Below are 48,522 nucleotides of genomic sequence, written 5' to 3'. Positions count from 1 at the left end.
GTAAGCGGTGCGCCAGCCCCGTGGTTTCGGCTTGATGTGACTTCGGGCATGCCGTCCTGCAACTGAGTTTGTGGGAGGCTTGCCATGGAGCACCAAAACGAGCACCGGATGGAGGTGCGTGGGTCGAATGGAGTGTCGCGGATCGAGGTCCTTGATGGCCCGACCGGCCGTCGGCGTTGGCCGGATGATCTCAAGGCGCGGATTGTGGCCGAGAGTTTTCAGCCCGGCGCGCGGGTCTGCGATGTTGCGGCGAAGTATGGGCTGATTGCCCGGCACCTTTCGGGATGGCGCGCTCAAGCGCGCAAAGGGGAGCTGGCGGTGCCGGTCGATATGTCTCCGGCATTCGTGCCGCTGGTGATCGAGCCATTGGCCGATGTCGTTGCGGCTGCGGCGTCGGTCGACACGGGCGTGATCAAGGTCGATATCTGTGGGGCCGTTTTGCATGTGGCGCCGGATTGCAGTCCGGAGCGCGCGGCGGCCTTGGTGGCGGCGCTGAGGAATGTGCTGTGATCTTTCCGGATCAGGCCGTCAGGATCGTGATCGCGACCAAGCCGGTAGACTTTCGCAAGGGGCATGACGGGCTGGCAGCCATGGCGCATGGCGAGTTGGGCTTTGCGCCGAAGGCCGGGGTGATGGTTGTGTTCAGGTCCAAACGTGGCGACCGGATCAAGGTTCAGGGAGCAACATTTCCGATTTGCTCCATCGCCAGTGCAGACAAAGCTGTCTTGACATCCTGCTCAAGAATTGGTGCGCATCAGTCGATTTTGCTTAGGGAGACCGCCCTCTGATTATGTCGGTTATTTCGCGGAGGCGTCCCATTTCGGTGGTATTTCTTCTAAACTACCGGCAGGGCTTGGTAAGCATTTCTTGCCGCGACAATGCCGATATTGAAGTGACTGGAGGGTGTATTGGCTAAAGCAATCCCGCCAACATGTTCACCACCAGCGCCAGAATACCAAGGTTGAACATAAATGCGCAGAACCCATGCAAGGTAACCACGCGCCGCATCTGCCGTGATGTCAGGTTTGTATCGGCGACCTGCGCTGTCATCCCGATAACGAACGCGACATAGACAAAATCTGCAAATACCGGCTCTGCCTCGCCCGGAAAATCGATCCCCCCGACATCGCCTGTCGCGGCTTCACCATACCAAAGATGCGCATAATGCAGAGCCATAACGGTATTCGAGAAGACCCAAGCAAGAATGATTGTGATCGTGGCTGTCAAGATATTCAAGATATCAGTATCTTGCCCAAGGGTCATCACCCCAAGCGCGACGAGAGCGCTGGCAACCGACGCTGTCATGGCAAGCAGCATAAGCCAGCGGCCGCCATCATCTCGGGCACTGCGGGCGCGTGCAGCCTCGGGCCCGTCACCCCGCCACAATTGCCATACCATCAGCAAGAACGCAATTGCCCCAAGATTAAACCCCGAAACAAGGGCCTGCTCTGGCGGCAAGACAATCCCGAGCAGCCCCCCTGAGACCACAAAAAGGGTCATGAACAGCAAGAACCTGCCATGCGGGATCTGCGACAACCTCATTGTCATGTCCTTCGAAGGTGGAAACGGCAGGGTCAAGAGACCCTTCGTGCAGAGAATATCCTGTATTTGCGCCAATAACCACCTGACGCACCGGTTATTGGGTCACAGGCCCAGAACAATCTACGCTTTTGCCTGAGCCTTTACCCAACCGTTACGCCGAACAAGGCCCCGACCGCCGCCGTCGCGCCCATCGCAAGCGCGCCCCAGAACGTGACCCGCAGCGCCCCGCGCGCAAGACCCGCGCCACCCGCTGACGCCCCAAGCCCGCCCAGCAAGGCCAGCGCCAACAGCGTCGCCCCGGCCACGAACGCCACGATCTGCGTGGGTGGAGCCAAAAGGGCCACGATCAGCGGGGCCGCGGCCCCGACGGCAAAGGTCATGGCAGACACGGCGGCCGCCTGAAGTGGGCGCGCCACCACGGTTTCTGAAATCCCCAGTTCATCGCGTGCATGGGCGCCCAAGGCGTCACGGTCGGTCAGTTGCGCCGCAACCTGTTCGGCCAGATCCCGGTCAAGCCCGCGGGCCTGATAGATCTGGGTCAGTTCTTCGAGTTCCGCTTCGGGGGTTTCCGCCAATTCGGCGCGCTCGCGGGCCAGATCGGCGTTTTCGGCGTCGGTTTGCGAACTGACCGAGACATATTCACCCGCGGCCATCGACATGGCCCCCGCGACAAGGCCCGCCAGCCCGGCAATCAGCACTTCGGGCCGGCCACTGCCTGCAGCCGCCACACCGACTACAAGGCTTGCGGTGGAAACAATGCCGTCATTCGCCCCAAGTACAGCGGCACGCAGCCACCCGATGCGATGGACCATGTGGGTTTCGGAATGGGACAGGCGGCTCATGTGGTGGCTCCTTCAATCTGGTTTTTTGGGGCGTCGATGCCCGAAGGGGAGATGCGAAGTGCGCGCAACGCGTTCAGGATCACGGCGACGTCGATGACCTCTTGCAGCAACGCGCCCTGAACCGGGGAGAGGTAACCAAAGGCGGCGGCGATCATACCCAGAACCGACAGACCGATCCCGGCGACCACGCTTTGCAGGGCAATCTGGCGGGCGCGGCGCGCGATCTCGATCCCCGGTGCGATGCGGTCAACCCTGTCCACCAGCAGCACCACATCGGCGGCGTCAGCGCTGGCGGCCGCACCGCGTGCACCCATGGCCACGCCCACATCGGCGGCGGCCAGCGCAGGGGCATCGTTGACCCCGTCGCCCACCATCATCACAGGGCCGGTCTGGCGTTCGACCAGAACAAGGTTCACCTTGCCATCCGGGGTCAGCCCCGCGTGGATCGAGTCAAGCCCCAAACCCTGCGTCACGCGGTCGGCAACCTCGACGCGGTCACCGGTGGCCAACAGGATGCGGGTGATGCCCTGCTCCCGCAGGCGCGCCAGCATCTCGCCCGCACCTGCGCGGAGCGGATCCGACATCACCATATGCCCGGCCAATCGGCCATCCACCGCAACGGCAACCATCAGCGATCCCGCTGCCAGTTGAGGGTGTTCACCCGCCGCATTGGCAACGCGCTGCGCAACAAAATCCTCGCCGCCGACGATAACCTGCCGCGCGTCAATACGGCCAAGAACCCCTTCGCCGGGCATTTCCACCACATCCTCGGGGGCGGGCAAGCTCAGCCCTCGCGCTTTCGCCGCCGCGACGATGGCCTGCGCCACAGGGTGCTTCGAGGCCTGATCCAGCGCGGCCGCAAAGCGCAGGATGTCGTCGGCCCCCATCCCGTCATGACTGTCGATGCTGACGATCTGCGGCCGCCCATCGGTCAGTGTGCCGGTCTTGTCAAGGATCAGGGTCGAGATGCGCGCCATCGCCTCCAGCGGTTTCGCGCCCTTGATCAGAACCCCGAAATGCGCCGCCCGTGACAGTCCGGCCACCAAGGCGACCGGTACGGCAAGGATCAGTGGGCAAGGCGTGGCCACAACCAGCACAGCCACCGCGCGGATCGGATCGCCAGTGAACCACCAGGCCGCAAAGGCAATCGCGACCGTGACAGCCAGAAACCCCAGTGACCAGCGATCCGCCAGCCGCGCCATGGGGGCCTTGGACCGCTGCGCCTGTTCCACCAGCCGAACGATCCCGGCATAGGTGCTGTCCTTCGCCTCATGCGTGGCGATCAGGTCAAAGGCCTCACCGGCGTTGGTGGACCCGCTCATCGCGTCCGCGCCGCGGTCCAGCCGAACAGGCAAGGATTCCCCGGTCAGCGCCGAAGTGTCCAGAAACGCGCTGGCGGAGGCGACATGACCATCCACCGGCACCACATCGCCTTGACGGATCAACAGGCGGTCACCGGGGGCAATCTCGTCCAGCGGCACCTCTTGCAGCCCGCCGTTCAGGTGCCGTGTTGCCATGCGCGGCACGCGGGACAACAGGTTGCGCATCTCGGCCCGCGCCCGGCCCTCGGCAAAGCCTTCCAGAAACGTGCCACCAGAATACATCAGCGCAACGACCGCAGCCGCCAGCGTTTCGCCAAAGGTCAGCGCCGCGCTCATCGACAGGGCAGCGACAATATCCAGCCCCACCTCACCCCGCGACAGACTGCGCGCGATCTCGACCACCAGCGCGGCCAGCACCGGGGCCACGCCTGCAAACCACACGGTCGTCGCGAGATCCGGTCTGCCAGTAGCATAAAATGCAAGCCCAAGGATCAGTCCGGTCAGGGCAATTCCGAGAAGCAAAGTCTTAAGGCGGTCTGTCTGCAAATGATCCATGACTATGGTCTGCGCTCCGGTTCTGTGAGAACCGAGGTGTTCCCATCGGTCTTTTGGTCAAACAGGCGGCCAACCCCTTTGGCATGCACCCCGCCCGCACTGTCGCGCAAAAGGAACAAAGCCTCCAGCCCATGCTTTTCGGCCAGATCCGATCCGACCTTGGGCCCCGCAACCATCAGCGCGGTGGCCCAGGCATCGGCTTCGGCGCAACTGGATGCAATCACTGTGACCGAGGCGGGCGGAGAGAGAAGCGGCGCAGCCCTGGCCGGGTCCATTGTGTGCGACAGGCGACAGCCTTGCACCATAACCCAGTGCCGATAATCGCCGGAGGTGGCCACAGCCGCATCGCGCAGTGCAAGGATCGAATGGGGCGCGCGACGGTCGGTATCCGGGGCCTCGACGGCAATCGTCCATGCTTCGCCATCCGGGCGCAGGCCAAGCGCGCGCATCTCGCCGTCGATGCCGACAAGGCCCGCGTCAACCCCCTGCGCCACCAACACCTCTGCCATTCGGTCAACGCCATACCCTTTGGCGATGCCGTTCAAGTCCAGCGTGACTGGCGCTGTCTTGCGAACCCGCGTGCCGTCAAGTTCAAGCGACTTATGGCCGGGCCGATGTGGGATCGTCATCGCCGCGCGGATGGCCTGCTGATCTGCATCCTCAGGGCCAAAACCCCAAGCCTGCACCGCATTTCCCATGCCGATGTCGAAAGCCCCGCCAGACTCGCGCCCGATCCTGACCCCCAGTTGAAGGACTTCGGCCAGCCGGGCGGGGATTTCCACCCACTCACCGACCGGTGCCGCATTCAGGCGCATCAGGGCGCTGTCGGGTTTCCATGTGGACATCTGGTCGTCCACCTCATCCACCGCCTGTTGCAGCGCTGTTTGTTTCAGGGCCGGATTGAAACTTGCAGGCGCGTAAAACAGCGCGGACCAGCGCGTGCCCATTGTAGCCCCGTTCAGTGCGTGGCGCGCAAGATCAGTAAACATCTTCAACATACCGCCCCTCGGCTTTCAGCATCGCGGGCGTCATGCCCATGGGTTGCAGGATATCGGCAAGCGCCAGGGTCACGCCTTGCGCCATCTCACGCCCGCCGCAAACCATGACTTTTGCACCGGCGCGGATCGCATCGGCCATCTGTGCCGCTTCCAGCCGTAGCGCGTCCTGCACATAGCGCGGTCCGCTGCCTTCACGCGATACGGCGGTGGACAATCTGGCAAGCCGCCCATCAGCCTGCCAACCGGCCAACTCGTTGTCATAAAGAAAATCACTCGCAGGATCGCGCAGGCCAAAGACCAGATGAACCGGACGTTTGCACGTATTGGCGCGCACGATGCCGGCCAGCGGCCCGATGCCGGTACCAGCCCCGATCAGAATCAGTTGCTTGCGATCTCTGCCTGCATGGAAACCCGGATTCTGGCGCAAGAAGCCGCGGACGGTTTGGCCCGGCCGCAACGCTGTCAACTGACCAGAGGCAAGGCCGCCAGGGTGATGCCGCACGACGATTTCAACGAAGCCGTCCTTTGATCCCGATGCAAGCGAGTAAAGCCGGGGCAGTGGCGAACCATCGGGCAGGATACCCAGCAGATCGCCTGCCTGAAACCGCGTAAATCCGCCCCCTGTCAACCGATGCCACAGCGATATCTCTGGCAAGGCAAACCGCAAGATCGTTAACGGCACCTGCACCTCAGCGCCATAATCGCGGCGCGAGATCAAGGTCAGAGCTTCAGCTTCGGGTGCGACAGGCTGATGAACCAGTTCCAGCGCGATCCCCAGTGCGGCACCAAGCGCGCGGCCCCAGCGGGCGAAATCCTGCGGCGACTGACGATCAACCGTGTCCATGGGCAGGATGCTGGGCCACCGCTTCGCTTGGACGGCGTTAACGACCGCCTCGGCATAGGCGCAATAGGCCGGAAAGCTGCGGTCGCCAAAACCCAGCACCGCGACGGGGGCGGACGGGGCGTTTGGCAAGGCTGCGAGCCGTTCAAGAAATCCTTTGGCTGATGCGGGGGCGGCACCTTCACCATAGGTAGCGGCCAGGATCACGAAGCGTTCCGCATGTTTGTGCCGCGCCGGGTCAAATCCCGACATGGGTGCCAGATGCACCGATTGACCAGCGGCGCGCAGACCTTTGGCCAAGGTGTCTGCAAACCCCCAGGTGCTGCCGCCTTCGGAACCCACCAGAACCACCGTCGTGGCCTTGGCCGCCGGGGCGTTCCCCTTAGGGCGGGGCCGCGCTTGCCATCCGGCAAACCACACCACCGCACCGGTCACGGCCATCACCGGCACGCTCAGCGCCATAAGCCCCAGGATCAGGCCCAAGGTGGCCAAGCCCTCACCCGTATGCAGCATGTAGATGGTTTCCGACACCCTCTGCCAACTGCTCAGGTCGCGCCACGCCAGCATCTCGCCCGTGCCTTGGTCAATGTACCCCATGCCTTGGTCGGTTCGCAGTATGAAGGTATCGGTTGCATCCCCCTGAGCAGGAAAGTTCAGGTCGCGCAGTTCGGCTACAGGGATAGCGCGCAGCGTGTCCATGCTGGCCAAGGCCAATCCGGTCTCGCCGCTGACCACCGCAGGGACGGCAAGCCGAACGCGGTCTATCGTCACGACGTCAAAGGTTTCTGCTGCCATCCACAGCGCGGTTGCTGATGACAAGACCAGCCCAATCACCGCGACGCGGGCAAGCTCGGTATGTAAACGCCCGGCCAATAGCCCGCGCAGAGGCGCAAACCAGCGTCGCCAGCCGCCGGTGCGCCGTGCCACCAGCACCGCTCCCGAACCTGCCAGCACCAGCATCGCGAAGGCCCCGATGGCCGCCACCAGTCGCCCCCCATCATCCAAAAACAGCGACCGGTGCAGCGTGGTCAGCCAGCGCCGCACTGGATCGGGATCGGCGGGGGCGATGTCTTGCCCCGTTGCGGGATCAATCACGCCAGAGCCGGGTCGCCCACCGTCGAACCACCATGCAGTGATCTGGCCAGAAGGCGCGCGCTTGATCTGCTCAACGCCCGGATGCGCCGCCTGCACCCGCGCGGCCAGGTCGGCCACGCTCAACCCAGACGCGACACGCGGGGCTTGCGCGACCTCTAGCGCAGGGAACACCGAAAGGGCTGCGCCGCTGAGAGTGATAACAAGCAACAGGGCCGCCAGGATCAGTCCCGGCCATCGGTGAAGGATGCGCGTCATCGCCAAACCCTTTCTCAGAAGCCATAGGTGAAGTTGGCGATATAGCGACGTCCGGCGACAGCCTGGCCCGCGCCTGCTGCCGTCAGCGGCACCGACACCTCGCGCGGGCTGTCGCGCATGTCCTCGACGGCCGCGTCGATGTGTAGCGTATAGCCTGCATCGAAAAGCGCATCCTGAAGGTCGAGCGTGATCTCCAGCGTTCGCCCCGCACCGACGCTTGCCCCCGTAATGCCGTTGATCTGCGCAGGATCGCCGCCCGTGGCGCGATACCAGTCGCTCATGTGTTCATAGTATTTTGACTTGTCCCCAGCCATCCAGAGCGTGCCGGCATAGGCCCCCGAAGGGTCGGTGACATAAAGCACCAGGTAAGCCCCATCGCCGCCGTAATTGCTGAGAGTGGTGGTCAGTGTGACGGGTCGCGCCACGGCAAGGCCAGGCAGTGTCAGGGCGGTGGTCAAGGCAAGCAGGGCGAGTGTGGATTTCATGGTTTTGGTCCTAGCGGAAAGGTCAGGGTTTGCAGTTGGACGATGCAATCCACCGCCCTTGCTGCATCAATTGGTGCGAACTTGAGGCGCAGCTCCGGGGCTGAACAGCCCGTTGGCGGGTGGGGCAACAGGCCCGGTCGGGGTCATTGCGGGCGCAGGACGGCGGCAGTCGTCTTCATCGTCGTCGCACTCGTCATCATCATCATCATCATCGTCGTCATCGCCCCGCGATACATTCCGGTTGTCGTCGTCGTCGCTGCTGGCCAGCCGAATCGCACCATCGGTGGCATTGCCGACAGTCTCGACCGTGACGGCGGTGGTGCCCGGGTCGCGCCCGAGCGCGCTGAGCGCAGGCAGGCCGAGCGCGCCAATGACGGCGGTAGTCGCAAGAAGAATGGCAAGTGTTGATTTCATGGCGAAGGTTCCTTTTCTGGATGACGCCACTTTGACGCGCGTGGCTGATGGCTGGCTGACATCGGGACAGAAACTGCTTCAGCCTGGCGTCAGGAAAAAAGCGCCCCGGACTTATCTGGCCGGGGCGCAGGTCAGGGTCGGAGGGACAGCCGCACCCTGGAACAGATCAACGTCAGCGAAATTCGAAGGCTTCGGAATGCACGCGGCGCGGGGTCTGGTTCATCGTCTTCAGCCCTGCCAAGATGCCGTCACGCAATCCGCATGGGCCGCAAAAGAACAACTCTGCCTCGCGGATCGGGAAGTGAACCAGCGCAACAAGCTTTTCTGCTGTCAGTCGGCCATCGGTCTTGCTGGCGACGATCTGCACGGTCAGCCCGGGATGGCGCGCGGCAATGGCGGCCAGACGATCACCGGCAAAGGCCTCGTCCTTTGATGCCACCGCCCAGACCAGCGCGATCTGCTGCGTATCGGTGTCGGTCAGGGCCTCGGCCCAGGCAAGAAATGGCGTGATGCCGATGCCGCCAGCCAGCCAGACCTGCTTGCGCACCCGTTTGCGAAACAGGAATCGACCGTAAGGCCCCTCAATCGTCAGGCTTTGCCCCGCCGCCAGTCGACCCGGCAGCGCCTTGGTCCAATCCCCCAGCGACTTGATCCCGAAGCGCAATGTGCCATCCGCTTTGGGCGCGCTGGCGATGGTGAAAGGATGCGCCTCGGACAGCCCCGCGCCGGGTGCTGCGACAAAGGCGAACTGGCCCGGACGCCAGCGCATGGCCCGACCCTCAGGGCGCAAGGTGATCTCGGTCGTGCCGCCATGACGCGCGACCTGATCCAGCGCATAGGGGCGCGGGCGCAGGAAGGGGGCGACAAATTGTGTAAACAGCCATGCGGCCAGACCCGCCAGACTGAAACCATTGAGATAAAGGTCCAGCGTGCCGTCCAGCCCTGCGGGCTTGTCGATGGCCAGTTGGTGGAAGGCCGCGATGGCAAAGAGCAACCCCATGAAGCGATGTGTGAACCGCCACAAGGGCCATGGCAGTTCCAGCCTTGTGAAGGGAATGCGCTTGAACCAACTGATCGCGATCAACCCGATAAATCCGTAAAAGGCAATTTCACCCACATCTTCGGCCAATTCGCCCAAGGATGTCTCACGCACGAAATCCTCGATATCCGGCTCGATCTGGTCGTGCAGCACCATCAACACAAGTGCGGCAATACCCAACCATTTGTGGATCACATACATTCGATCCAGCCCACCAAAAAATGGCTCGATCAGGCGCGGGCGCGCGGCGAGGATCAGTGAGCCGCTCATGGCCACAATTGCGGCAGCACCTATGGCGATGCTGAAGGCGCTTTCCGCGCCATAGGGTGCGTAGGTTTGCGCACCAAGGATAGCGCCGGCCAGAACGGCCAGCGCGAAAAGAACCGGTCCTGTCAGGGTCATGGAGTGTCTTTCAGTTCCCGCCGACTTGCGGCGCCGTGCCCGGGGTCAGCAGTGGGTTGGCCACTGGGGCTCGCGGCACCATTGCGGCCTGACCGCGCGCACCGGGCAGATAGCGTGATGGATCGGCACCTGATTGAAACCTGATCTCCAGTTCCACCAGGGCCAAAGTGGCTGGATCGAGTTTCAGCTCGACTCTGTTGCCGTCGCTGTCACGGCCACGGACCTCATAGCAACCATCATCTATCCGCAGACGATCTGCTGTGATCCCCAGCCCGGAAACATAGGATGTCGCCGCTTCACGCGGTTGCCACTGCGACATCGGGCTGTTGCAATCGTCATCGGCAAACGCAGCGCCAGATGTGACAAGCGCCACTAGAACCGCGAGGGGGAGTGCGTGTTTCATCGGATGTTCCTTTTTCAACTGCACCTTTGTGCGCCCCCAAGCTGACGGCATGCTGAAGCTGGCGATAACGCTTCGTCAGTTTCCCGTCAGGTCTGTTCGCTATAAGGTGGACATAACAAGGAAACCGCAAATGCGCATATTGCTGATCGAAGATGACACTGTTCTTGGTGCCGCCGTGCGCGACCAGATTGCAAGCGACGGGCATTCGGTGGACTGGGTGGCACGCCTCGATACAGCGGCGGATGCGATTGCGGGCGCGTCGTTCGATCTCGTTTTGCTGGATCTGATGCTGCCTGATGGACGCGGCATCCCGTTCCTGCGCAAACTCCGGGCGCGCGGCGATGTAACGCCTGTCATCATTCTGACGGCGCTGGATCAGGTGTCGGATCGCATCGATGGGTTGAACGCGGGGGCCGACGATTATCTGGTGAAACCCTTTGATCTGTCAGAACTGTCGGCCCGAATTGGATCGGTGGCGCGGCGCTATACCGGCAATCCCAACCCCATCGTGACCCATGGTGCCCTTGAAATCGACCTTGCGGCCAGAAGCATCCACCGCGACGGTCGCACGGTGACGCTGACAGCGCGGGAATGGGCCCTGTTCGAAGCGTTTCTTGCCCATCCTGGGCAGCTTCTGTCCAAGTCGCAACTGGAAGATAAGCTTTACACCTTCGACGCCGAGATCGAGAGCAACACGATCGAGGTGCATGTCAGTCGCTTGCGCAAGAAACTGGGGGCCGGGATCATTGAGACGGAGCGCGGTCTTGGCTATCGCTTGGCTCCGGCATGAGGGCACCACGCAGTCTGCAAGGGCGCCTTGCGCTGTGGCTGGGCCTGTTGCTGACCCTGCTGTGGATCGGTGCGGCCTCGGTCACGGCGATCATCGTGCGGCAATCTCTGGAGGAAACCTTCGATTCCAGCCTGCAAGAGACCGTGCAGCGGATCCTGCCGCTGGCCGTCCTTGACATCATCGAGCGTGAAGAAGAGGGCGTGACCCAGCAGCTTGCCGCCATTGGCCAGCATGCTGAGTTCCTGACCTACATCATTCGCGATGCTCAGGGTCGTATTCTATTGCAATCCCATGCCGCCGACCCGCGGGATTTCCCCGATTGGGACGGCGCTGGGTTCCGCACATCTGCAACGCATCGGTTCTACAACGAAGCCGTTCTGCAAGGCACGATCCGGATGACGGTGGCCGAACCGCTGGCCAACCGCGCGCGCGTTGCCCGGGACATCCAGATGAGCCTTGGCCTGCCGCTGTTGATCGTCATTCCTTTGGCTTTGCTGGCGATCCTGTTGGTTGTCAGCGCAAGCCTTGCACCGCTGCACCGCTTGCGTACCCAGTTGGCGGCACGCGGGGCGCGCGACATGTCGCAGATTGCCGTCGAAGATCTGCCCGCCGAAGTTGCCCCGGTGGCCGATACGCTGAATACCTTGTTGCACCGGCTTTCCGCCGCGTTTGACGCAGAACGCAGCTTCGCCGCCAACGCTGCGCATGAATTGCGCACACCGCTGGCCGGGGCCATCGCGCAGGCCCAGCGTCTGCAGTCGGAAACCAGTGACCCCGCCGCCAGCGCGCGCGCGGCCGATATTGAGGCCACACTCAAACGCCTGACCCGGCTGTCCGAACGCCTGATGCAACTGGCCCGCGCCGAAGGCGGCCGCTTGCGGCTGGAGACTGCAAGCGATCTTCGCCCCGTGCTGCGGTTGGTCATTGGCGACATGGCGCGGGGCGGGGATGGCGCGCGCCTGATCCTGAGCATGGCCGATACCCCGGTCCTGTCTGACCTTGACCCCGATGCCTTTGCCATTCTTGCCCGGAACCTTGCGGACAATGCGTTAAGACACGGGATGCAAGGCGCACCGGTTCACGTCAGCCTGTCTGCAACAGGGGTTCTACAGGTCGACAACGAGGGGCCCGTTGTGCCGCCGCAAAGCCTGAACGACCTGACCGCGCGCTTTGTCCGGTCTGGCCCACAAATGGGCAGTGGCCTTGGCCTTGCGATTGTCGCCGCCATCGCGGACCGGACCGGGGCAGAACTTCAAATCGACTCCCCTCGCTCCGACCGTATCGATGGGGTTTCGGTCAGATTCCATCTGCCGATGGCCACAGCCTGATCCAGTCGGGCGTCAAATTGCCCCGATCATCACAATCGCAACGAAGATGCTGGTCACGACCAACATAACCCCCACCGCAAACGACCCAAGATCCTTGGCGTCTTTTGCCATTTGTGACCATTCGGGGGACAGTCGGTCTGTCAGCACCTCGATGGCCGTATTCAACGCTTCCACGGCCAGGATCAGGGCAAGCAGGCATGCCGCGACCAGCCAATGCCAAAGCGTGGCCCCGCGCCACAAGAAACCCAAGGCGACAATTCCACCACCAACCAATTCCAGTCGCGCTGCCGTTTCATGCAACAACCTGCGCAATCCTGCGATTGAGTAACCGGACGCGTCAACGACATGCAGCAGCCCACCGCGCGGGGGCACAACCACGCGGTGGGTCGATTTCTGGCTGTCCATCAGCTTGGATCCCCGTTGCGGCAGGTCCCAAACAGATCAAGCGCAGGGTCGCGAACCGTGGTGGTAAGATCCAATAGTCCAAGAACGCTATGAAACAGATTGTCGTGACTGACAGGATTAAAGGACGCATCGCGCAGGCAGTCGCGATCTAATCTCATGGCAGACTGGAACCCCTGGCCCATCCACAGGACAAAAGGCACCTTGGTTTGCGTCTCTGGCGCCATGAAACGGGGGGCCGCGTGCAAGTAAAGCCCATCTTCGCCCAAGGATTCGCCGTGGTCTGACAGGAAGATCATTGCAGAGTGCACCCGGTCCGATGCCTGCATCATGTCAATCGTGCGCGACAATACGAAATCGGTTTCAAGAATCGTGTTGTCATAGCTGTTCACGATTTCCTCGACGGTGCAGGCTGAAAACTGCGATGTCTTGCATTCGGGCTGAAAGTTCGCGCGGGCGGGCGGATAGCGCAGGTGATAGGCGGGGCCGTGGCTGCCGATCATGTGCAGGACCAGAACTGTGTTTTGCGTGATCGTGGCCAGACGATCCGCGATCAATGGCAGGAACACTTCGTCCGTGCATTCAATGGCGCAGGCTTCAGGATCAGGGGTCGCATCGACCCGTGCCCAGCCCGTGCGGGTTGCGATCCTTTGATCCCCTGTGTTGTTGTCATGCCATTCCACGACCATTCCCGCATGGGTCAGAACATCCAGCAGATTTTCTTCGCTTAAAAAAGCATCGCGCGAATACTCCGCCTGCGTCAGGCGGGAAAACATGCAGGGCAGCGAAACTGCCGTTGACGTGCCACATGCAGAGGTATCGGCAAAGTTGATGACATCATGCGCACGCAGGTTCGGCGTAGTATCGCGCACATAGCCATTCAGACCAAAGTTTTGCGCGCGCGCAGTCTCGCCAGCGAAGATAACAAGCAGAACTGGTTTGTCCGTGCTTGCCAGCACTGGGCTAGGCCGGGCATCAGTGCCAAGCGGTTGCACAATCGGATCGGCCGTCTTCCATTGCTCGCGTGTGTATCGCAGCACGGCATTCAACGACGCCCCAGGCTGATAGGCCCCCATCAGGTCATGGTGTTCGCGCAAGGCGGCTGAGTACGCCTTATAGTCGCCGAACAAGGCCCCGACCATCAACGCAAACCCCAGCATCACGCCCAAGGGCCAGCGCCAAAGCTGATGCCACACGCCCACATGCCTGACCTTGGGCCAGAACACCAATGCAGCAGGCAAGATCCCTGTCAAACTGATCTGAAAAATCGCCGATCCGGTTATCAGATGGCGCGATTCAGTCATGGTTGTCTCAAACACATTGCGAACCATTTCGCGGTCGATCAACACACCGAAGTTACGCTCGTAATAATGCGCGCCCGCCGCAATCAGGATCAGCAGCGCCGCGACAGGCCGTTGCAGGCGCCACGGGCCAAAAAGTTCTAGCAGTAGCACTGTCAGGGCCCAGACCCCGAACCCGAACAACGCTCGCTGTCCGAAAGACTGTGGAAAAATAAGCGTGACCCTGTCCCAGAAGCCCGCGTTCAGCACTGCCATAATATAGCTGGCAACAACTAGGGTCAGCGCAGTTTGACCCAGCTCCGGTCGCCATAAAGACAACGGATTGCGGGGATTGGTCAGTTCAGTCATGTGATGTAGCGTCCATGGTTGTAAAGCGATGCCTGCCCATGCACAGGTGCGGCACGGGCAGTTCAGCATCGCCTTCGCAACCCAACCTTGCGCCAGCCTTACAGCGCAGATGCAATCTTGCGCTCGCATCGCACGGCGCCACGATCTACACAGGCTCATGCGTCTGCTTTTGGTCGAAGACACGGATGATCTGGCCCAATCTGTCCTGCGTTTTCTGCGGGCGGATGGGCATGCCGTCGATCATGCGATGGATATGGCCACTGCCGCAGCCGCGATGGCCGTTGCGGATTATGCTTGCGTGATCCTTGATCTGGGCTTGCCGGACGGGTCGGGGCTGGACCTGTTGCGCGCGTGCCGACGGGCGGGCGATCGGACGCCCGTCTTGATCGCAACGGCGCGAGACCAGATCAGTGATCGCATTGCAGGGCTTGATGCCGGTGCCGATGACTATGTGGTCAAACCTTTTGACTTGAACGAATTATCCGCACGCATCCGCGCCCATGCCAGACGGGGTCAGGGCCTTCCTGAAACGCGGGTTGCTGTGGGCGAACTGGAGGTCGATCGCGCCGCGGCGCGTATCTGGAAAGATCGGACCGATATCCGCCTGACTTCGCGCGAATGGGCGGTGTTTGATGCGCTTTTGGGCGCGCGCGGGCGTGTATTGTCGAAATCCGCATTGGAGGAGGTTTTGGGCAGCTTTGACGCCGCTATCGAAGGCAACGCGGTTGAAGTGTATATCTCGCGCCTGCGCAGCAAGCTGGGCTCTGCGGTCATCGAGACGCGCCGCGGCCTTGGTTACGTCCTGCCATGACCGCGACACCGCGCCCGTGGTCGCTGCGCCGTCGTTTGACAGGCCGGGTTCTGCTGCTTGTGATGGGAGGATGGCTTGCCACGATTTCACTGTCTCTGGCGGTCCTGAACCATGAAATGACTGAGATGTTCGACGAAGAGCTGGAGGTGCTGGTCGAAACCACTGTGCTGTTTATGGACACTGCGTCAGAGGGGGGCATTCCGCGCATGCTGGGGGTGGAAACCAATGATGGCGCGCGGGTCTTGCGCATCGTGTCTTCGGATCACGCAGCAGGGCCTGCGCCTTGGCCGACGCTTGCAAGCGATGGATTTCACGATGCCCCGGGCTGGCGCATCCTGCGCCGCAGCACGGAAGGTGTTGTGATCGAAGCCGCCTATTCGGCAAACTGGCAGCGCGAAGAAACGCTTGAGGCAGCCTCGGCGCTTCTTGTGCTCGCGCTCCCTTTGATCGGACTGCTTCTGTTCGGTTTGCGCAGGACTGTGGCAGAGGCAACAGCGCCCGTTTCGCGGCTTGCGGCGGAAGTTGCACAGCGAAAGCCAGATGATCTGTCCGCAATCGGTCCTGATGCGCTGCCGGATGAAGTGCTGCCCCTTGCCATCGCTCTGAACAGCTATCTGGCCCGGATCGAGACATTGCGGCACTCTGAGCGTGATTTCATCGCCAACGCTGCACATGAATTGCGCACGCCCCTTGCCACTTTGCGCGGACGGTTGGAGCTGTCAGCCGATCCTGACGCGATCAAAGCCATTGAAACGGTCGACGCCCTGACACGGCGCGTGGAGCGCCTGTTGCAGCTTTCCCGACTGGAAGCGGGCGTCGGCATCGGGCGTGGCCCTTCGGATCTTATCCGCATCCTGAGATTGTTGATTGAAGAGGTCCGGCCCCATGCGCGCCATCCAATCCGATTTGATGACAGTGATCTGGAAACCCTACTCGTCACAGCGGATGCAGACGCTGTGGCCATCTTGTTGCGAAACCTGATCGAGAATGCACTGGACCATGGCGCGGGTGAAGCGCGCCTGCGGCTGACTCCAGACGGGGTTCTCATTATCGAAAACTCAGCGCTGGATTACAATCTGTCTGCCGCACGCTTTGTTCGGGGAAAACAGTCAACTGGCCTCGGCCTCGGCCTGGCAATTGTCCATTCTTTGGCAAATATGCTGGCAATTGAACTGTCGCTCTCGTATTCCGAAGGGACAGTTAAGGTTAAACTGACCTTTGAAACCGTAAATTCCAACTACGTGCAGTAGGAATTCGTTGCTTGCCGACAAGTGCAACAACGCCACCGAATCATCTTGGCAGGGTAGTCTTGCGGCACATTGGAAACGACAATGTCTGAGTAGCTTCTAAATTTGCAGATGCCTTGATTGATACCTTAAGACGCAAGGGCGACGCGATGTCTGTCAGCAAACCCGTTGTCAGAAAAGCTTGAAAACGTGGATAATGCTGCACCATGCACAAACGACGGGTTTGGTGAAGCTCCACGGCGGCACGCCGTCAGGGCTGACCGTCAGCAAAGGGCCGGGCACGTCGATCCTGCCGTTGCCTTCGCGGAGGGCGGCAAGCAGACTCTCGCCGCTGGCCTAGCAAAAAAACTGGTTGTGACTGATGCATCGCGATTGCGGGCCAGCTTCCAGCCTTTGCCTGGCTCCGGCCGTTAAACGCTGCACGTGTAAGGGCGATCTAGCGCTGGATTGCGGCATGGCACGGTGTGAGATATATTGCAACTGGACCGTAGGTGAACGGTTGTGAACGGAGCCATCGCGGACCCCCTCGCGCTGTTGCAGCACGGTCCGGATCGACGGTGACCGCAACTGTTCGGGCGAGATCAGCAGCATCGCCGCATCGCCCATCCGCACCTTTTCCAGCGCATCATGCCGTTCGGGCAGCGACAGCATGCCGTTCACCGTGACCGCAGCCGAAATCCCCGCCCGCGCCAACCCCTGCACCTGATCCGCCATCAGCGCGACCAGCGGCGAGATCACCACCGTCAGGGCACCGGTCTTGTCAAACCGCGACAGCGCCGGGATCTGGTAGCAAACCGATTTCCCCGTGCCGGTGGGCAGGATCCCCAGCACCGATTTGCCCGCCATCGCTTCGGCGACGATGCGCTCCTGCAAGGGGCGGCCCATCTCATCGACGGGTTGCGGGCGGAAGGATGGAAAGCCAAACCAGCGCTCCAGCGCGGCGTTCGGGTTGTTCTTCTCGGCGCACCAAGCACAGCCCGGATCGCCGCAGTTGGTGTCGCGCAGATGCCGCACGATCCGCCCCGCTTGCGGAAACTGCAACCGGACCCAAGGCGGCATGACAGAATCCCCGCCTGCAACCGAGATCCATGACAGCGCATAGGCCATTGGCCAGCCGTTGCGTGGATCGGACAGGCGGCCCAGCGTCTGCTCCAGCCGGTGATTGCAGGCACGGCCGTCCAGCAGGCGACGGATGGCCGCGTGGGCTGCGGCCTCATCTGGCGCGGGGCCGCGCATGAACCGGAACAGCGCATCGAACCCGGCCGAGGCCTCGCCCCGCATCGTCAGATAGTGATAGGCAAGCAGGGCATCCGGCGCCTCCTGCCCCAGCCGGGTGAATGCCGCGATCTGATCAGACAGCACCTGCAGCGCCAGCCGCGCATCCTGTTCGGGGTCATTCACATGCCCGACCTGCAGCCGCCCGTCTTGATAATGCTTGACCAGATGGTGGTAAGGATTGCGCGGAAAGGCCAAGGGGTTCAGCCACAGCGTGTCTATCGGGGCCGCCCCCAACCCCGCCAGCCGCGCCCGGTTCGCCACCAGATGCGGCAGGTCATGGCGAAGGATATTGTGGCCAAGCAAATGCGCCGCCCCATCGCAGAGCGCCTCCAACCGATCCAACGCGGGGTCCAGCACGGCTCCCTTGTGAACCAGCGCCGCCTCACCCCGCACCGCCGCAAAGGCAAAGATCCGCGCAGACTTCGGATCGACCTCCAGATCAATCGAAACGCAAGTTGCAAGGAAAGGGGCGGTGTCAAAGGTCAAACGTCAGGCATCCGAATTCCAAGGGCCAACAAAGGCTTCCAAGCCATTGATAACCCTATCGCCAGGATTCGAAAGCTGAAGATTTCACCGAAGAACCTGGTCCTGGGCATTGCGAGCCTGTTGGGATCAGCTGCAGATCCATCTGGCGGTTCTCCGATATGGCTTGACCCGGTTCCGTCCGTCAACAAAGCTGAAGCTGCGCCGTTTGTATTGCGGGATATCCCGCGCATTCTTCTCCAGCAGCGCAGGTGGCAAAGGACGCGACAGATGACGACTGACCTTCAGGTTGTGCCTGCGCGCCGGGGCCGCGCAGTTCGACTGGCAAAAGGCCAGGCGATCCAGATCATCAACACCCATGGTCAACAGGTGGTTGATACCTGGTGCTTTAATGCCGATGACCTGTCGGAGTTCATGTCGATGGAACACCTGCATGCAACGCTTCAGGGCATCTTTCCGGCGAAGGGCGATGGCCTGACAACAAACCGGCGGCGCCCCATTCTGATCATGGAAGAAGACACGTCGCCGGGCCGCCATGATACGGTGATCGCCGCCTGCGATGTGCATCGCTACGCCGCGCTGGGCTGCACGCAGTATCATGACAACTGCACCGATAACCTGCGGGCTGCGCTGGGGCAGCTTGATCTACGGATCTCGGAGTGTCCGGCGCCCCTGAACCTCTGGATGAACATTCCGGTCGGCCCAGACGGCAAGATCACGTGGGGCGAGCCGCTCAGCAAGCCCGGAGATCACGTGACCCTGCGTGCGGTCCTCGACTGCATCGTGGTCATGTCGACTTGTCCGCAAGACATGATCCCGATTAACGGCGCCGCCTGCACGCCGACTGAGGTTCACTACCGTCTGCTGACCTGACCGGCCATCAGGCTAGATCAAGTTGCTGGGTGGTCGATCCGATAGACCCGCCCCCTGCCCGCCTCCTTGGCCGAGGTCACGATCAGCCCGAGCTTCTTGCCTAACGCCCCCGATATGGCACCACGGGCGCTGTGGGCCTGCCACCCTGTCGCCGCGACGATCTCTTCCATCGTCGCGCCTGTGGAGGTCAGCAGCATCGCGATCAGCATAGCCTGCTTCGTCCCTTCGCGCCGGGTGGGCGGCTTCGGCACCGGCATCTCAGCAGCACCGTTGTGAATGGCAGCAATCTTCTGCGCCTCCACCGGTTCGACCCCGATGGCCAGCAGACCGGCATCGGTGACCACCAGCGTCGTGCCGTGCCCATCGCCCGTTTCGCGCCAAAGCGGTTCATTGCACCGCAGGTTGGCGTCGACCTCCTGCAGCCAGCCGTGCTCAATCATCTTTGACACAGCCATCTTCGCCGCCGCACCAGCCAGCCCCTTGGGCAGCGGCAGGGCGATGTTGTCGGGGCGCTGGGCCCCGGCGCTGAGGATGACAGTCTGGGTTTCTGTCAGTTTGGTCATGGTGGGTTCCCCTACTGGTCGTTGGCGGCAAGAAAGGCGGCAATGCGCGACATCAGGTCGTTGTGGCCGTCGGCATCCGTGCCGATGATCACGTCACCATCGTCATTGCGTTCCAGATCGGCGATCTCACGCAGCAGCGCGATGGCTTCTTCGCAGGCGGCGAGGCGTTCAGCTTCCCATGCGGCGGTGATGGCATCCTGTTCGATCTGGTGACGCTGGGCGGGATCAAGCGGCATGTTCGCCCTCCTTGAACGCGCTGTCGGTGATTTGGCGCAGCAGGCTGGCGTAATGGTTCAAGGTGCCGACGTCGCCCCAGTTGATCTCGTCGGGGTGGGTGTCGAAGTGGTCGTCGCTCAGCGACTTCAGGCGCTCCAGCATCGCATCGATCTGGAACTTGGTGGACATGAAGGCGTCGAGGGCTTTGGCATTGTCGGTCGCGCGGCGGGTGGTCATGGCGTGGTCTCCGGGGGTGAGTTGCATCGTTCTGGTGTAATCACCATCGCTCTGGCGGGGCGCGCAGTGTAGGCAAATCCAAGCAATATCAGTGCTTTATGATTACACTTCGGGCGCATTGGCCTGCGGCACCACATGCACCCACTGGCATCCGATCCACATGTAGAGATGCGTGAATTCGCGCGTCGGGCGGGACAGGATGCGCGGCGCACGGGGCGGGCTAAAGCAATCCAGCGCCTTGGGAGTGACCTGCCGGATCTCAATGGCGTTGAGGATGTCCTCGGGTTTTCAGCTTGCCAGCGCGGGCATCATGTGGGCGGGATAGCCATCAATGGTACGCAAACATGCACCTGACCCTATGAAGCAATCTTGATCACGAACTGGGTGCGAGTGCCTCGGCGCGGATGGATGATTGATCCGGAATGAACGTGGCGCGGGGTGGGCAACGACAGCGGGTTCAGCAAAGGAAATTTCAGACGAAAAGTCGCTCTGGTCAACAATATCGGCCGGCTTATTCAGTCGCGGTACTTTTCCAAGTTGTCGTTGAAACAATTCCAGCACGAAGGTCATCAACGGGCAGATCGCCACCCAAAGCGTCCAAGTCCCGAACCATCAGCCAGAATTAAGTCTCGGCGCAACTGGTCCGATATGGCAGGGACGATGTTACCCTTGGCAAGGGGCGTGTACACGAACAAGCAAGTAGAAAGCTGTTCAACGTGGAGAGCGACGAAACGCGGCACCAATCCGGGCACGCGTTTCGGGTGTCTCGGCTTGCACAGCAAGGGCCAAGGCCCGCAGGTCGCGCCTCGCCATGTGCAACTGGTCAATCAACGACATGACGACCACCAACGCATCTTCTTCGATATCAAGACCATCGGTCAGGTCGCACAGCAGGCGCATGCGGGCAATGTCGATCTGGCCAAAGATGCGCGGGGTGCTGTCGGGCGTTCGACGCCGTGTCGGCAAAACCACCTTGGCCCGCAGAAAAGCGACAAGCCGTGGTCGGGTCATGCCGGGAATAGCTGCGATCACCTCGTCTTCTGTGCAGTGGTCAGTCATGTCATCGCCTCGTTCAGCAGTTCTGCACGCGGGTCTATCGAATTGGTGTTGCGCCATTCAGCCATGAAGGCACGCAAGCTGTCGTCGACTACCGGGGGCAAGACGATGCGCAGTTCAACAAACTGATCGCCCGCAGCCTTGCCCGATGCGCGCGCAACGCCGCGCCCGCGCAGTCGCATGACCCGGCCAGAACTGGTCCCCTTCGGAATGGTCAGGCTGACTGGCCCTGCGATCGTGGGGGCGCTGACCTTTGCCCCCAGAACAGCTTCGTCGATGGTGATCGGCAAAGTGACAAGAATGTCGTCCCCTTCGCGCCGAAACACCGTATGCGGCCCTACCGTCAGGATGATCAGCGCATCACCTGACGGACCACCGCCAAAACCGGCCCCCCCCTTGGCGCGCAATCGCAATGTCTGGCCGTCATGCGCGCCCTGTGGGATCTTCAAGGCGACGCTGCCCCCGTCTGGCAGGGTGATGGGCAACTCACCGCCGCGTGCCGCCACCAGAAACGGCACCTCAAGCGTGTAGCGCAGGTCAGGGCCGGCAGCCGCAAACCCCCGGCCCCCAAAATCGGCGCCGCCGCCGCGTGCGTGCTGACGCAAGAACGCGGCAAAAGCATCGCCAGACTCCGCTTGCGTGTCAAATCCGCGCTCCTGCTGGTAAGGATTGCCCGGAGCGTCGGCAAAATCGCGATAGTAGTGGCGCGGCGGGCGCTCTGCGCCTTCGGCATCAATCTCGCCCGCATCAAATCTTGCCCGCCTGTCCGCGTCTTTCAGCAGGTCATGGGCAGCAGCGATGGCCTTGAACCTCGCCTCGGCCCCTGCGTCATCGGGGTGCAGGTCCGGGTGGCTGGTCCGGACCAGCTTGCGGTAGGCGGCCTTGATCTGATCTTGCGTCGCAGACTTAGCCAAGCCAAGGGAATGGTATGGATCGGTGGTCATCTGACGGTTTTCCACCAATGCACACGGGAAACATTAAAGCACAGACTAGCAGACTGGTTGGCCGCACCGCTGATACACATCAGCACCGATGGATGGGTGATCAGGTAACATGGCTGCTTGGAACCCCGCATCAGTCGTGTTGTCCGGGCAACCCGAGGGCCATGAGCGGGATGTGGATATGTCAAAATCGGAACCGGACTCTGATCTTATGGAAGACACCGCAGCCCCGCCGTTAGCCCAAGGCGCACGGCACCTGCCTATGGTTCGGGACACGCCTGCCGTGTCACCCCCCGCCCGCTCATCGCGGCGGTTTTGGGTCTGGGGCCTTGGCGCGAGTGTGGCTGCGGCTTTGGCACTTCTGCTCTATCTGCAACCCTGGGAAGCGGGGCCGGTCCCGATTTCCGTTGAAATCGCCGGATATGCTCCGGTCACTCGGGTGCTTGCCGTCAACGGACGCATCGCGGCGCTGCACTCGGTGGACGTGCGTGCCCTCGTCAGTGGCCCTTTGCTATCGGTGACAGTGGCGGAGGGACAGTCTGTGCGTGCAGGGATGGCACTGGCACAGATTGATGCCGCCGCCCCACAGGCCATCTTGCGGCAGGCCGTGGCGGGCCTCGATGCCGCCTTGGTTGCACAGGATCAAGCGGTCACGACCTTGGCGCGGACCGAAGCCCTTGGGCAGAACGTCGCCCGGTCTGTGCTGGACACTGCCGCAAGTGGCGTGCTGGCAAAGGCACAAGAAGTCGCACGCATGACGGCGCTGGTCGATCAGGCACAGATCCAGCTTGCCAATTTTACCATTCTCGCCCCGATGGCAGGAACGGTTCTGGCGCTGAATGTCGATCCCGGCCAGACCGTCGATCCGGCAACGGCTTTGCTGACAATTGCCGACCTGAGCCAGCTCGTGGTCGAGACGGATGTTGACGAGGCTTATGCCACCCAAATTCGCGCGGGCCTTCCCGCAGTTCTGCGGCTGGCGGGAGAGGCCACAACGCGAACCGGACGCGTCAGCTTCGTATCCCAGCGCGTTGATGCAGCGACCGGTGGCCTTGCCGTCAAGCTTAGCTTCGATCAGGCCGTGCATGCGCCAATCGGGCTGACAGTGACGGCAAACATTGTTGTCGATCAGCAGGACGCAGGCTTAACGGTCCCGCGTGCGGCGCTCCAGTCGGCCGACGCGGAGGATTGGGTGTTTGTCGTCACCGAAGGCATCGCCACCCGGCGCGTCGTGACGGTGATCGACTGGCCTGCCGCGCGCCTGATCGTGACCGAGGGGCTGGCACCGGGTGATCTGGTGATCCATGACGCCACAGGCATCAGCGACGGGCAGGCCGTTCAGGTGAGCCAGCCCTGATGATTTATGCGCTGAAGATCGCCACGCGCTACCTGACCGCAAGCAAGGCGCAGACCGGGCTGCTGGTGCTTGGCGTCGCTGTCGGCGTGTTCATCTTCATCTTCATGTCGGCGCTGATCGGAGGCCTCGCAGAATTCATCCTGTCGCGCACCGTTGGCGACATCTCGCATGTCACCATCACGGCCGAAGATCCGGACCCGGCCATTTTGATCACGCCCCAGGGCCACGTTCTTACCGTGACCGAGCGGGGCCGGACCCGCACAGCCACACTGGCCGAGGCCGCGACCTTCATACCTCTGATCGAAGCCGTCCCGGGCGTGATTGCCGTATCGCCGCAGATCACCGGAGCGGGTTTCCTGACGCGGGGCGCACAGGTGGCGCAGGTCGGGGTGACCGGGGTAGAACCAGGGCGCGAGTCCGCCATCCTGAACCTGGACGGCTATATGATCGAAGGCTCTGCACGGCTGGGGTCAGGGCTAATGGTGCTTGGGCAAAGCCTGGCCGACGACCTGTCGTTGCGATTGGGCCAGACGCTGCGGCTGCAATCGTCGGGCGGGGTGTCGGCGGTGCTGACGCTGAGCGGGATTTTCGACACCGGCAATGGCCAGTTGGATAGCAGCAGCATTTATGTCGCCCTGCCGACCGCGCGCACGCTGTTTGCCCTGCCGCAAGGCGTGACCAGGATCGAAATCAAACTGGCCGACCTGAACGCCGCAGACGCCACCGCCCTGCGCATCCGCGCTTTGACGGGGCTTGATGCTGTGCCGTGGACAGACGGGGCGGCACAGTTGATGGAGGCGCTGGATGCACAGGCGCAGACTGGATACTTCCTGAAAACTTTTGCGCTGATCACCATTGTCATCGGCGTGGCTTCGGCCCTTTTGCTGTCCACCTATCGCCGTAGGCCAGAGATCGGGATCATGCGGGCGATGGGCGCGGGGCGCGGCTTTGTGATCTTTGTGTTTGTCACCCAAGGGGCGCTGATCGGGCTGATGGGCGGGCTGATGGGTGCGGCTCTTGGCTATCTTGCACTGCTGCCGTTCCCGTCACGCGACGCGTTCGAGGTGGGAACCCTGCCGATGGACATTACCCAAGGGTCTTACGGTCTTGCCATCACGCTGACGGTGATCGGCGCAATCCTCGCCTCTATCCTGCCCGCGCGGGCGGCGGCACGGGTCGATCCGGTGACGGCCATCGGACAATGAGCGCGCTGTTGAAAGTGACGGATGTGGTCAAGACCTTCGGAACGGGTGAGGCCGCAACCCGCGTGCTGCGCGGCCTGTCACTGACGCTGGAGGCGGGCGAGATGGCCGCCCTGCTGGGCCCCTCGGGATCAGGCAAAAGCACGCTCTTGACCATCCTTGGCACGCTGATGAAGCCGACATCGGGCACCCAAGTGATGCTGGGGCAGGATCTGGTGGCGGCGGAAGACCGGGCGCTCACGACCTTTCGCAACCTCCACATCGGCTTCGTGTTCCAGTTCCACAACCTGCTGCCCGACTTCACCGCGCTGGAGAACGTGGTCTTCCCTACGGCGGTGCGCGAAGGGCGCGAAACCGCCACGGCCCGCGCGCGCGGACGGGAATTGCTGACCCGCATGGGGCTGGGCGCACGGATCGACTTTCCGTCGACCAACCTGTCAGGCGGCCAGAAACAGCGCGTCGCCGTCGCGCGCGCGCTGATGAACCGGCCCGAACTGGTTCTGGCGGATGAACCCACCGGCAATCTGGACCGCGAGTCCGCCATGCAGGTGATGGACCTGATTGCCGAGATCAACCGTGACGAGGGCACGACCTTCCTCATCTCGACCCATGACGAAAAGATCGCGCGCCTGTGCCGGCGGCAGATCGTGGTGGGGGATGGTCTGGTGACTGGCTAGGGTGCGCGGGGCGTCCTGCGCATCAGCCTTCAGCCGGTCCATCATTCGGGCTGCCAAACTGGTGGGTCACGCCAATGACCGTTCCCCGGAAATACGGCCTCTCCCCCTGTGGCGTGATCCATGCCACCTCACCGAAAAACGGGATCATCATGCCGTCAACGGGGCGGTAGTCGCGAAACCGGCCTTCCCACGGCATCATTACGCTGATCCCTTTGACCAGCGCGCCTCGCGCATCAATTCGGATGCCACTGACAAGCCCATCCGCGCCAAACCGAAACAGCATGGAAAGCGTGATCGGCCCGTCTGTCATTGTGGCTGTCGCCGAGGTCGCATTCACTGCATCCCACAAAACCCCCTGACTGGGCAGCAACGCAGTTGGATACCACACGGCCTCGGCGAACCACCGCATCAACTCGCCCTTTGCAATTTCGCCCACGCCCTGAACCTCGCCCAGCGGGACCATCCCGAGGGCAGAGGGCCGCAAGACCCCCTCTCCCGCCACATAAGCGTCATGGACCCGCACCGGCACCAAAGGGAACAGCATGATCCGGGCGTTCCAGACAAAGCCGGGCCGGTTTGTCACCACCCGCTGATCCGAGGTGAACGGCCTCCATTGCGGCGCCTCAAGGCCCATGTTGAACGTGCCGTTCACGGCAAGGTCAACCGACCCGATGATTGGCTGACCATCGGTCAGCGCCCGTTCGAAATACCGCCGCACAGGCGCAGGAAGACCCGCAAGCTCTGCCGCAACATACGGCGCCACCTTCCCCGAAACCGCAGCCGCATCCAGCCGCGCGACAAGGCCGCGTGTTGCAGCACCCCAACGCCACGCACCAAGTGCCGTAAACCCCACGTACAGCACCACGAGCGCGGCAAGCGATACAGCCGCCCATTTCAGGATGTCCATGTCATCTCCTTGATGCGGCAGTCCAGTCTGGCCCCGGTTTCAGGATAACGATCCCTGCGGTCACGAACAGCAGGGCCATCACGATCGAATAGATCCTTGGGTCTTCGCCATCCGGCATAACCGGCAGCACCATGGCCGACCAGTTGACCGCCCCGTGCAGCAAGATCGCGGGCAACACGCTGAACCCCGTGTTTACTGACAGCCGCGCCAATACGATCGACAGCGCAATGGTGCTGGCCAGAAACAGCCCCATTGGCAGATCAGCCTGCGCCGTGCCCGGCATCCAAAACAGGGGAAGATGCCAGATGCCCCAGACGATGCCCAGACAAAGTGCCGCCCAGCGCCAACCGATGCGCTCTGTCAGGGCGGGCAGCGCATACCCGCGCCAGCCAAACTCTTCCCCCAGCGGGCCACCGAGAAGCGTGACGACGACGAATTGCGCGGCGAAGAACATCGCTGACCCCTGGACGGTCGCGGCGGGGACAGTGCCACCCGTGGCGACTTGCAGCCCTATTGCGGCGAGCATTAGCAGCGGTGCCGATATCACCGCCAGCGCATACCAGTGCCAGCCAAGCCGCCAGCGCAGGCACTGGCTGACCCAGCACGCCAATCCTGCCCGGCCCTCCAACGCCCAGACCGTGACAAATGCAGCGACACCGGGACCAAAGGAAGAGACCAGAAACAGCGCCCCACCAAGACTTGTCATTCCAGCACCAAGCACGCTGATGGCCGCCCACAGACCCCAGGTCCAGCCGAAGGTCAGGACAAGAAAGGTCAGAATGCTTTTCGGCCCGCGGGCCGTGCCAGCCCGGTGGGCAGAATGTGGAAAACCGCGGGGTTGGGCTGCAGGTGCCCTCACACCATGACCGCATCAACCAACCTGCGGGCCGAAAACGGCATGGCGGGTGCGCGACCAAAGCGCATCACGATGTCAGGCCTGCGTCCTGGCAGACCCGCAACGTTAGCCAGCGCGGCGCGCAAAGCCGGCACCTCGGCCGGCTGGTTGATATGGGCGGTCCTCAGCCCCAAGGCTGTGGCCTGCAAGGCAAAACGCTGGCACGCACGCCCGACCTGCACCCAATGCTCGGGATCGGAACGCTGCGCAACAAAGACCGCAATCCCCGATGAGGTATCAATCTGGCGAGCGATCTTCGCGCTCTCGGTTCCGGGAGTGAACACCATGTCGAAAAGTCGTCGCCCCAGCCAGTCCGGCAGCGCAGGATGGCCACTGGCAGGGCTGTAGAGCCCGTCACCCAAGGCCATCGCGGCATCAGGACTGAACCGCAGCCAGTGTTTCAGTTCGGCGACAAAGGCCGGATCCGCCAGTTGGGCCGCATTGGCCGCGACGACCAGATCACGGATTTGGTCGATCTGGCGCCGCTGATTGATCAGCGTCAGATCGACACCGGGCATGGCCCCTGCCGCCTCAAGCTGCGCCAAGGCGGTGGTGTTGACCGCGCTGCCGTCATAGTCCGACCGGGTGGATTGCCGCAGGGGGATTGCATCAAACAGGGCCGCATCATCGCCGGAGCCGGTGTTGGTCCCGAAATGAAAGCGCACCGCACCATCGCCCGTGGGCGCGAACGTGATCCCGCCCCCGCGCCCCATGGCTGCCGCAGCAAGCGCCAGATTTTCCACCGCACAGCCAAGGCTGACAAAAAGGTGGTGGTCATCAGGATCAACGACAGGCGTGCGGCGTGAGGTATCCGGCAGGATGTCGATCCCCCGCGCATCCGCCCGGAAAAGCCAGGGCTGCGTATTATGTCCGTTCGCGGCGAGGGTGGCATAGCGGATCAGCTCATGTTCGGTTGCCGGAACCGACAGGGATTGGCGCTGACGGGCAGCATGGGCCGCCATCTGGCCCGCAGTTCCCATCTGACGCCACCCCAGCCAGCCCGCTGCGCCAAGACCCGCCAGAGCCGTCCCGCCCCCGATCAACAGGCGCCTTCGGCTGATCGTCATGTCGCAGGCTCTTTGTCCAGCATCAGCCAGCCACGAGGCAGCGCAAAGGCTGCCAGCGTGCCGATCCCCAGCATCGTCACGCCCAGCACAAAGAACCAGCCCGCCACCGGCACCAGCCAAGCTAACCCGGCAAAGAAGGCGCCAAGGCAGGCCAGCGCGAACTTGCCCGCAAGTCCGCCCGGCATCATCCGCCCTGCGGCCAGCCACAGCCCGACACCCAGCACATACGACCCAAGCGCATAGCCTGCAAAGATCGCCATAGCGGTGACGATCAGCATGACTGGCAGCAGGAACACTCCAATAATCGTCAACATCAGCACAAAGCCCGATCCTGCCAACGCAGATGTGACAAGAAACCCCGACCAGATCGCCCGCCCCGGATGGGCAAGCGCAAGTTCACGCCAGCTTTGCACCGCGTTGGGTGCAATGGCGATCACCATGGTGGCGATGAGGCCCGAGATCAGGACACTCATCAGAAACCCGCCGATGACCTGCCCCAGCGAAGGCGTAGCTGGCACCATTCTTGACCAGTCGGCTCGGTCATGGTCCGTCCTTTGCAGTATCGTGACCCGGGCGGCCGGAGCAACTGTTGCTGGCACGACGATGCTGGAGGGGGACTCGGCATAGATCTTCAGCGTTCCTGCAACCGTTGACCCGGTGCCAAACTCAATTTCTTCGGCCACCAGCACCGCATCGCCCGTGATGGCACCAGTCAAGCGAACATCTGCCCCGGTTATCAGCGCATAGCCCCCGACCGACCCGATGGTAACCTCGGACCCAGCAGCGCGGAGGTTGCCTGTGACGCTGCCCGTGATCACCTCATACCCCATGACGGTAGCATCACCCCCCACCACCCCGGAGACCTCTACCCGGTAGCCCGCCGCAAAGAGATCTCCCGCCACCGCCGCCTCGACGGTGACACGGCGAGCGACAAGATGCGCCGCGCCAGCGACAGGGGCAGCCACGACCACGCGATTGCCCGCCATGAACAGGTCTTGCACCGGCGGTCCGGCGAAACGCACAGTTGCGCCCGCCTCATACCTGTCCTGCGCGATGGCCAGTAAAGACGTCTCGGCAAGGGCCGGACCAGCCACAAGGCAAGCAGCAAGGATCAGGGGACGCATCATGACGAAGTTCCTTTTGTCGTTATCGCCACCTTGCCCGCGTGGCCTGTGGTTGGTGCTGACCTGCGTCAGTCCATCATCGGGAAGACCGTCGGTCAGAGGCGTGACTGCGCCGTGCCGTTACAATTTCGGCGTTCCAAAGCGCCTTTTGTTATTCAGAAACCACACCGTCGAAGACTTCCTTTGATGCCTCTGCTTCGGCCTTACTTGACTGAACCAACGGGTCGATGTGATGGGGCGGGCCGTAAAGAGTGTAGACATGCAGGCGCTTATCGCCGGTATTGGTCAGGTTATGGACCGCTCCGGCGGGAATAAGGATGCAATCGCCGTCCTTGACTTTGTGGGATACGCCGTCGATCACGACCTTGCCCCTGCCCTTTTCGATCCGGAAAAACTGGTCATGGCCCGAATGGGTTTCGGTCCCGATGTCCTCACCCGGCTTTAGCGCCATCAAGACCAGCTGCAAGTGATGCCCGGTGTAAAGCACCTGCCGGAAATCATCATTTGCTTCGGTAAGCTTTTCGATATCTGCAACGTAGCCCTTCATCTCACTCTCCGGTTCGTTTGCTGAAGGGTTCGCAACCTTGCCGCCCCCTTGCAGGCCAAAACCTCTGCCCGTTCGACCGGGCTGTCGTTGATGCAGATTAGTGCCGACGTCCGCTAAGCAGTTCATAAACGAACGGCAAAAGCCTTTCGCGATGACTGAACTCCAGAAAGGGAACGAATGACCGATGTGCTGCCCTCCGGGCATGTCCATGCCGTGCGCGGCGCTGTCGTCGATGTGCGCTATGACGCGGGCACGCTACCCGCGCTGAATGACGCGCTGCTGGTGCAATGGGACCGTCCAGGCCCTTTGATGCTGGAAGTCCAGAGTCATCTGGACCTGACCACGCTGCGCGCTGTTTCCTTGCAGGCAACGGCGGGCCTGTCGCGTGGCGTGGCGGTCTTGTCCACTGGGGCGCCGGTCATGGTGCCGGTGGGCGAGGCTGTGCTGGGGCGGCTCCTAGACGTGACGGGGGGGCTGCGCGACCTGGGGGAAGCCCTGCCGGAAAATACGCCCCGCCGGTCGATTCACGCAGCACCACCACCGCTGTCTGCGCAAGCCACCACGACCGAAGTTTTCGAGACGGGCATCAAGGTGATAGACCTGCTGACCCCCATGGCACAGGGCGGCAAGGCTGCGATGTTCGGTGGCGCAGGTGTCGGCAAAACGGTTCTGGTGATGGAACTGATCCACGCTATGGTCGAGAAATACGAGGGCATTTCAGTCTTTGCGGGCATCGGCGAACGGTCGCGCGAAGGGCACGAATTGTTGACCGAGATGTCGGAGTCCGGCGTTCTGCCGCGCACGGTTCTGGTCTATGGCCAGATGAACGAACCCCCCGGTGCGCGCTGGCGGGCACCGCTGACCGCATTGACCATCTCGGAATATTTTCGCGACACGAAACACCAGAACGTGCTGTTGCTGATGGATAATGTCTTCCGCTTTGTTCAGGCGGGGGCCGAAGTGTCCAGCCTGCTGGGCCGCCTGCCGTCGCGTGTGGGGTATCAGCCGACGCTGGCGACCGAAGTGGCAGGGTTGCAGGAACGCATCGCCTCGGTGGCAGGGGCTGCGGTCACGTCAATTCAGGCTGTCTATGTGCCCGCCGATGATTTCACCGATCCGGCAGTCACGACGATCTCGGGACATATGGATTGCGTGATCGTGCTAAGCCGCGCCTTGGCAGGTCAGGGGTTCTATCCGGCGATAGATCCCTTGGCGTCCTCCTCTACCCTGCTCGACCCGGCTGTGGTGGGCGCAGATCACTACCAAATCGCGGGCGACGTGCGTGAGACACTGGCGCGGTTTGCCGAACTGCAGGACATTATCTCGCTGCTGGGAATCGAAGAACTGGGCAGCGCTGACAAGCGCATCGTCATTCGTGCCCGGCGTCTGCAAAGGTTTCTAACCCAGCCCTTTGCGGTGACAGAGGCGTTCACCGGCACACCCGGCCAGTCCGTCACCCGCGCCGACACACTGGCCGGGTGCCGCGCAATCCTTGACGGCGAAACAGATGACTGGGCCGAGTCCTCGCTTTACATGATCGGCACCATATCTGACGCCCGTGCGAAAGAGATTGCCGGGGCCACAGCGTGACCAAGGCCATGTCGTTGCGCATCATGACGCCCTTGTCCATCGTCGTCGATCAGACCGTGACCAGCCTGCGCGCGATGGATGCCAGTGGCGACTTCGGCATCCTGCCGGGACACGCCGACTTCCTGACCCGGCTCGCCCTGTCGGTCGTCTCTTGGGCCACGCCCGACGGTGCGCAGCATTTCTGTGCCGTGCGCGGGGGGGCGCTGACGGTCCGCAAGGGCCATGTCGCCATCGCCACCCGTGAGGCGGTGATTGGCCACGATCTGGACAAGCTGGACCGCGAGGTGCTGTCCCGCTTCCGCGCCGATCTTGACGAGGAACGCGTGGAGCATGTCGAGACCACGCGGCTGCAACTGAACGTCATGCGGCAGATGCTGGCGCGGTTGCAGCCAAAACCAAAGGGCGCGGGGCAATGACCGGGCCTGTGACCGGGCCAGAGGAAAGGGACCCGCTTTTGGACGAAGTGCGCAAGCATCAGGCACGGCGCGCGGCATGGCTGCAGGACGGTGAGGCATCCGTGGCGCGGCGGCTGGCCCAGATTGGCGTTCTGGGCTGGATCATCGTGGCGCCGATGCTGGCAGGCGTGTTCCTTGGCCGCTGGCTGGACAGATGGTTTGAGACTGGCCTGTTCTGGACGGCACCCTTGTTGATGGTCGGCCTTGGCCTTGGTGGCTGGTTCGCGTGGCGATGGATGGGCAGCGCATGAACAATGGTCTGATACTGGCTCTTTGGCTGGCTGGCGGGGGGGCCATCGGGCTGATCTATTTCCGCATGGTCCGGCACAGCGCCGATCTGATGCTGTCGGGTCGGCGGGGTGGGCCGTTGTTTGGCGTGGGTCTGGTGCTGCTGCGCATGGCGGGCTTGGGCGGGGTGCTGATCATCGCGGCAATGCAGGGGGCTGGACCGTTGCTGGCGGCGGCGTCGGGTGTGCTGATCGGGCGCTTTGCCGTCATACGGTGGGTGGCCTGATGGACAGCCCCATGCTTTCAGCCCCGCTGTTCATGGCCGGCCCGGTGCCGATCATGCCCGCAGTTGTCGTGACATGGGCGATCATGGTGGTGCTGGTCATTGGTGCAATCCTGTTGAAACGCCGCTTGACCGCGATGCCCTCGAAAACTCAGGCAGCGGCGGAACTGCTGGTCGAGGCGGTCGATGGCCAGATCCGCGATGTGACCGGGGCACCCCCCGGCCCTTACCGCGCGTTCATTGGTACGTTGTTCCTGTTCATCCTTATCGCTAATTGGTCTTCACTGATCCCCGGCGTGACCCCTCCGACGGCCACGATGGAAACCCCCGCCGCACTGGCTGGGCTGGTGTTCGGCTCGATCATCTTTTTCGGGGTCAAAGGCGGCGGTGTCGGCGGCTTTCTGCGCGGCTTTGCGCTGCCCAATCCGGTGATGATCCCGCTTAACATGCTGGAAAGCATCACCCGCGGCTTTTCCATGTTCGTGCGGCTGTTCGGCAATGTGATGAGCGGAGTGTTCGTGATCGCCATCGTGGGCTCGCTGGCGGCGCTGCTGGTACCGATCCCGCTGATGGTTCTCGAGCTGCTGACGGGCGCGGTTCAGGCCTACATCTTTGCCATTCTGTCGATGGTGTTCATCACCAGCGCCGTCGAAAAGGGCACCCCCCAACCCGACCCGGAAAACCCCACCCCGGAAAACAAGGAGTCCTGAATGGATTACGTCCCCCTCGTCAGCATTATCTGCGCCGCCTTTGCCGTCTCTTTCGGTGCCCTTGGCCCGGCGCTGGCCGAAGGGCGTGCGGTCGCCGCCGCATTGGACGCCATCGCGCGCCAGCCCGAAGCGGCCAACACCATCTCGCGCACCCTGTTCGTGGGCCTTGCGATGATCGAGACAACGGCGATCTACTGCCTTGTCATCGCACTGCTGTTGTTGTTCGCCAACCCGATGATGCCATGAGCTTTGATCTGTGGACCCTTGGCTTTCAGGCAGTCAATGTTCTTGTGCTGGTCTGGCTGTTGCAGCGGTATTTCTGGACGCCTGTTGCCGCAACAATCGCCGCCCGGCAGTCCGCAGCGGCCACCCTGCTGGAAGAAGCCAAGGCCAGGAAAGCCACGGCCGAAGCGGCATTGGCCGAGGTTGATGCCACCCGCGCCGCCATGGCGGCAGAGCGTGACGCCTTGCTTGCAACCGCCCGTAAGGACGCGCAAGCCGCCCGCGAAACGGTGCTGGCAACCGCACAAGCCGAGGCCGAAGCCCTGCATGACACCGCCAAGGCCGCCCGCGTCCGCGCCGCCGAAACGCTGAAGGCCAGCGCGATCGAGGATGCGCAGGGTCTGGCGCTGACCATCGCGGGTCGGCTTATGGCGCGGCTGGACGGGGCCGCAACGGACGCGGCCTTTCTGGGCTGGCTGGTCGAGGGTCTTTCGGCACTGTCAGAGGCGGACCGCAAGGCACTGGGCGATGCTGCGCTAAAGGTCATCAGCGCCACCCCGCAGGACAGCGCCGCGCAAGACACCCTCGCGCAGGCCATCACGGCGGCCATTGGCCATCCGGTCACGCTTTGCTTTCGTGCCAGCCCCGACCTGATCGCGGGGCACGAACTGCACAGCCCGCATTTCACTTTGCTCAATTCATGGGCCGCCGATCTGGCGCGGATCAAGGCCGCACTGGCATTGCCAGATGCATCCCAAGACACGAACGGCCAGCCTGATGCTGCATGAGGCGCCTTGGATGACCGAGGCCACCGCCCGCGTGCAATCCGCACCGCTTGGCCCAACGGCCGAACACCGGGGCCGGGTCGAGGATATCGCCGATGGTGTGGCGATGATCTCGGGTCTGCCCGATGTGCGGCTGGACGAGTTGCTGCACTTTGACGGCGGACAATTCGGCTTTGCGCAGGTGCTGGAACCCGACCGGATCGGATGCGTGCTGCTGGACGCCGCGCGTGCGCTGCAAGCGGGCGATGCGGTGCGCGGCACGGGGGATGTGGTCCGCGTGCCAGTCGGGCGGGGATTGCTTGGCCGGATTGTCGATCCCCTTGGCCGCCCATTGGATGGTAAAGGGCCGGTCGTGGCCGCGGCGTCCCTGCCAGTTGAACGCGACGCCCCCGGCATCATCGACCGCGAACTGGTCACCGACCCGGTCCAGACCGGGGTGCTGGTGGTGGATACCTTGTTCGCGCTGGGGCGGGGGCAACGAGAGTTGATCGTGGGCGATCCGGCTACGGGCAAGACGACGCTGGCGATTGATACAATCATCGCACAGAAAGACAGCGACATGATCTGCATCTATGTCGCCGTTGGCCAGAAAACCTCGGCCGTGCGCAGGGCAGTAGATGCGCTGGAAACCCATGGCGCGTTTGACCGCTGCGTCGTGGTGGTGGCTGGCCCCGCCACGCCGCCGGGCTTGCAATGGATTGCACCCTTTGCGGGCATGACCATGGCCGAGCATTTTCGCGACAACGGGCAGCACGCGCTGATCGTCATCGACGACCTGAGCAAACATGCCGCCACACACCGCGAGATTGCCCTGCTTACCCGCCAGTCGCCGGGGCGCGAAGCCTATCCGGGCGATGTGTTCTATGTCCACGCCCGCCTGCTTGAACGTGCCGCGAAACTGTCGGCAGCGCGTGGCGGCGGGTCTTTGACCGCATTGCCGATTGCCCAGACCGAAGCGGGGAACCTTTCGGCCTATATCCCGACCAATCTGATCTCGATCACCGACGGCCAGATCGTGCTGGATGCGCGGCTGTTTCAGGAAGGCCAGAAGCCCGCCGTCGATGTTAGCGTTTCAGTCAGCCGGGTGGGCGGCAAGACGCAGGCCCCTGCCCTGCGGGATGCCGCAAAATCGCTCCGGCTGGACTATGCGCAGTTTCTGGAGATGGAAATCTTCACCCGGTTCGGCGGCACCATCGAGCCGCGCGTTCAGGCGCAACTGACCCGTGGCCAACGTCTGCGCGCGGTCTTGCGCCAGCCGCAACACGCCCCGATGCGGCTGATCGACGAGGTGGCACTGGTGCTGGCGGTGCAGGAAGGGCTGCTGGACAGTCTGACACCTGAACAGGTTGGCACCTTCCGGGATGCGATGCCCAAGGCCATTGATGAGACGGCCATTTCTGTGGCGCGCGGCAACACCGCCACCGGGACACTGACAAAGGAAGACAGGGCGGCACTTTTGGCCGCCTTGCGCACACTGACCGCTGCGGTCGAAAGCCCCGATGTCTGACGCCGACCTTGGCAGCCGGATCGACGGCATCCGCCAATTGGGAAGCGTGGTGCGCGCCATGACCGGTATCGCCGGGGCCCGCGCCCGAACCGCTCGCGCCCAGATCGCGGCGGTCGAAGGATATGCCGCGATGCTGGCCGACGCGCAGGCACAGGCAACGACGGAAACCAATGACAGTAACCCACCCCCCGCCACCCGCCCTGCGCTGGTGGTCTTTTGTGCTGAGCAGGGTTTTGTCGGCGGCTTTTCAGAGCGCGTGCTGGATGGTGTCGGCGAGGGCGTCGCGCAGGCCGATCTTTTCCTGATCGGCAGCCGGGGTGCCGCAATCGCCTCTGGTCGTGGGATGGCCCCTGTCTGGTCCGCCGCGATGCCGTCGCGCTCTGCCAGCCTGCCGAAATTCGCCGATCGACTGCTGGATGCAGTGTTTGCGCAAGGCGGGCGGTCAACTGTTACGGTTGTTCATACGATCTGGACACGCGGGCAAGGCAGGGTGCAGCGGTTTATCCTTTTTCCCCTGCCGAAGGAAAGCGATGCGCCCTCCCTACCCGCACCGCTTACCAACCTGATTGCGTCTGATCTGGCGGCAAGCCTTGGCCTTGACCGCCTGCATGCGCTGCTGACCCGTGCCGCGCTGCTTGCCTTCGTTGCCGAGAACGAGGCCAGAATGGCCGCAATGGCGGCCGCGTCCCGCCAGATTGAAACTGAACTGGGGGTTTTGGAGGCCCTTGCGCGCCGCGTGCGGCAAGAAGCGATCACGGCAGAGATCATCGAAATCGCGGCAGGAGCAATGGCGGGGCGGTGAAAGCAAAAGGCGCGACTGGTGCCTCGCGCGTCACCTAACCTGCATCAGTCCAGACCCGGACAGTTGCCACTAGGCTGAAATCGACACATCATTGCAGGGGAAAGCCTCATGCCAGCCACCGAAAAGCCGGGGTTTCGGTTTCCGTCCGCCTTTACCATCCTGTTCGCCCTGATCATGTTCGTGGCGGCCCTGACCTGGATCATTCCGGCAGGGAAATATCAACGCGTCCCGTCCGAGGCGTTGGGCAAGGATGTGCCGTTGGCGGGTAGCTATGCGCCGACCGAGGCAAATCCGCAGGGGTTTTTCGACGTCATTCTTGCCCCTGTCGCGGGCTTTTATGATCCGGTGGAATACACCGCCAATGCCATCGACGTGTCGCTGTTCGTCTTGATCATTGGCGGGTTCATCGGGGTGGTCACGGCATCGGGTGCGATTGACGCGGGTATTGCGCGCGCCATGGTGCGGCTGAAAGGTCGCGAGACATGGATGATCCCGTTCTTGATGGCGCTGTTCGCTTTGGGCGGCACGACCTATGGCATGGCCGAGGAAACACTGGCCTTTTACGTCCTGCTGATCCCCGTGATGATCGCGGCCAAGTTCGATGCGCTGACTGCGGTTGCGGTCATCTTGCTGGGCGCGGGCGTGGGGGTGCTGGGTTCAACCATCAACGCGTTCTCGACGGTCATCGCCTCTGACGCGGCAGGGGTGACGTTTGCCGACGGGCTGGTGCTGCGGTTGATCATTCTGGTCCTGTGCTGGGTGGTGACGGTGGCCTTTGTCATGCGCTATGCCGCACGGGTGCGGGCAGACCCGACAAAGTCGCTGGTCTATGACAAAAAGGCCGCAAACGAGGCGCATTTCCTGAAAGAGACCCCTGCCGAAGCCGCGACCTTCACCGGGTTGCACAAGATCGTCCTGATCCTCTTTGCGCTGACCTTTGGGGTGATGATCTGGGGCGTCTCGATTGGCGGGTGGTGGATGGCCGAGATGAGCGGCCTGTTCCTGATCGCGGCTATCGTCATCGGCATCGTCGCCCGGCTGGGTGAGGGCAAGCTGGTGGCAAGCTTTGTCAACGGCGCGCGGGATCTGCTGGGCGTGGCGCTGATCATCGGCCTTGCCCGCGGCATCGTGGTGGTGATGGACGCGGGCCACATCACCGACACCATCCTTCACAGCGCCGAGGTTGGCGTGGCGGGTCTGCCCCGCACCGCCTTCATTCTGGTGGTCTATTGGATCGAGGTGGGGCTTTCGTTCTTTGTGCCCTCAACTTCGGGCCTTGCCGTCCTGTCGATGCCGATCCTAGCCCCGGTGGCGGATTTTGCCGGGGTGAAGCGCGAGTTGGTGGTGACCGCCTTTGCCACCGCCAGCGGCATGGTCAACCTGATCACCCCGACATCCGCCGTCGTCATGGGCGGGCTGGCGATTGGCCGCGTGCCATACGAACGCTGGCTGCGGTTCATCTGGCCTCTGCTGGCCGTGCTGACCTTGATCATCATGGCCGCCCTCGCGCTGGCCGTCACATTTGGAGCCCCCGCATGACCCTGACCTATGGCGTTCACTCCGAGGCGGGCGTTCTGCGTCGCGTCATGCTGCACCGGCCCGGATCGGAAATGGCCCGATTGACGCCGGCCAACGCGGCCAGCCTGCTGTTTGATGATGTGCTCTGGGTCAAGCAGGCACGTATCGACCACATGGCCTTTGTCGATGTCCTGCGCGAGAGGGGCGTCGAGGTGGTGCTGTTGCGTGAAATGCTGGAAGAGGTGCTAACCAACCCCAAGGCGCGCCGCTGGCTGCTGGACGCACGCATCAGCGACAACTCGGTGGGCGTGGGTCTGTCGGTTGACCTGCATGCTTGCCTGATGGAGATGCCCGCCAATGCCCTGACCCATATCCTGATCGGCGGGATGAGCCGCTCCGAACTGCCGATCCCTGAAGCGGGCGTCGTGGTGCCCATGCTGCGGGGCGAGGATTTTCTGCTGCCGCCGATGCCCAACCAGATCTTCACCCGCGACAGTTCCTGCTGGATCTATGGCGGTGTCACGCTGAACCCGATGTTCTGGCCAGCGCGACGGCTGGAAACGTTGAACCTCGCCGCGATTTACCGGTTTCACCCGGACTTCGCCGATGCCGGATTTCCGATCTGGTTCGGCGATCCAGAGGTCGATCACGGCATGGCCACGCTTGAAGGCGGCGACGTGATGCCCATCGGTAACGGCGTCGTCCTGATCGGGATGGGCGAACGCACCACGCCGCAGGCCGTGGGGCAAGTGGCCCGCGCGTTGTTTGCCGGTGGCGGAGCAGAACGGGTGATCGCCTGCCAGTTCCCGCGTTCCCGGTCGTCGATGCATCTTGATACCGTGTTTACCTTTTGCGACCGTGATCTGGTGACGATGTTCGCCGAGGTTACGGATGCGATCAAGACCTACTCGCTGCGGCCCGGCGACACGGGCGGGGTGACGGTCACTGCGGAAACCCTGCCGTTTCTGGAGGTGGTCGCCGAAGCCTTGGGTATTGCGAAACTCCGCACCGTGCCCACAGGCGGCGATGCCTATGAAAGCCAACGCGAACAGTGGGATGATGCCAACAACCTTTTGTGCATCAGCCCCGGCGTCGTCGTGGGATATGAGCGCAACACCCACTCCAACACCCTGCTGCGCAAGGCCGGTGTCGAGGTCATAACCATTTCCGGTGCCGAACTGGGGCGTGGGCGCGGCGGGTCACATTGCATGACCTGCCCGCTGATCCGCGATGCGCTTTAACCCATCCGATCGTCCCGAAAGGACCACCCGATGCCACAGAATCTGCACGGCCGAAGCTTTCTGAAACTGCTGGATTTCACGCCCGACGAGCTGCGCTATTTGCTGCGCCTTGGGGCAAGCCTGAAAGAGGCGAAAGCGACAGGCACCGAAAAACAACTGCTGAAAGGCAAGAATATCGCGCTGATCTTCGAGAAAGACAGCACCCGAACTCGCAGCGCGTTCGAGGTGGCAGCCTTTGATCAAGGCGCACATGTCACCTATCTGGGGCCATCAGGCAGCCATATCGGCACCAAGGAAACCATGAAAGACACCGCCCGCGTGCTGGGCCGGTTCTATGATGCCATCGAGTATCGGGGTTTCGGGCAGGCCGATGCCGAAGTGCTGGCCGAGTTCGCCGGTGTGCCGGTCTATAATGGGCTGACGGATGAATTTCACCCGACCCAGATTCTGGCGGATCTGATGACGATGCGCGAGTTCACCCACAAGCATCTGTCGGACATCGCCTTTTCCTTCATCGGCGATACCGGCGGCAACATGGGGTCTTCCCTGATGGTGGGTGCGGCCCTGATCGGGATGGATGTGCGTCTGTGCGGGCCGCAAAGCCTTTGGCCGGACGCTGCGCTGGTGGATCAGTGCCGCGCGCTGGCGGCAACCACCGGCGCCCGGATCACCCTGACCGAAAAACTGGCCGAGGGGGTGGAGGGCTGCGATTTCATCTATACCGATGTCTGGGTGTCGATGGGAGAGCCGGAAACGGTCTGGGCCGAACGGATCGCCCTTCTGTCCCCCTATACCGTCACGCAAAAGGTCATGGACCTGTCGGGCAACCCTTACACCAAGTTCCTGCATTGCCTGCCCGCCTTCCATAACCGGGATACCAAAACCGGCGAGGCGACGTTCCAGACCTATGGCATCGACTGCATGGAGGTGACGGATGAGGTGTTCGAATCCCCTGCCTCCAAGGTTTTCGATCAGGCAGAGAACCGGCTTCATTCCATCAAAGCGGTGCTTGTCGCCACGATCGGGGCCTGAGATGTGCATCGTTGTGGCCCTTGGGGGCAATGCCCTGCTGAAACGCGGTGAGCCGATGACAGCCGAGGCGCAGCACACCAACGTGCGGATTGCAGCGGCGGCGCTGGCCGACCTTGCGCGCGATCATCAGATCATCGTGGCCCATGGCAACGGTCCTCAGGTGGGGCTGATGGCGCTCAGATCTGCCGCATATGCCCCCGAGAACCCTTGGCCGCTGGATATTCTGGGCGCTGAAACCGAAGGCATGATCGGCTATCTGATCGAGCAAGAGTTGATGAACGCGCTGCCGTCCGGCACAGACTGCGCCACGCTGTTGACCCGTGTAGAGGTGAACCCGCTAGATCCGGCATTTGACCAGCCGACCAAACCCATTGGCCCGGTCTATTCGGCCGAAGAGGCAAAACTGGTGCGTGCCGAACATCGTTGGTCGATGGTGTCAGAGGCGACAGGCGGACTGCGCCGGGTTGTCCCCTCGCCGTTGCCAGTTGCCATCCTGAACATCGCGCCGATCCGATTGCTGGTCGATGCCGGGGTCTGCGTCATCTGCGCGGGTGGCGGGGGCATCCCGGTCGTGCGGGGCAGTGATGGCCAGATGGAGGGTGTCGAAGCGGTGATTGACAAGGACCGCACCTCGGCCCTTCTGGCACAGGCCCTGAACGCGGACATTCTGCTGATGCTGACAGATGTGGAAGCCGTGTTCCGCGACTGGGGCGGGCCGGATCAGACGGCCATCGCTGACATAAGCCCCGAGGCGCTGGCCCCGATGCAGTTTCCCCAAGGGTCGATGGGGCCAAAGATTACGTCTGCCTGCGAATTTGTGCGGGCGGGTGGACGCATGGCCGGGATCGGGCGCCTGCAAGACGCGCGCGCAATCATCGAAGGACGGGCAGGCACACGGGTGCGCGGCGACCTCGTTGCCGCAGAAAACGGATTGCCCGACTTGAATAAAGCGGCCCAGTCGGAAAACCACCAACCTAAAGCAGTGCGGGGATCGGAATAGGCAGTCATCATAGGCCAGAGTTCCGAGTGGCCTTGTTAAAGGGTCTCGAATCCCGACCCCACCCGTTGCACCCGTTTGTCCTCGTCGGGGGCATTCAGTGGGCAAAACTGCCAGCGGTTTCACACATGAAGCCGAAAGACCAAAGGATTGATGATGACACAACCGATGATGACACAACCGATGACCGGAAAGATTGCCCTGATCACCGGGGCCGCCGGCGCAATTGGCCTGGCCACAGCAACCTTGCTGGCCGCCCGCGGGGCGATCATCGCGGCCACAGATGTGGTCGGGGCAGATTTCGGCCCGTTGCAAGCCGCAATCCCCGACACAAAGCGCTTGCTGGTGGTCGAGGCGGATGTAACGGATGAGGCTTCCTTTGCCGAAGTCATCAAAGCCACCGTCAAGGCATTTGGCACCATCGACATCTTCTTCAACAATGCCGGCATCGAAGGCCCGGTTGCCCCCATCCCCGATTTCCCGACTGACGGTTTCCGCAAGGTGATGGACGTCAACGTGACCGGCATTTTCCTGGGCCTGAAACTGGTGATCCCGGTCATGGCAAAGGCAGGCCACGGCAGCATCATCAATTCATCCAGCGTGGCGGGGCTGACCGGGTCTGCGGGCCTTTGCGCCTATGTCGCCAGCAAACACGCCGTTCTGGGGCTGACCCGAGCGGCAGCGGTGGAATGGGGGGCAAAGGGTATCCGCGTCAACTGCATCAACCCCGGCCCGATTGAAAGCCGCATGATGGCGTCGATCGAGGAAGGGGCTAGTCCGGGCGCAGCGGCGGCGGTGCATGACGGTTTTGCCGCGACGATCCCCATGAAGCGCTATGGCACGCCGACCGAGGTGGCTGGGCTGGTGGCCTTTCTTGCGTCCGATGATGCGGGCTACATCAACGGCGGCGCCTACACCGTCGATGGTGGCATGACCGCCGCCTGATCATTTCAACAAAGGCCCGTCATGATCAAGATAGGTCTTGTCGAAATCGGCCAGCGTGACAAGGCGGTCAAGATCGTGGATGGTCACCTCTCCTTGCTGAAAGGTGACCAGGCCGTCTTCGCGCAGTTCGCGCAGCACCCGGTTGACGTGAACCGCACTCAGCCCCATGGCATCCGCCAACATGTATTGCGACAGAGGGCAAGAGTATTCCAAGGCAGTGCCAAGGCCCACCAGTTTCAGCCGTGCACCCAGCTCCAGCAGGAAATGCGCGGTGCGTTCCTTGGCATCTCTGCGCCCGATGCCCACCAGATGCTCCACCACCATCGCCTCGTCGCGCGACGCGGCCCACAAGACTGCAGTCGCAAGCCGGGGTGTCCGGCTGAATGTCTCCAGCAGATCGCTCGCCAGAACCTCAGATGCCTCGACGCGCGTCACAGGTTCAATGTTGTGGTCCGCAGTGCGGAACAACACCGAGCGCAGGCCCAGGAAATCGCCGGGTATCTGAAAATCGACAATCTGACGCGTGCCGCCCGACAAGAGCTTGTAAGAACATACCCAGCCCGAGGCGAGGATATAGGCCGACTGGTTGACCTGCCCCTGGTGCACCATATCGCGTCCGGCTGCGAAACTTTTCCGACGACCATGCAGGCGCTCAAGTGCCGACAACTCTTCACCCGACAGGGCGACAAAGGCCCCAAGCTTGCGGGAAAATGGGGAATGCAGGGCTGTCACTGCTGGATATTCCTCTCAGGGCATGAGTCATGTGACGGGCCGAATGGTTGCCGCCTGCGACAGCCTTAGTTGTGCTTGCGGCCACTGGCACTGATCTGCCTCAGTCCACGATACCACAGTTCTGCGAAACTGGCGCAGGTGTTGCATGAAACCTGTGTTCCGCCCTGTCCCGTCCGCCCGTAGAAAGTCCTTCCAATGCCAGAGATCCCCGATGTATCCGGAACCGCCGCCCTCGCTATATGCGAGTCGCTCCTGCTCGCGCTGAATGACCGCAACATTCTGCCGGAACGCGATATCATCGGGATTCTGAAAGATGCGGCGGCAGCGCATGCGAACGACAGGGGCGAGGATGGTCAGGAAGGACTGCACGCTGCCGTCGCAGACCTGATCAACGGCATCCTTTCAGGCGGAAACTCGGTTCGTCGCAGGTGACGGTGGTGGCTCAACTGAAGAAGTCTGCGCACATTTCCGGGTACCCGGAATGCCCACCGTGCTGCGATTGCCGCGCGGGCTGACAGTGTACTTCGCCCCCAGAGGCCCGAAGGATAGGGACGCGGTGGATTTGGAGAGGGTGAGAGTTACCCAGGGAGCAAGGCGGACACGCCTCCAGAAACGCAATGACACGGGTTCAGGATCCTCTCAGATCTGTGAAACTGGGGTCGGGCAGGCCTGGAGCCCACCTGAAAAAGACGCACGTCGAGCGGTTGGAATGAGGTCCGGGTGGCTGAACGGAATGCGCCATGGTCACAAGCGCCCGAGGTCGAGGTCTATGGATATCGGACAGTGGTCGGACGGGTAGTCCTCGACCGGCCCACCGAATGTCGTCTCTGCGAACGTGCCTTCGATCTTCGCAGGGCGCGCGGCGTCATTCAGGATCAGGAAGTCGATGAAGGCGCTGAAGCGAGGCAAGCAGTTGAGTCCGATCTCCGCCCCGGTGATGTGAATGTCGCCATACTCGTTGAGGATCGCCCAGAAGGTATCGCCCTCAGCCTCAACGTGGCGATTCAGGTCTTCGCCGATCAGCACCGGACCCGACTGCGCATCGAACCAGGCGCGCAACACTGGCAGCTGCGCGAAGAGGTTTCCGCAGGACTGTCGGCCCATCCCTTCAAAGCATCCCGACTGAAGATGGGTGTTCAGGATCGTCAGGGGGCGCTCGGCTCCAACCTCCACAACGACGCCATGGCGCAAGGCCCCGCTTCTCGACACATCGAGCGCCGACAGGTCCGGCAGGCGCCGATGGGCAATCCCGGCTCGGATCGCGATGGCCGTGGACTGCATCGAAAGCCGCTGGCCGGGCGTGTTGCGACACTCCGGGTAACGGCGGGACGGGCGGCGATCCTCGACATGGAAAACCCATTCTGCCGGATCGAAGACCCGGGCAAGCGCGGGCTCCCCTTCGATTTCCTGAAGGAGCCAGATGTCAGCATCCACCTGCGCGATCACATCACGCACGCGCTGGAAGTCTGCCTCGCTGCGCGGCCGGCATCCCCGATCTGTATCGGCAACGAAGTGCTCGATGTTCCAGCTTGCGATCCGGAGTGTCTCTGCCCGCGCGAGTAGTGGAGCAAACAAAAGCGCGATGACCAAAAGAAAACGCATGAACTTTCCCGTAGAGGCCTGAGAGGCAACAGATTTCCTAACCTCGGTCCGCAACGGGCACCCAATATGCCATCCGATCGGACCGTTCCGAATGACCGCTGTTAGCGATGGAGAAACTCTGCGGCGACAGCACGTCCGCCGATGTTGTCGGACGGCTGTTGGGCGACGTGAAGCCGTTGCTGATGGTGACTGATCCGCCCTATGGCGTGGAGTACGACCCAAGCTGGCGCAACCAGGCGGGTGCAGCCAAGACCAAACGCACCGGCAAGGTGCTGAACGACGACCGGGCCGACTGGCGCGAAGCTTGGGCGCTGTTCCCTGGCGATGTCGCCTATGTCTGGCACGGCGCGCTGCACTCCTCGACCGTTGCCGAGAGCCTGGTGGCGGCGGGGTTCGCGGTTCGGTCCCAGATCATCTGGGCGAAAGACCGCCTCGTCCTCAGCCGCGGCGATTACCACTGGCAGCATGAGCCTTGCTGGTATGCGGTGAAGAAGACCGGCAAAGGCCATTGGGCTGGCGACCGCAAGCAGACGACGCTCTGGCACATTTCCGGCAAGGACCAGGACGCGGCCACGGTGCACGGCACTCAAAAGCCAGTCGAATGCATGCGCCGCCCGATCCTGAACAACTCCAGCCCGGGTCAAGCGGTGTTCGAACCCTTCATGGGTAATCCATCTTATTTTGAAAGGACTTTCTATCCAAGTTGATTCAGGGTTGCCCCTTAGAATGGTGCAATGACGCCCTTCTGCATCGGGGGGAGCGCCGCATCTTGGGCCGTCGAGTTCCTGGTCTTGTAGGCCGGGGGTGTGGGTCTGCTCATGCCGCCCAGCTGCCACCAGAGATTCACGAGATGAAGCTCTTAAGAGATCTATATGCCAGAGACTTTCGCAGCGTAAACATAAAGGCAACGACAGGTCACGGTTCCGGCGCTAAGGCAGGCATGGGGCACACTTCCATCGAAGTGCACCGTATCGCCGGGGTTTAACACGGCAGTTTCATATCCTTCGGAATGAAACTCCAACAGCCCCGACAGGACAAGTAAAAGATCTTCGGTCGGATGGCTGTTCCAAGGTCCGAAGTCTGTCAGGTCTGTCTGCGTGAATTCAACGAAGGCTGATTGAAACGCCCGCCCTTTCAGAGTGGCTGCAAGAGGCCAAAGCCGGTTGTGCGGGTAGGGAAACACGGTTCGATCCGCCGCTGATCGCTCTACTACCATGCGACCCGACAGCGGCACGCTCTCCGTCCGCACCAGATCCGACAGCTCGGTTTCAAACCCGCGTGCCAGTTTGAGAAGTACTTCAAACGTCGGCGACATTAGCCCATTTTCAATCTTGGACAGTGTTGACCGGGCAATGCCGGCGCGGTCGGCCAATTCTTGCTGGTTCCAGCTGCGTTCGTCACGCCATTGCCTGATACGTGCGGCAAGCGCTGTGTGCGCCTGTGAATGACGCGGTCTCTCGGTAAGCCCCATGTTCCAATCCTACGCCGTTGACATTAAATTGTTCCTATACGAACGTTGCTGTCAATCATAGCGAGGTCGCTTCATGCCAAATACGTCAAAATCCCTGTTCGAACGCGGGATGAAAGTCCTTGTAGAGGGCGTATCATCTGCTTCGCGGGGGCCGGCGACCTTTGGCGGCGCGCCACGGTACATGTCGCACGGCCATGGCGCGCGGCTTTATGATGTGGACGGGCGGGAATACATCGATTGGATGATGGCTTTCGGCGCCCTGCCTTTGGGCCATGCTCACCCAAAGGTGGTAGAGACCATCACACGCGAGGTGTCCCGCGGCACCCATTTCGCCACCGCCCTCGAAGTTGAGGTCGAAGTGGCCGAAATGTTGGTCAGCCTGCTGCCCCATGTGGACAAGGTGCGGTTTGCCAATACCGGGACCGAAGCAGCGATGGCGGCCTTCCGTTTGGCTCGCGGCCACACAGGTCGGCGCAAGATCATAAAGTTCGAAGGTCACTATCACGGCTGGTGGGATGCAGTTCTGGTCAACACAAATCCCCTGCCCCCCACCTTGCTCGGGCACCCAAACGATCCGATCCGCATTCCTGACAGTTCCGGCATTCCCGAAGCGGCATGGAAAGACACCATTGTGGTGCGTTGGAATGACGTCGAAGCCCTGGAACGTGCAATGGCGCTCCATGGCCACGAGGCAGCTTGCGTTGTGACGGAAGGGGTCATGTCCAACATGGGGGTGATCCCACCTAAACCGGGTTACCTCAACCGAATGCAGGAGTTGTGTCACCAGTATGGTGCCCTCTTCTACCTTGATGAAACCGTGACGGGTTTCCGCCTCTCTGCCGGGGGAGCGGCCGAGCTGTATGGGCTCAGTCCAGATATCGTGACCTATGGCAAGGCGCTGGGGGGCGGCCTGCCGATGGCGATGATCGGCGGACGGGCAGATATCATGAAGGGCCTCGAATGGGGTAAGGTTCTGCATTACGGCACCCATAACGCCGGACGTCTCACCCTGCATCTAACCAAGGTGATGCTGGAAACCATGTTGGCCGACAATCAGGCCGGCTTTGCCAAGATCAAGGATCTGGGCCAAACCATGGCCAACGAAGTGCGCCGTGTGGCAAAGGCCAGCAATCGCCACGGCATCTTGGTGCAGGGCGTGAATTCCATGTTTCAGATATTTTTCACGGACCAAGAAGAAATCAATGATTTCCGGGATTTCTGCACCCATGTCGACCGCATGAAATTCCGCGACTTTACCCTGCGGTTGATGGACAAGGGGATATACATGAACCCGTCAGCCACATTGCATTCCCTTTCATCGATCGTACACACAGAGGCGGACATAGCTGCAACCGGCCGCGCAATTGCCGAGGTTCTTGAGGAGATGCCATGAAGGTCGGCATCCTGGGGGTTGGCAATCTTGCCTCCTATCTGGTGCAGGGGGCCCAGAAGGGTGGGCATGCGTTTGTGCTTTCACCGCGGGGCGTTGAAAAGGCTGCGGAACTCGCGGCACGATTTGGCTGCGAAGTCGCTGAGAGTAATCAGGCGCTGGTCGATGAATGTGACCACATCCTTGTTTGCCTGCCAGCGGCAGAGGGGGAAGTAATCCTGCGCGGGCTGGTTTTTCGCAAGGGACAGGTGGTGTGTTCGGCAATGGCGGCCAAAGTCAAACTTGAGGACCTGCGTTTATCCGTCGCTCCTGCAGAGGTGACGCTTTCGATGATGCCAGGATATGCCAATGCCTTTTCTGTCGGCCCAACCTTTCTGTATCCGAAAGGCTCAGTCTGGGCCGAATTCTTCGCCGACTGCGGCCCGGTTCATGAATTGCCGGACGCTCACAGCTTTGAAACCGCTGTTGTCTTTGGCGCGATGTCAGGCGCAAGCGTCTTTCTGATGCGCCATCTTGCAGCCTGGTATGAGGCTGAGGGGTTAAACCCTGCCGTCGCGCGTTCCCTTGTGGCCGAAACCCTGCGCGGAAATGCCGAGGTGTTCTTGCAGTCAGACAAGTCACTCGATGCCATCTGCAACGGAGTCGGCACGCCTGGTGGCATCACCGAACAGATGGTTTCGCACTTAAGGCAAGACGGCGCACTTGAAAGTTGGCACCATGCCATGACCAGCATTCTGCACCGTATAGCCCCGGACCGAAAGCTCTGACCGTTTTATGACTGGGTCCGAACCGTCCCGGAGTCATGATTTGTAACGGCGAAGATCTGACAGAACCTGTTCCACCAAAACCGCACGGTCTCGTGGCTGATCTTGAGGCCGCGTTCATGCAAGAGATCCTCGACGTTCCGGAGCGACAGCGGAAACCGGATGTAGAGCATCACCGTTTGAGCGGCATCCTGTATGCTCGGGGATCGGCGCTGACCCACCATGGCCATCGCACCTGTTTCTTCCGCTACACCGCTACACACAGTAAGCGGTGCGCCAGCCCCGTGGTTTCGGCTTGATGTGACTTCGGGCATGCCGTCCTGCAACTGAGTTTGTGGGAGGCTTGCCATGGAGCACCAAAACGAGCACCGGATGGAGGTGCGTGGGTCGAATGGAGTGTCGCGG

At 62.1% G+C, this 48,522-nt stretch carries 53 protein-coding genes and 3 pseudogenes; 28 read left to right on the top strand and 28 right to left on the bottom strand.

Annotated elements, in window-relative coordinates:
- Window positions 1-84: 84 nt before the first annotated feature.
- Both Q8K08_RS02100 and tnpB read left to right on the top strand, forming a co-directional pair.
- Window positions 85-510, top strand: a complete 426-nt coding sequence (locus Q8K08_RS02100) for a transposase (protein WP_305249061.1) — start codon at window positions 85-87, stop codon at window positions 508-510.
- A complete protein-coding gene (tnpB, locus tag Q8K08_RS02095; RefSeq protein WP_305249060.1) occupies window positions 507-788 on the top strand; it encodes an IS66 family insertion sequence element accessory protein TnpB in 282 nt (93 codons plus the stop codon). Before Q8K08_RS02100 ends, tnpB begins: the two co-directional genes overlap by 4 nt.
- Before the next feature lie 124 nt (window positions 789-912).
- On the opposite strand, the gene Q8K08_RS02090 is transcribed toward tnpB, so the two are convergent.
- The 9 genes from Q8K08_RS02090 to Q8K08_RS02050 all read right to left on the bottom strand — a co-directional run bounded on the left by Q8K08_RS02090 (window position 913) and on the right by Q8K08_RS02050 (window position 10,193).
- Complete coding sequence (locus tag Q8K08_RS02090) at window positions 913-1,542, bottom strand: DUF1345 domain-containing protein (RefSeq protein ID WP_304799329.1); 630 nt, start codon at window positions 1,540-1,542, stop codon at window positions 913-915.
- Between the two features lie 140 nt (window positions 1,543-1,682).
- Window positions 1,683-2,384 (bottom strand): VIT family protein, encoded by a 702-nt coding sequence (locus Q8K08_RS02085; RefSeq protein ID WP_304799327.1) that lies wholly within the window; start codon window positions 2,382-2,384, stop codon window positions 1,683-1,685.
- The gene (locus Q8K08_RS02080; RefSeq protein ID WP_305249059.1) at window positions 2,381-4,261 is read right to left on the bottom strand and encodes a heavy metal translocating P-type ATPase; all 1,881 of its coding nucleotides are present in this window, start codon (window positions 4,259-4,261) and stop codon (window positions 2,381-2,383) included. Before Q8K08_RS02080 ends, Q8K08_RS02085 begins: the two co-directional genes overlap by 4 nt.
- A 2-nt stretch (window positions 4,262-4,263) precedes the next feature.
- Entirely contained in the window at window positions 4,264-5,259 is a 996-nt protein-coding gene (locus Q8K08_RS02075) for an FAD:protein FMN transferase (protein ID WP_304799564.1), read from the bottom strand.
- Window positions 5,240-7,450: a PepSY domain-containing protein gene (locus tag Q8K08_RS02070; protein WP_304799562.1), complete on the bottom strand. Its 2,211-nt coding sequence runs from the start codon at window positions 7,448-7,450 to the stop codon at window positions 5,240-5,242. Before Q8K08_RS02070 ends, Q8K08_RS02075 begins: the two co-directional genes overlap by 20 nt.
- Before the next feature lie 14 nt (window positions 7,451-7,464).
- On the bottom strand, window positions 7,465-7,935 hold the full coding sequence (locus tag Q8K08_RS02065; protein ID WP_305249058.1) for a DUF2271 domain-containing protein: 471 nt from the start codon (window positions 7,933-7,935) through the stop codon (window positions 7,465-7,467).
- 66 nt (window positions 7,936-8,001) lie between these two features.
- Window positions 8,002-8,349 carry a hypothetical protein gene (locus tag Q8K08_RS02060; protein ID WP_304799558.1) on the bottom strand — a complete coding sequence of 116 codons (348 nt, stop codon included), beginning with the start codon at window positions 8,347-8,349 and terminating at the stop codon, window positions 8,002-8,004.
- Between the two features lie 172 nt (window positions 8,350-8,521).
- On the bottom strand, window positions 8,522-9,790 hold the full coding sequence (locus Q8K08_RS02055; protein ID WP_305249057.1) for a ferredoxin reductase family protein: 1,269 nt from the start codon (window positions 9,788-9,790) through the stop codon (window positions 8,522-8,524).
- Between the two features lie 10 nt (window positions 9,791-9,800).
- Entirely contained in the window at window positions 9,801-10,193 is a 393-nt protein-coding gene (locus Q8K08_RS02050) for a PepSY domain-containing protein (RefSeq protein WP_304799553.1), read from the bottom strand.
- 130 nt (window positions 10,194-10,323) lie between these two features.
- Between Q8K08_RS02050 and Q8K08_RS02045 the strand changes: the two genes are divergently transcribed.
- Both Q8K08_RS02045 and Q8K08_RS02040 read left to right on the top strand, forming a co-directional pair.
- A complete protein-coding gene (locus Q8K08_RS02045; RefSeq protein WP_304799551.1) occupies window positions 10,324-10,983 on the top strand; it encodes a response regulator transcription factor in 660 nt (219 codons plus the stop codon).
- Complete coding sequence (locus tag Q8K08_RS02040; RefSeq protein WP_304799549.1) at window positions 10,980-12,311, top strand: HAMP domain-containing sensor histidine kinase; 1,332 nt, start codon at window positions 10,980-10,982, stop codon at window positions 12,309-12,311. Before Q8K08_RS02045 ends, Q8K08_RS02040 begins: the two co-directional genes overlap by 4 nt.
- 12 nt (window positions 12,312-12,323) lie before the next feature.
- Here the strand turns inward: Q8K08_RS02040 and Q8K08_RS02035 are convergent, their stop codons facing one another.
- Both Q8K08_RS02035 and Q8K08_RS02030 read right to left on the bottom strand, forming a co-directional pair.
- Window positions 12,324-12,716: a diacylglycerol kinase gene (locus Q8K08_RS02035; RefSeq protein ID WP_304799547.1), complete on the bottom strand. Its 393-nt coding sequence runs from the start codon at window positions 12,714-12,716 to the stop codon at window positions 12,324-12,326.
- Window positions 12,716-14,362, bottom strand: coding sequence for a phosphoethanolamine transferase (locus tag Q8K08_RS02030; protein ID WP_304799545.1), 1,647 nt, complete (start codon window positions 14,360-14,362; stop codon window positions 12,716-12,718). Before Q8K08_RS02030 ends, Q8K08_RS02035 begins: the two co-directional genes overlap by 1 nt.
- A 157-nt stretch (window positions 14,363-14,519) precedes the next feature.
- On the opposite strand from Q8K08_RS02030, the gene Q8K08_RS02025 reads away from it, so the two are divergent.
- Window positions 14,520-15,173, top strand: a complete 654-nt coding sequence (locus tag Q8K08_RS02025) for a response regulator transcription factor (protein WP_304799543.1) — start codon at window positions 14,520-14,522, stop codon at window positions 15,171-15,173.
- Entirely contained in the window at window positions 15,170-16,423 is a 1,254-nt protein-coding gene (locus Q8K08_RS02020; protein ID WP_305249056.1) for a HAMP domain-containing sensor histidine kinase, read from the top strand. The genes Q8K08_RS02025 and Q8K08_RS02020 overlap by 4 nt, the downstream gene beginning before the upstream one ends.
- Window positions 16,424-16,945: 522 nt before the next feature.
- Here the strand turns inward: Q8K08_RS02020 and Q8K08_RS02015 are convergent.
- Window positions 16,946-18,142 (bottom strand): annotated as a pseudogene (locus tag Q8K08_RS02015) (DEAD/DEAH box helicase); the annotation flags it as partial.
- 309 nt (window positions 18,143-18,451) lie between these two features.
- Here Q8K08_RS02015 and Q8K08_RS02010 point away from each other — a divergent pair.
- Window positions 18,452-19,054, top strand: coding sequence for an urea carboxylase-associated family protein (locus Q8K08_RS02010; protein WP_305249055.1), 603 nt, complete (start codon window positions 18,452-18,454; stop codon window positions 19,052-19,054).
- 17 nt (window positions 19,055-19,071) lie between these two features.
- Here Q8K08_RS02010 and Q8K08_RS02005 read toward each other — a convergent pair whose 3' ends face one another.
- From Q8K08_RS02005 to Q8K08_RS01980, 6 genes are all read right to left on the bottom strand, one after another.
- Window positions 19,072-19,617 (bottom strand): DUF3489 domain-containing protein, encoded by a 546-nt coding sequence (locus Q8K08_RS02005; protein WP_305249054.1) that lies wholly within the window; start codon window positions 19,615-19,617, stop codon window positions 19,072-19,074.
- Window positions 19,618-19,628: 11 nt separating this feature from the next.
- Complete coding sequence (locus tag Q8K08_RS02000) at window positions 19,629-19,853, bottom strand: hypothetical protein (protein WP_305249053.1); 225 nt, start codon at window positions 19,851-19,853, stop codon at window positions 19,629-19,631.
- Window positions 19,843-20,070 carry a hypothetical protein gene (locus Q8K08_RS01995; RefSeq protein WP_305249051.1) on the bottom strand — a complete coding sequence of 76 codons (228 nt, stop codon included), beginning with the start codon at window positions 20,068-20,070 and terminating at the stop codon, window positions 19,843-19,845. The genes Q8K08_RS02000 and Q8K08_RS01995 overlap by 11 nt, the downstream gene beginning before the upstream one ends.
- Window positions 20,071-20,358: 288 nt before the next feature.
- Window positions 20,359-20,640: a hypothetical protein gene (locus tag Q8K08_RS01990; protein WP_305249050.1), complete on the bottom strand. Its 282-nt coding sequence runs from the start codon at window positions 20,638-20,640 to the stop codon at window positions 20,359-20,361.
- A gap of 141 nt (window positions 20,641-20,781) precedes the next feature.
- On the bottom strand, window positions 20,782-21,129 hold the full coding sequence (locus Q8K08_RS01985) for a hypothetical protein (RefSeq protein WP_305249049.1): 348 nt from the start codon (window positions 21,127-21,129) through the stop codon (window positions 20,782-20,784).
- Complete coding sequence (locus Q8K08_RS01980; RefSeq protein WP_305249048.1) at window positions 21,126-22,070, bottom strand: DnaJ C-terminal domain-containing protein; 945 nt, start codon at window positions 22,068-22,070, stop codon at window positions 21,126-21,128. Before Q8K08_RS01980 ends, Q8K08_RS01985 begins: the two co-directional genes overlap by 4 nt.
- A 109-nt stretch (window positions 22,071-22,179) precedes the next feature.
- Between Q8K08_RS01980 and Q8K08_RS01975 the strand changes: the two genes are divergently transcribed.
- The 3 genes from Q8K08_RS01975 to Q8K08_RS01965 are packed head-to-tail and all read left to right on the top strand — an operon-like array spanning window position 22,180 to window position 25,303.
- The gene (locus Q8K08_RS01975; protein ID WP_305249047.1) at window positions 22,180-23,424 is read left to right on the top strand and encodes an efflux RND transporter periplasmic adaptor subunit; all 1,245 of its coding nucleotides are present in this window, start codon (window positions 22,180-22,182) and stop codon (window positions 23,422-23,424) included.
- Entirely contained in the window at window positions 23,424-24,629 is a 1,206-nt protein-coding gene (locus tag Q8K08_RS01970; protein WP_305249046.1) for an ABC transporter permease, read from the top strand. The genes Q8K08_RS01975 and Q8K08_RS01970 overlap by 1 nt, the downstream gene beginning before the upstream one ends.
- Window positions 24,626-25,303 (top strand): ABC transporter ATP-binding protein, encoded by a 678-nt coding sequence (locus tag Q8K08_RS01965; RefSeq protein WP_305249045.1) that lies wholly within the window; start codon window positions 24,626-24,628, stop codon window positions 25,301-25,303. Before Q8K08_RS01970 ends, Q8K08_RS01965 begins: the two co-directional genes overlap by 4 nt.
- A 22-nt stretch (window positions 25,304-25,325) precedes the next feature.
- On the opposite strand, the gene Q8K08_RS01960 is transcribed toward Q8K08_RS01965, so the two are convergent.
- The 5 genes from Q8K08_RS01960 to Q8K08_RS01940 form a co-directional block, all read right to left on the bottom strand.
- On the bottom strand, window positions 25,326-26,210 hold the full coding sequence (locus tag Q8K08_RS01960) for a DUF6544 family protein (RefSeq protein WP_305249044.1): 885 nt from the start codon (window positions 26,208-26,210) through the stop codon (window positions 25,326-25,328).
- Window position 26,211: 1 nt separating this feature from the next.
- Window positions 26,212-26,916, bottom strand: a complete 705-nt coding sequence (locus tag Q8K08_RS01955) for a CPBP family intramembrane glutamic endopeptidase (protein ID WP_305249042.1) — start codon at window positions 26,914-26,916, stop codon at window positions 26,212-26,214.
- 149 nt (window positions 26,917-27,065) lie between these two features.
- Window positions 27,066-28,172, bottom strand: coding sequence for a Tat pathway signal protein (locus Q8K08_RS01950; RefSeq protein WP_305249041.1), 1,107 nt, complete (start codon window positions 28,170-28,172; stop codon window positions 27,066-27,068).
- The gene (locus Q8K08_RS01945) at window positions 28,169-29,299 is read right to left on the bottom strand and encodes a hypothetical protein (protein ID WP_305249040.1); all 1,131 of its coding nucleotides are present in this window, start codon (window positions 29,297-29,299) and stop codon (window positions 28,169-28,171) included. Before Q8K08_RS01945 ends, Q8K08_RS01950 begins: the two co-directional genes overlap by 4 nt.
- 148 nt (window positions 29,300-29,447) lie before the next feature.
- Window positions 29,448-30,053, bottom strand: coding sequence for a cupin domain-containing protein (locus Q8K08_RS01940; RefSeq protein WP_305249039.1), 606 nt, complete (start codon window positions 30,051-30,053; stop codon window positions 29,448-29,450).
- Between Q8K08_RS01940 and atpD the strand changes: the two genes are divergently transcribed.
- The 14 genes from atpD (at window position 30,021) to Q8K08_RS01870 (ending at window position 42,158) form a co-directional block, all read left to right on the top strand.
- Window positions 30,021-31,433 (top strand): F0F1 ATP synthase subunit beta, encoded by a 1,413-nt coding sequence (gene atpD, locus Q8K08_RS01935; protein ID WP_305249038.1) that lies wholly within the window; start codon window positions 30,021-30,023, stop codon window positions 31,431-31,433. The genes Q8K08_RS01940 and atpD overlap by 33 nt on opposite strands.
- Window positions 31,430-31,849, top strand: coding sequence for a F0F1 ATP synthase subunit epsilon (locus Q8K08_RS01930; protein WP_305249037.1), 420 nt, complete (start codon window positions 31,430-31,432; stop codon window positions 31,847-31,849). Before atpD ends, Q8K08_RS01930 begins: the two co-directional genes overlap by 4 nt.
- Window positions 31,846-32,139, top strand: a complete 294-nt coding sequence (locus Q8K08_RS01925) for an AtpZ/AtpI family protein (protein ID WP_305249036.1) — start codon at window positions 31,846-31,848, stop codon at window positions 32,137-32,139. Before Q8K08_RS01930 ends, Q8K08_RS01925 begins: the two co-directional genes overlap by 4 nt.
- Entirely contained in the window at window positions 32,136-32,402 is a 267-nt protein-coding gene (locus Q8K08_RS01920) for an ATP synthase subunit I (RefSeq protein WP_305249035.1), read from the top strand. Before Q8K08_RS01925 ends, Q8K08_RS01920 begins: the two co-directional genes overlap by 4 nt.
- Window positions 32,402-33,109 (top strand): F0F1 ATP synthase subunit A, encoded by a 708-nt coding sequence (locus Q8K08_RS01915; protein ID WP_305249034.1) that lies wholly within the window; start codon window positions 32,402-32,404, stop codon window positions 33,107-33,109. The genes Q8K08_RS01920 and Q8K08_RS01915 overlap by 1 nt, the downstream gene beginning before the upstream one ends.
- A complete protein-coding gene (locus tag Q8K08_RS01910; RefSeq protein WP_305249033.1) occupies window positions 33,110-33,355 on the top strand; it encodes a F0F1 ATP synthase subunit C in 246 nt (81 codons plus the stop codon). It begins immediately after the preceding gene.
- Window positions 33,352-34,119 (top strand): ATP synthase F0 subunit B, encoded by a 768-nt coding sequence (locus Q8K08_RS01905; protein WP_305249032.1) that lies wholly within the window; start codon window positions 33,352-33,354, stop codon window positions 34,117-34,119. Before Q8K08_RS01910 ends, Q8K08_RS01905 begins: the two co-directional genes overlap by 4 nt.
- Before the next feature lie 10 nt (window positions 34,120-34,129).
- A complete protein-coding gene (locus tag Q8K08_RS01900) occupies window positions 34,130-35,623 on the top strand; it encodes a F0F1 ATP synthase subunit alpha (RefSeq protein WP_305249031.1) in 1,494 nt (497 codons plus the stop codon).
- Window positions 35,616-36,425 carry a F0F1 ATP synthase subunit gamma gene (locus tag Q8K08_RS01895; protein WP_305249030.1) on the top strand — a complete coding sequence of 270 codons (810 nt, stop codon included), beginning with the start codon at window positions 35,616-35,618 and terminating at the stop codon, window positions 36,423-36,425. Before Q8K08_RS01900 ends, Q8K08_RS01895 begins: the two co-directional genes overlap by 8 nt.
- A gap of 108 nt (window positions 36,426-36,533) precedes the next feature.
- Window positions 36,534-37,964, top strand: coding sequence for a YfcC family protein (locus Q8K08_RS01890; RefSeq protein WP_305249029.1), 1,431 nt, complete (start codon window positions 36,534-36,536; stop codon window positions 37,962-37,964).
- Complete coding sequence (gene arcA, locus Q8K08_RS01885) at window positions 37,961-39,184, top strand: arginine deiminase (protein WP_305249028.1); 1,224 nt, start codon at window positions 37,961-37,963, stop codon at window positions 39,182-39,184. The genes Q8K08_RS01890 and arcA overlap by 4 nt, the downstream gene beginning before the upstream one ends.
- Window positions 39,185-39,214: 30 nt before the next feature.
- Complete coding sequence (gene argF, locus Q8K08_RS01880; protein WP_305249027.1) at window positions 39,215-40,216, top strand: ornithine carbamoyltransferase; 1,002 nt, start codon at window positions 39,215-39,217, stop codon at window positions 40,214-40,216.
- A 1-nt stretch (window position 40,217) separates the two neighbouring features.
- Window positions 40,218-41,216 carry a carbamate kinase gene (gene arcC, locus Q8K08_RS01875; protein WP_305249026.1) on the top strand — a complete coding sequence of 333 codons (999 nt, stop codon included), beginning with the start codon at window positions 40,218-40,220 and terminating at the stop codon, window positions 41,214-41,216.
- Window positions 41,217-41,369: 153 nt separating this feature from the next.
- Window positions 41,370-42,158: an SDR family NAD(P)-dependent oxidoreductase gene (locus tag Q8K08_RS01870; RefSeq protein WP_305249025.1), complete on the top strand. Its 789-nt coding sequence runs from the start codon at window positions 41,370-41,372 to the stop codon at window positions 42,156-42,158.
- Here the strand turns inward: Q8K08_RS01870 and Q8K08_RS01865 are convergent, their stop codons facing one another.
- A complete protein-coding gene (locus Q8K08_RS01865) occupies window positions 42,159-42,890 on the bottom strand; it encodes a Crp/Fnr family transcriptional regulator (protein ID WP_305249024.1) in 732 nt (243 codons plus the stop codon).
- 195 nt (window positions 42,891-43,085) lie between these two features.
- Between Q8K08_RS01865 and Q8K08_RS01860 the strand changes: the two genes are divergently transcribed.
- Window positions 43,086-43,322: a hypothetical protein gene (locus tag Q8K08_RS01860; protein WP_304800522.1), complete on the top strand. Its 237-nt coding sequence runs from the start codon at window positions 43,086-43,088 to the stop codon at window positions 43,320-43,322.
- Here Q8K08_RS01860 and Q8K08_RS21900 read toward each other — a convergent pair.
- On the bottom strand, window positions 43,293-43,514 hold the full coding sequence (locus Q8K08_RS21900; RefSeq protein ID WP_370870480.1) for a DUF4236 domain-containing protein: 222 nt from the start codon (window positions 43,512-43,514) through the stop codon (window positions 43,293-43,295). The two genes, Q8K08_RS01860 and Q8K08_RS21900, sit on opposite strands and share 30 nt — an antisense overlap.
- Window positions 43,515-43,634: 120 nt before the next feature.
- Entirely contained in the window at window positions 43,635-44,492 is an 858-nt protein-coding gene (locus tag Q8K08_RS01855; RefSeq protein WP_305249023.1) for an endonuclease/exonuclease/phosphatase family protein, read from the bottom strand.
- 116 nt (window positions 44,493-44,608) lie between these two features.
- Here Q8K08_RS01855 and Q8K08_RS01850 point away from each other — a divergent pair.
- Window positions 44,609-45,163: pseudogene (locus Q8K08_RS01850) on the top strand (DNA methyltransferase); the annotation flags it as partial.
- 197 nt (window positions 45,164-45,360) lie between these two features.
- On the opposite strand, the gene Q8K08_RS01845 reads toward Q8K08_RS01850, so the two are convergent.
- Window positions 45,361-45,963 (bottom strand): helix-turn-helix domain-containing protein, encoded by a 603-nt coding sequence (locus Q8K08_RS01845; protein WP_305249022.1) that lies wholly within the window; start codon window positions 45,961-45,963, stop codon window positions 45,361-45,363.
- 109 nt (window positions 45,964-46,072) lie between these two features.
- Between Q8K08_RS01845 and Q8K08_RS01840 the strand changes: the two genes are divergently transcribed.
- Both Q8K08_RS01840 and Q8K08_RS01835 read left to right on the top strand, forming a co-directional pair.
- The gene (locus Q8K08_RS01840) at window positions 46,073-47,356 is read left to right on the top strand and encodes an aspartate aminotransferase family protein (RefSeq protein ID WP_305249021.1); all 1,284 of its coding nucleotides are present in this window, start codon (window positions 46,073-46,075) and stop codon (window positions 47,354-47,356) included.
- Window positions 47,353-48,120: an NAD(P)-binding domain-containing protein gene (locus tag Q8K08_RS01835; RefSeq protein ID WP_305249020.1), complete on the top strand. Its 768-nt coding sequence runs from the start codon at window positions 47,353-47,355 to the stop codon at window positions 48,118-48,120. The genes Q8K08_RS01840 and Q8K08_RS01835 overlap by 4 nt, the downstream gene beginning before the upstream one ends.
- Window positions 48,121-48,167: 47 nt before the next feature.
- Here the strand turns inward: Q8K08_RS01835 and Q8K08_RS21895 are convergent.
- Window positions 48,168-48,347 (bottom strand): annotated as a pseudogene (locus tag Q8K08_RS21895) (IS6 family transposase); the annotation flags it as partial.
- Between the last annotated feature and the right edge of the window lie 175 nt (window positions 48,348-48,522).

Origin of the sequence: Pseudotabrizicola sp., from assembly GCF_030684215.1 — a bacterium.
GTDB lineage: Bacteria > Pseudomonadota > Alphaproteobacteria > Rhodobacterales > Rhodobacteraceae > Pseudotabrizicola.
Note: the sequence above shows the minus strand (reverse complement) of the source record. Positions and strands in the feature narration are given on the sequence as shown.

Coding starts and splice junctions, on each gene's coding strand:
- Q8K08_RS02100 (WP_305249061.1), top strand. CDS start 85: ATGGAGCACCAAAACGAGCACCGGATGGAGGTGCGTGGGTCGAATGGA.
- Q8K08_RS02090 (WP_304799329.1), bottom strand. CDS start 1,542: ATGAGGTTGTCGCAGATCCCGCATGGCAGGTTCTTGCTGTTCATGACC.
- Q8K08_RS02085 (WP_304799327.1), bottom strand. CDS start 2,384: ATGAGCCGCCTGTCCCATTCCGAAACCCACATGGTCCATCGCATCGGG.
- Q8K08_RS02080 (WP_305249059.1), bottom strand. CDS start 4,261: ATGGATCATTTGCAGACAGACCGCCTTAAGACTTTGCTTCTCGGAATT.
- Q8K08_RS02075 (WP_304799564.1), bottom strand. CDS start 5,259: ATGTTGAAGATGTTTACTGATCTTGCGCGCCACGCACTGAACGGGGCT.
- Q8K08_RS02070 (WP_304799562.1), bottom strand. CDS start 7,450: ATGACGCGCATCCTTCACCGATGGCCGGGACTGATCCTGGCGGCCCTG.
- Q8K08_RS02065 (WP_305249058.1), bottom strand. CDS start 7,935: ATGAAATCCACACTCGCCCTGCTTGCCTTGACCACCGCCCTGACACTG.
- Q8K08_RS02060 (WP_304799558.1), bottom strand. CDS start 8,349: ATGAAATCAACACTTGCCATTCTTCTTGCGACTACCGCCGTCATTGGC.
- Q8K08_RS02055 (WP_305249057.1), bottom strand. CDS start 9,790: ATGACCCTGACAGGACCGGTTCTTTTCGCGCTGGCCGTTCTGGCCGGC.
- Q8K08_RS02050 (WP_304799553.1), bottom strand. CDS start 10,193: ATGAAACACGCACTCCCCCTCGCGGTTCTAGTGGCGCTTGTCACATCT.
- Q8K08_RS02045 (WP_304799551.1), top strand. CDS start 10,324: ATGCGCATATTGCTGATCGAAGATGACACTGTTCTTGGTGCCGCCGTG.
- Q8K08_RS02040 (WP_304799549.1), top strand. CDS start 10,980: ATGAGGGCACCACGCAGTCTGCAAGGGCGCCTTGCGCTGTGGCTGGGC.
- Q8K08_RS02035 (WP_304799547.1), bottom strand. CDS start 12,716: ATGGACAGCCAGAAATCGACCCACCGCGTGGTTGTGCCCCCGCGCGGT.
- Q8K08_RS02030 (WP_304799545.1), bottom strand. CDS start 14,362: ATGACTGAACTGACCAATCCCCGCAATCCGTTGTCTTTATGGCGACCG.
- Q8K08_RS02025 (WP_304799543.1), top strand. CDS start 14,520: ATGCGTCTGCTTTTGGTCGAAGACACGGATGATCTGGCCCAATCTGTC.
- Q8K08_RS02020 (WP_305249056.1), top strand. CDS start 15,170: ATGACCGCGACACCGCGCCCGTGGTCGCTGCGCCGTCGTTTGACAGGC.
- Q8K08_RS02010 (WP_305249055.1), top strand. CDS start 18,452: ATGACGACTGACCTTCAGGTTGTGCCTGCGCGCCGGGGCCGCGCAGTT.
- Q8K08_RS02005 (WP_305249054.1), bottom strand. CDS start 19,617: ATGACCAAACTGACAGAAACCCAGACTGTCATCCTCAGCGCCGGGGCC.
- Q8K08_RS02000 (WP_305249053.1), bottom strand. CDS start 19,853: ATGCCGCTTGATCCCGCCCAGCGTCACCAGATCGAACAGGATGCCATC.
- Q8K08_RS01995 (WP_305249051.1), bottom strand. CDS start 20,070: ATGACCACCCGCCGCGCGACCGACAATGCCAAAGCCCTCGACGCCTTC.
- Q8K08_RS01990 (WP_305249050.1), bottom strand. CDS start 20,640: ATGACCTTCGTGCTGGAATTGTTTCAACGACAACTTGGAAAAGTACCG.
- Q8K08_RS01985 (WP_305249049.1), bottom strand. CDS start 21,129: ATGACTGACCACTGCACAGAAGACGAGGTGATCGCAGCTATTCCCGGC.
- Q8K08_RS01980 (WP_305249048.1), bottom strand. CDS start 22,070: ATGACCACCGATCCATACCATTCCCTTGGCTTGGCTAAGTCTGCGACG.
- Q8K08_RS01975 (WP_305249047.1), top strand. CDS start 22,180: ATGGCTGCTTGGAACCCCGCATCAGTCGTGTTGTCCGGGCAACCCGAG.
- Q8K08_RS01970 (WP_305249046.1), top strand. CDS start 23,424: ATGATTTATGCGCTGAAGATCGCCACGCGCTACCTGACCGCAAGCAAG.
- Q8K08_RS01965 (WP_305249045.1), top strand. CDS start 24,626: ATGAGCGCGCTGTTGAAAGTGACGGATGTGGTCAAGACCTTCGGAACG.
- Q8K08_RS01960 (WP_305249044.1), bottom strand. CDS start 26,210: ATGGACATCCTGAAATGGGCGGCTGTATCGCTTGCCGCGCTCGTGGTG.
- Q8K08_RS01955 (WP_305249042.1), bottom strand. CDS start 26,916: ATGACAAGTCTTGGTGGGGCGCTGTTTCTGGTCTCTTCCTTTGGTCCC.
- Q8K08_RS01950 (WP_305249041.1), bottom strand. CDS start 28,172: ATGACGATCAGCCGAAGGCGCCTGTTGATCGGGGGCGGGACGGCTCTG.
- Q8K08_RS01945 (WP_305249040.1), bottom strand. CDS start 29,299: ATGATGCGTCCCCTGATCCTTGCTGCTTGCCTTGTGGCTGGTCCGGCC.
- atpD (WP_305249038.1), top strand. CDS start 30,021: ATGACCGATGTGCTGCCCTCCGGGCATGTCCATGCCGTGCGCGGCGCT.
- Q8K08_RS01940 (WP_305249039.1), bottom strand. CDS start 30,053: ATGGACATGCCCGGAGGGCAGCACATCGGTCATTCGTTCCCTTTCTGG.
- Q8K08_RS01925 (WP_305249036.1), top strand. CDS start 31,846: ATGACCGGGCCTGTGACCGGGCCAGAGGAAAGGGACCCGCTTTTGGAC.
- Q8K08_RS01920 (WP_305249035.1), top strand. CDS start 32,136: ATGAACAATGGTCTGATACTGGCTCTTTGGCTGGCTGGCGGGGGGGCC.
- Q8K08_RS01915 (WP_305249034.1), top strand. CDS start 32,402: ATGGACAGCCCCATGCTTTCAGCCCCGCTGTTCATGGCCGGCCCGGTG.
- Q8K08_RS01910 (WP_305249033.1), top strand. CDS start 33,110: ATGGATTACGTCCCCCTCGTCAGCATTATCTGCGCCGCCTTTGCCGTC.
- Q8K08_RS01905 (WP_305249032.1), top strand. CDS start 33,352: ATGAGCTTTGATCTGTGGACCCTTGGCTTTCAGGCAGTCAATGTTCTT.
- Q8K08_RS01900 (WP_305249031.1), top strand. CDS start 34,130: ATGACCGAGGCCACCGCCCGCGTGCAATCCGCACCGCTTGGCCCAACG.
- Q8K08_RS01895 (WP_305249030.1), top strand. CDS start 35,616: ATGTCTGACGCCGACCTTGGCAGCCGGATCGACGGCATCCGCCAATTG.
- Q8K08_RS01890 (WP_305249029.1), top strand. CDS start 36,534: ATGCCAGCCACCGAAAAGCCGGGGTTTCGGTTTCCGTCCGCCTTTACC.
- arcA (WP_305249028.1), top strand. CDS start 37,961: ATGACCCTGACCTATGGCGTTCACTCCGAGGCGGGCGTTCTGCGTCGC.
- argF (WP_305249027.1), top strand. CDS start 39,215: ATGCCACAGAATCTGCACGGCCGAAGCTTTCTGAAACTGCTGGATTTC.
- arcC (WP_305249026.1), top strand. CDS start 40,218: ATGTGCATCGTTGTGGCCCTTGGGGGCAATGCCCTGCTGAAACGCGGT.
- Q8K08_RS01870 (WP_305249025.1), top strand. CDS start 41,370: ATGACACAACCGATGATGACACAACCGATGACCGGAAAGATTGCCCTG.
- Q8K08_RS01860 (WP_304800522.1), top strand. CDS start 43,086: ATGCCAGAGATCCCCGATGTATCCGGAACCGCCGCCCTCGCTATATGC.
- Q8K08_RS01855 (WP_305249023.1), bottom strand. CDS start 44,492: ATGCGTTTTCTTTTGGTCATCGCGCTTTTGTTTGCTCCACTACTCGCG.
- Q8K08_RS01845 (WP_305249022.1), bottom strand. CDS start 45,963: ATGGGGCTTACCGAGAGACCGCGTCATTCACAGGCGCACACAGCGCTT.
- Q8K08_RS01840 (WP_305249021.1), top strand. CDS start 46,073: ATGAAAGTCCTTGTAGAGGGCGTATCATCTGCTTCGCGGGGGCCGGCG.
- Q8K08_RS01835 (WP_305249020.1), top strand. CDS start 47,353: ATGAAGGTCGGCATCCTGGGGGTTGGCAATCTTGCCTCCTATCTGGTG.